Source organism: Gemmata obscuriglobus (assembly GCF_008065095.1).
GTDB classification, from domain to species: Bacteria; Planctomycetota; Planctomycetia; order Gemmatales; family Gemmataceae; genus Gemmata; species Gemmata obscuriglobus.
Genome location: NZ_CP042911.1, coordinates 7762606 through 7820276, shown reverse-complemented (window position 1 = coordinate 7820276; position 57671 = coordinate 7762606). Strand labels below are relative to the sequence as shown.

The 57671-nt window shown below is 66.9% G+C and carries 52 protein-coding genes (1 of these 52 running past the window's edge); 33 read left to right on the top strand and 19 right to left on the bottom strand.

The features are described 5' to 3' along the window. Window positions 1–157 precede the first annotated feature (157 nt). The gene (locus GobsT_RS32410) at window positions 158–1474 is read left to right on the top strand and encodes a peptidylprolyl isomerase (protein ID WP_010037178.1); all 1317 of its coding nucleotides are present in this window, start codon (window positions 158–160) and stop codon (window positions 1472–1474) included. Between the two features lie 161 nt (window positions 1475–1635). Here the strand turns inward: GobsT_RS32410 and GobsT_RS40140 are convergent, their stop codons facing one another. The 9 genes from GobsT_RS40140 to GobsT_RS32370 all read right to left on the bottom strand — a co-directional run bounded on the left by GobsT_RS40140 (window position 1636) and on the right by GobsT_RS32370 (window position 9683). Continuing rightward, window positions 1636–1785, bottom strand: a complete 150-nt coding sequence (locus GobsT_RS40140) for a hypothetical protein (protein WP_010037180.1) — start codon at window positions 1783–1785, stop codon at window positions 1636–1638. A gap of 126 nt (window positions 1786–1911) precedes the next feature. Then, entirely contained in the window at window positions 1912–2016 is a 105-nt protein-coding gene (locus tag GobsT_RS40135; RefSeq protein ID WP_157506626.1) for a hypothetical protein, read from the bottom strand. A 34-nt stretch (window positions 2017–2050) separates the two neighbouring features. After that, window positions 2051–2296: a hypothetical protein gene (locus GobsT_RS40130; protein ID WP_010037182.1), complete on the bottom strand. Its 246-nt coding sequence runs from the start codon at window positions 2294–2296 to the stop codon at window positions 2051–2053. A 394-nt stretch (window positions 2297–2690) separates the two neighbouring features. After that, complete coding sequence (locus GobsT_RS32395) at window positions 2691–3524, bottom strand: hypothetical protein (RefSeq protein ID WP_148087956.1); 834 nt, start codon at window positions 3522–3524, stop codon at window positions 2691–2693. A gap of 154 nt (window positions 3525–3678) precedes the next feature. Beyond that, entirely contained in the window at window positions 3679–4242 is a 564-nt protein-coding gene (locus tag GobsT_RS32390) for a hypothetical protein (RefSeq protein WP_010037187.1), read from the bottom strand. Next, window positions 4235–4789 carry an RNA polymerase sigma factor gene (locus GobsT_RS32385; protein WP_010037188.1) on the bottom strand — a complete coding sequence of 185 codons (555 nt, stop codon included), beginning with the start codon at window positions 4787–4789 and terminating at the stop codon, window positions 4235–4237. The genes GobsT_RS32390 and GobsT_RS32385 overlap by 8 nt, the downstream gene beginning before the upstream one ends. A 112-nt stretch (window positions 4790–4901) precedes the next feature. Next, window positions 4902–6803, bottom strand: a complete 1902-nt coding sequence (locus GobsT_RS32380) for a TolB-like translocation protein (RefSeq protein WP_010037193.1) — start codon at window positions 6801–6803, stop codon at window positions 4902–4904. 131 nt (window positions 6804–6934) lie between these two features. Further along, window positions 6935–7966 (bottom strand): DUF1559 domain-containing protein, encoded by a 1032-nt coding sequence (locus GobsT_RS32375; protein ID WP_010037195.1) that lies wholly within the window; start codon window positions 7964–7966, stop codon window positions 6935–6937. Between the two features lie 250 nt (window positions 7967–8216). Next, window positions 8217–9683, bottom strand: coding sequence for a M81 family metallopeptidase (locus GobsT_RS32370; protein ID WP_010037196.1), 1467 nt, complete (start codon window positions 9681–9683; stop codon window positions 8217–8219). Window positions 9684–9806: 123 nt separating this feature from the next. Between GobsT_RS32370 and GobsT_RS32365 the strand changes: the two genes are divergently transcribed. The 3 genes from GobsT_RS32365 to aroA all read left to right on the top strand — a co-directional run bounded on the left by GobsT_RS32365 (window position 9807) and on the right by aroA (window position 13156). Next, window positions 9807–10820 carry an aspartate-semialdehyde dehydrogenase gene (locus GobsT_RS32365; RefSeq protein WP_010053581.1) on the top strand — a complete coding sequence of 338 codons (1014 nt, stop codon included), beginning with the start codon at window positions 9807–9809 and terminating at the stop codon, window positions 10818–10820. Window positions 10821–11043: 223 nt separating this feature from the next. Then, window positions 11044–11835, top strand: coding sequence for a tRNA pseudouridine(38-40) synthase TruA (truA, locus tag GobsT_RS32360; RefSeq protein ID WP_010052846.1), 792 nt, complete (start codon window positions 11044–11046; stop codon window positions 11833–11835). 10 nt (window positions 11836–11845) lie between these two features. Continuing rightward, a complete protein-coding gene (aroA, locus tag GobsT_RS32355) occupies window positions 11846–13156 on the top strand; it encodes a 3-phosphoshikimate 1-carboxyvinyltransferase (RefSeq protein ID WP_010052844.1) in 1311 nt (436 codons plus the stop codon). Between the two features lie 99 nt (window positions 13157–13255). Here the strand turns inward: aroA and GobsT_RS38410 are convergent, their stop codons facing one another. Next, on the bottom strand, window positions 13256–13426 hold the full coding sequence (locus GobsT_RS38410) for a DUF6800 family protein (RefSeq protein ID WP_010046860.1): 171 nt from the start codon (window positions 13424–13426) through the stop codon (window positions 13256–13258). Window positions 13427–13512: 86 nt separating this feature from the next. Here GobsT_RS38410 and GobsT_RS32350 point away from each other — a divergent pair, with 86 nt between their 5' ends. Beyond that, window positions 13513–14871, top strand: coding sequence for a hypothetical protein (locus GobsT_RS32350; protein WP_148087955.1), 1359 nt, complete (start codon window positions 13513–13515; stop codon window positions 14869–14871). A 4-nt stretch (window positions 14872–14875) separates the two neighbouring features. Then, the gene (locus tag GobsT_RS38405; RefSeq protein WP_010046863.1) at window positions 14876–15352 is read left to right on the top strand and encodes a hypothetical protein; all 477 of its coding nucleotides are present in this window, start codon (window positions 14876–14878) and stop codon (window positions 15350–15352) included. Window positions 15353–15780: 428 nt separating this feature from the next. Here the strand turns inward: GobsT_RS38405 and GobsT_RS32335 are convergent, their stop codons facing one another. From GobsT_RS32335 to GobsT_RS32325, 3 genes are all read right to left on the bottom strand, one after another. Beyond that, window positions 15781–16893 (bottom strand): pyridoxal phosphate-dependent aminotransferase, encoded by a 1113-nt coding sequence (locus GobsT_RS32335; RefSeq protein WP_029601169.1) that lies wholly within the window; start codon window positions 16891–16893, stop codon window positions 15781–15783. 172 nt (window positions 16894–17065) lie between these two features. Beyond that, window positions 17066–18298, bottom strand: a complete 1233-nt coding sequence (locus tag GobsT_RS32330; RefSeq protein ID WP_010046865.1) for a DUF3754 domain-containing protein — start codon at window positions 18296–18298, stop codon at window positions 17066–17068. A 95-nt stretch (window positions 18299–18393) separates the two neighbouring features. Further along, window positions 18394–19251 (bottom strand): serine/threonine protein kinase, encoded by an 858-nt coding sequence (locus GobsT_RS32325; protein WP_010046867.1) that lies wholly within the window; start codon window positions 19249–19251, stop codon window positions 18394–18396. A 93-nt stretch (window positions 19252–19344) separates the two neighbouring features. On the opposite strand from GobsT_RS32325, the gene pruA reads away from it, so the two are divergent. The 4 genes from pruA to GobsT_RS32305 all read left to right on the top strand — a co-directional run bounded on the left by pruA (window position 19345) and on the right by GobsT_RS32305 (window position 25535). Then, window positions 19345–22401, top strand: a complete 3057-nt coding sequence (pruA, locus tag GobsT_RS32320; RefSeq protein WP_010046869.1) for an L-glutamate gamma-semialdehyde dehydrogenase — start codon at window positions 19345–19347, stop codon at window positions 22399–22401. 110 nt (window positions 22402–22511) lie between these two features. Next, complete coding sequence (locus tag GobsT_RS32315; RefSeq protein WP_148087953.1) at window positions 22512–23282, top strand: putative sensor domain DACNV-containing protein; 771 nt, start codon at window positions 22512–22514, stop codon at window positions 23280–23282. 99 nt (window positions 23283–23381) lie between these two features. Beyond that, on the top strand, window positions 23382–24824 hold the full coding sequence (locus GobsT_RS32310) for an IS66-like element ISGob4 family transposase (protein WP_029600604.1): 1443 nt from the start codon (window positions 23382–23384) through the stop codon (window positions 24822–24824). 18 nt (window positions 24825–24842) lie between these two features. Next, the gene (locus GobsT_RS32305) at window positions 24843–25535 is read left to right on the top strand and encodes a hypothetical protein (protein WP_148087952.1); all 693 of its coding nucleotides are present in this window, start codon (window positions 24843–24845) and stop codon (window positions 25533–25535) included. A gap of 131 nt (window positions 25536–25666) precedes the next feature. On the opposite strand, the gene GobsT_RS32300 is transcribed toward GobsT_RS32305, so the two are convergent. Further along, window positions 25667–26887, bottom strand: coding sequence for a TIGR03000 domain-containing protein (locus GobsT_RS32300; protein ID WP_109570730.1), 1221 nt, complete (start codon window positions 26885–26887; stop codon window positions 25667–25669). A gap of 336 nt (window positions 26888–27223) precedes the next feature. Here GobsT_RS32300 and GobsT_RS32295 point away from each other — a divergent pair, with 336 nt between their 5' ends. The 10 genes from GobsT_RS32295 (at window position 27224) to GobsT_RS32250 (ending at window position 38184) form a co-directional block, all read left to right on the top strand. Then, window positions 27224–28660 carry a S41 family peptidase gene (locus GobsT_RS32295; protein WP_010052005.1) on the top strand — a complete coding sequence of 479 codons (1437 nt, stop codon included), beginning with the start codon at window positions 27224–27226 and terminating at the stop codon, window positions 28658–28660. A gap of 229 nt (window positions 28661–28889) precedes the next feature. Beyond that, on the top strand, window positions 28890–29606 hold the full coding sequence (locus tag GobsT_RS32290; protein WP_010052205.1) for an RluA family pseudouridine synthase: 717 nt from the start codon (window positions 28890–28892) through the stop codon (window positions 29604–29606). 71 nt (window positions 29607–29677) lie between these two features. Continuing rightward, window positions 29678–30370: a superoxide dismutase gene (locus GobsT_RS32285; RefSeq protein ID WP_010052206.1), complete on the top strand. Its 693-nt coding sequence runs from the start codon at window positions 29678–29680 to the stop codon at window positions 30368–30370. 121 nt (window positions 30371–30491) lie between these two features. Then, window positions 30492–31877: a sigma-54-dependent Fis family transcriptional regulator gene (locus GobsT_RS32280; RefSeq protein ID WP_029601346.1), complete on the top strand. Its 1386-nt coding sequence runs from the start codon at window positions 30492–30494 to the stop codon at window positions 31875–31877. A 187-nt stretch (window positions 31878–32064) separates the two neighbouring features. Next, on the top strand, window positions 32065–32589 hold the full coding sequence (locus GobsT_RS32275; protein WP_010049929.1) for a hypothetical protein: 525 nt from the start codon (window positions 32065–32067) through the stop codon (window positions 32587–32589). Beyond that, window positions 32586–32789, top strand: a complete 204-nt coding sequence (locus tag GobsT_RS32270; protein ID WP_010049931.1) for a 4Fe-4S dicluster domain-containing protein — start codon at window positions 32586–32588, stop codon at window positions 32787–32789. The genes GobsT_RS32275 and GobsT_RS32270 overlap by 4 nt, the downstream gene beginning before the upstream one ends. 141 nt (window positions 32790–32930) lie before the next feature. Next, complete coding sequence (ilvB, locus tag GobsT_RS32265) at window positions 32931–34703, top strand: biosynthetic-type acetolactate synthase large subunit (RefSeq protein WP_010049934.1); 1773 nt, start codon at window positions 32931–32933, stop codon at window positions 34701–34703. A 145-nt stretch (window positions 34704–34848) separates the two neighbouring features. Further along, a complete protein-coding gene (locus tag GobsT_RS32260) occupies window positions 34849–36144 on the top strand; it encodes an OB-fold protein (RefSeq protein WP_071529358.1) in 1296 nt (431 codons plus the stop codon). A gap of 250 nt (window positions 36145–36394) precedes the next feature. Next, window positions 36395–37735 (top strand): RNA polymerase sigma factor, encoded by a 1341-nt coding sequence (locus tag GobsT_RS32255; protein WP_010049939.1) that lies wholly within the window; start codon window positions 36395–36397, stop codon window positions 37733–37735. A gap of 35 nt (window positions 37736–37770) precedes the next feature. Beyond that, window positions 37771–38184, top strand: a complete 414-nt coding sequence (locus GobsT_RS32250) for a cytochrome c (RefSeq protein ID WP_010049941.1) — start codon at window positions 37771–37773, stop codon at window positions 38182–38184. A 228-nt stretch (window positions 38185–38412) separates the two neighbouring features. Here GobsT_RS32250 and GobsT_RS32245 read toward each other — a convergent pair whose 3' ends face one another. Continuing rightward, the gene (locus GobsT_RS32245; RefSeq protein WP_010048067.1) at window positions 38413–38991 is read right to left on the bottom strand and encodes a cob(I)yrinic acid a,c-diamide adenosyltransferase; all 579 of its coding nucleotides are present in this window, start codon (window positions 38989–38991) and stop codon (window positions 38413–38415) included. A gap of 334 nt (window positions 38992–39325) precedes the next feature. Between GobsT_RS32245 and GobsT_RS32240 the strand changes: the two genes are divergently transcribed. From GobsT_RS32240 to GobsT_RS32230, 3 genes are all read left to right on the top strand, one after another. Beyond that, window positions 39326–39775 (top strand): hypothetical protein, encoded by a 450-nt coding sequence (locus tag GobsT_RS32240; RefSeq protein WP_148087951.1) that lies wholly within the window; start codon window positions 39326–39328, stop codon window positions 39773–39775. A gap of 127 nt (window positions 39776–39902) precedes the next feature. Next, on the top strand, window positions 39903–40766 hold the full coding sequence (locus GobsT_RS39125; protein WP_148087950.1) for a DUF1559 family PulG-like putative transporter: 864 nt from the start codon (window positions 39903–39905) through the stop codon (window positions 40764–40766). Between the two features lie 937 nt (window positions 40767–41703). Beyond that, a complete protein-coding gene (locus tag GobsT_RS32230; RefSeq protein ID WP_010048068.1) occupies window positions 41704–42267 on the top strand; it encodes a hypothetical protein in 564 nt (187 codons plus the stop codon). Window positions 42268–43082: 815 nt separating this feature from the next. On the opposite strand, the gene GobsT_RS32225 is transcribed toward GobsT_RS32230, so the two are convergent. Next, entirely contained in the window at window positions 43083–43952 is an 870-nt protein-coding gene (locus tag GobsT_RS32225) for an OB-fold protein (RefSeq protein WP_010048069.1), read from the bottom strand. 659 nt (window positions 43953–44611) lie between these two features. Between GobsT_RS32225 and GobsT_RS32220 the strand changes: the two genes are divergently transcribed. From GobsT_RS32220 to GobsT_RS32185, 8 genes are all read left to right on the top strand, one after another. Then, window positions 44612–44872: a hypothetical protein gene (locus tag GobsT_RS32220; RefSeq protein ID WP_010048070.1), complete on the top strand. Its 261-nt coding sequence runs from the start codon at window positions 44612–44614 to the stop codon at window positions 44870–44872. Between the two features lie 1071 nt (window positions 44873–45943). Then, on the top strand, window positions 45944–46597 hold the full coding sequence (locus GobsT_RS32215; RefSeq protein ID WP_010048071.1) for a hypothetical protein: 654 nt from the start codon (window positions 45944–45946) through the stop codon (window positions 46595–46597). Between the two features lie 308 nt (window positions 46598–46905). Further along, a complete protein-coding gene (locus tag GobsT_RS32210; RefSeq protein ID WP_010048073.1) occupies window positions 46906–47373 on the top strand; it encodes an NUDIX hydrolase in 468 nt (155 codons plus the stop codon). 100 nt (window positions 47374–47473) lie between these two features. Beyond that, the gene (locus GobsT_RS32205; protein WP_162542112.1) at window positions 47474–48535 is read left to right on the top strand and encodes a substrate-binding domain-containing protein; all 1062 of its coding nucleotides are present in this window, start codon (window positions 47474–47476) and stop codon (window positions 48533–48535) included. An 86-nt stretch (window positions 48536–48621) separates the two neighbouring features. After that, on the top strand, window positions 48622–50133 hold the full coding sequence (locus tag GobsT_RS32200; protein ID WP_010049614.1) for a sugar ABC transporter ATP-binding protein: 1512 nt from the start codon (window positions 48622–48624) through the stop codon (window positions 50131–50133). After that, window positions 50133–51110 (top strand): ABC transporter permease, encoded by a 978-nt coding sequence (locus tag GobsT_RS32195; RefSeq protein WP_010049617.1) that lies wholly within the window; start codon window positions 50133–50135, stop codon window positions 51108–51110. The genes GobsT_RS32200 and GobsT_RS32195 overlap by 1 nt, the downstream gene beginning before the upstream one ends. Window positions 51111–51117: 7 nt before the next feature. Then, window positions 51118–52044: a hypothetical protein gene (locus GobsT_RS32190; RefSeq protein WP_010049619.1), complete on the top strand. Its 927-nt coding sequence runs from the start codon at window positions 51118–51120 to the stop codon at window positions 52042–52044. Between the two features lie 265 nt (window positions 52045–52309). Beyond that, entirely contained in the window at window positions 52310–52699 is a 390-nt protein-coding gene (locus GobsT_RS32185) for a hypothetical protein (RefSeq protein WP_010049620.1), read from the top strand. Window positions 52700–52719: 20 nt separating this feature from the next. Here the strand turns inward: GobsT_RS32185 and GobsT_RS32180 are convergent, their stop codons facing one another. From GobsT_RS32180 to mog, 3 genes are all read right to left on the bottom strand, one after another. Continuing rightward, entirely contained in the window at window positions 52720–53820 is a 1101-nt protein-coding gene (locus GobsT_RS32180; protein ID WP_010049621.1) for a DSD1 family PLP-dependent enzyme, read from the bottom strand. Between the two features lie 97 nt (window positions 53821–53917). Next, entirely contained in the window at window positions 53918–54814 is an 897-nt protein-coding gene (locus tag GobsT_RS32175) for a prenyltransferase/squalene oxidase repeat-containing protein (protein WP_010049622.1), read from the bottom strand. 184 nt (window positions 54815–54998) lie between these two features. Further along, window positions 54999–55523 (bottom strand): molybdopterin adenylyltransferase, encoded by a 525-nt coding sequence (mog, locus tag GobsT_RS32170; RefSeq protein ID WP_109570732.1) that lies wholly within the window; start codon window positions 55521–55523, stop codon window positions 54999–55001. Window positions 55524–55655: 132 nt separating this feature from the next. Between mog and GobsT_RS32165 the strand changes: the two genes are divergently transcribed. Together GobsT_RS32165 and GobsT_RS32160 are read left to right on the top strand one after the other, a co-directional pair. After that, a complete protein-coding gene (locus GobsT_RS32165) occupies window positions 55656–56864 on the top strand; it encodes an iron-containing alcohol dehydrogenase (protein WP_010053255.1) in 1209 nt (402 codons plus the stop codon). Window positions 56865–57407: 543 nt separating this feature from the next. After that, window positions 57408–57671 carry the 5' portion of a hypothetical protein gene (locus GobsT_RS32160; protein WP_010054029.1) on the top strand. It continues 21 nt past the right edge of the window, so 264 of the gene's 285 nt are visible here — the first part of the coding sequence; its start codon is at window positions 57408–57410; its stop codon lies off the right edge, out of view.

The window sequence follows — 57671 nt, the reverse complement described above, 5'->3', positions numbered from 1 at the left end:
GCCAACCGAATCGCGTATCAGAGCGCCGTGCAATCCGGCCCGCCGCCCCTTATTCTTGCCCCGCTCCTCGCGCGCCGAGGGCTCCGCGGGAACGCGAACCGGCCGCGCCACAGCGACCGGTCAGCGAACGGCTTCTTCCACACCGAGAGTACGAGTGATGACGCACCCGTTCCGATGCGCCGTGGTGGTTCTGCTGGGGGCACTGGCCGGCCCGGCCGGCGGCGCCGAGCCCGGCCCGATTCCCGACCGCGTGCGCGAGGAGTGGAAGCTCGACCGCTTTTACCAGAAGTACGCCGACGCCGGGGTGCTGGTGGTCGGCTCGGCGAAGGTGTCCGACCACGCGCTGGCGGAAGCGGCCTGGATCGTCGACCGGATGCTCGACGGGCGAAAAGACATCCTCGACGCGATGCGTAAGAACCGGGTTCGTGTCGTGGTGATGGCCGCGACCGAGTACACCACCGACGTGCCCGAGCACGCGCGCATGAAGCCGAAGCTGTACTGGGACCGCCGCGCCCGCGGGCTGGGCGCGACCCTCGCCAACCCGGCGGTCAGTTGCGGCGAGGAGAACCTGCTGGGCTACGCCGGCGACCCGTACCCGGGCGAGAACATCTTCGTTCACGAGTTCGCCCACGCGATCCACGGCACCGGCTTGAGCACAACCGACCCGACCTTCGACAAGCGGCTCCGGGCGGCCTACCAGGCCGCGCTCGACCGCGGGCTGTGGAAGAACACGTACGCCGCCACCAACCACAGCGAGTACTGGGCCGAAGGGGTGCAGTGCTGGTTCGACGACAACGCCCCGCCGGACGCGCTGCACAACGAGGTGCGCACCCGCAAGAAGCTCACGGACTACGACCCGGCCCTTGCGGCGCTCTGCAAGGAGGTGTTCGGGGACAAGGACTGGCGGTACCAGCGCCCCGCGAAGCGCAAGCCGGAAGACACCAAGCACCTCGCGGGGTACGATCCCAAACGCGCGCCGCGGTTCGAATGGCGCGACGCCCCGCTCGGCGCCCGGCCCCGGGCCACGCTCCAGACCGAACTGGGCGACTTCGATGTCGAACTCGACGCCAGGGCCGCGCCGGAGGCCGCGGCCCTGTTCCTCAAAATCGCGCTCGAGGGCGGCTACCACAGCGGCGCGTTCGACCGCGCCACGCGAACCGGGCAAGCGCCCCCGACCGGAACAATCGGCGCGAGTCCGAACGCCGCGTGGATCGAGCGCACCGCGAAGGGGCCGAAAGTCGAACTCGCGGCGTCGAAGGAGAAGCCCGCGGACGGCACCATTGCGCTGGTGCGCGGCGGAACCGCCCCCGGGGCGTTCGTGGTGTTCGTCGGCGTGCCGCCGGCCGGCGGAACGGGCGACGTGGTCCCGTTCGGAAAGGTAGTCAAGGGCGCGGACGTGGTCGCGAAGCTGCTCGCGGCCGAGCGCGACGGCAAGCTGAACGTGGGCGTCCGCCGGGTGATCCGCGCCGAATAGTCTGTTCCCGGGCACACGCAGTGCCGCGGCGAGTGGCGGCTTTGAATGCGGTCCGCTCGCGGGGCGAGCGGTTGCAACATCGTGCAGGGGCCGTTGGACGCAGTAATATACCTCATTCACGATAGCGTGAGGGTGTTCGGCCCCCTCTCCCCATCCGGTGCTCAAGCGGCCTTGGCCCGGTGGTCGAGCATCCGATTGACCAACCCGGCCGCGGCCTGAACACGCCGCGGGTGCCGGTTCACATGGGATCGGGAGCGGAACCGGCGGGGCCGCCCGATCGCGTGCGCGACCCCGATGCGGCGGCGGAACACGCGGTCCTCGGGGCGGCCGCTCCTGCCCGCGCGGCGTGCGCCGGGGGGCACGCACCCGACGGGGGCCGGTCCCGAATCCCTGTGTACCCCAGATCCCCGCGTGCCCCGCACCGTCCGGGAGCCGGTTCAGGAGCCCCGACCCGCGTCCGGCATCCGCATGGTGTCCCGGCCCGCCTTGGCTAGCACCGGCACGCACCGGGTGCGGACCCGGCTGGCGGTCGAGTCGGACACCCCGAACAGGAACCCGAGTACCCCGTTGGTCGGGTTACTGGCGCGGCCAGATGACGGTGAGCGGCAGTTGGTCCGCGGTGGACCGATCGACGTGGTCGCCCCCGCCCACCGCCCGCGGCCGGTCCGGGCGGTCCAGCTTCCTGCGGTGCCCCGCCTCCACCACCGGGGCCAGGTCCCGCACCAGCGCGTCGGACGCCGCGACCGTCAGCCCGGTCAGGTGCCCGAGCACGGCCCGGTGCTTCCGCAGGTTGTCCAGACGCACGATGATGGGAACCCTCACCGCGACGAGATCGGCACCGCTCGAATACGAATCCGCGGATATCGTGAATGAGGTCTATTACTTACCCCCGCTCGGCTCCGCTTGTTTTGCCTGATCTACCAGAGCCAATTGCACTCCGAACCCTCAAGCCAGAGCTCTGGTAAGGTTTAGGATGTTCAGTCCACCGAAGAAGGGTTGTGTCGAAACTGCTACGATTTACACGGGTAGAAATGACGGGCGCGGTGATGATCTCGAACACCGAATGCGGAGGGTGTGTCGTCTGTCCCTGGGACCGCGGACGTCCCGTCCGCTGATATGCGTGTGAAGCGTGCGACCCGGCATTCCGCCAAGCGACCGAATCCCCGGAGCAGCGGACGGCACGTCCGCGGTCCCAGGCGCGGGCACCCGTGTGCGTTCACTTCGGCTTCGGTTCGGGAACCGGATCGGACTTCGGTTTCGGTTCCGGCTTGGGCGCGGCCTGCTTCCAGAACTCGGTGAATGTCGGTGCGTCTGGTGGCCCTGCTTTCCGGTCGGACACGAGCAACCCGTACTCGCGTACGTAAAACGTCCCGCGGCCGATGTCCTGAAAGAGTTGAAGCCACGCCCCAATCGGCAGCGTCTCGCCTTCCGAAATGATGGTGGTCGCAAGAGACTCGCCGCCCACTGTGCGCCGGTCCAGGAAGATCCGTTCGACATCCCCACGAATAGGGATATCAAACCCGGCCTGTTTCTGAAATGCTTCCAAGGCTTTATCGAAAGTCACTTTTTCGCCCTTCGGACCAACTTTCACCGGCTTATCAAGGACAGCGCGGAGCCGGTCCGGGATCGGGCCGGTAATCGGAGCCGGGCTCGCGCCACTTCCATACCAGCGGTACGCACCCGCGTTCGGCGCCTGCTGCGTCGGCGGGCTGAAAGACAATTCAATGCGCTGATCAGCTAACGATTCATATAAACGAATTATTTTTGCCTCCCCATTATTGTCCGGCCCGGTAAGCAACTTCCACTCGGCCTCGGCAGCCGCGAGCGTCGCCTTCGCCGTTTCAAACTTGCTCCGCGGGGCAAACAGCTCCGACTCGGGCACGACCTTGGCCTTAAAGCTCAATTCCTGATTGGCTAGATGTTGTTCGGCCACGCGCAGCTCTGCCTTTCCTTGCTCCACTCGCGATTTCAGCGCCAGCACCTTGAGCGTGATCGTCTGTCTCGCCTTCGCCAGTTCGGCCTCGGCGAGCTGAATCTTGGCCTGGGCCATCTTCACGTCGGGGTCGGTGGCCAGCGCCCTCCCGATGGCCGCGTCCGTCGCGTCGACCGGGTTCGGGACCGGCTTGTCGGCCTTCTTCGGCGGGTCGGCCTTCGGCGGTTGCCCGCTGGCCGCGGTGACCGCCAGCGCCAGGGCGAAGGCGCCACTAATCGTTACGAGCCGTCGCATAGATCTTCTCCTTGAAAGTCGCGTTCTTGATCGAAACGAGCAGCCAGGAATCCCCGGACTCCGGTGCCAGTGCCGCGTCTCCGGCGCGATCCAGGAACAATCGGTAGCAGCGGGCCGCGTTCGCGTAGTCCTGTCGCGCGGTCAGGTAGGCATCGCCGGCGCGTCGGTATAGGGCGGCGGCGGCCGAACCGTCGGCCTGTTCGGCGTCCAGTTCGAGCCTCCCCGCCGACAGCACCGGTTGCGCCGGCGCAGGCGACTCAGGCTCGGCCCCGCCGCCCCCCACCGGAACGACCACGGGCACCGGCACGGCGACCGTTTCGACCTCGTGCACGGTCACCACCCGTTCGCGCACGGGCGCCCGCCACTCGCCCACCCCGACGCCGAGCGCGAAAACGGCCGCCGCGCCCGCCAGTTTCGCCCCGCGCCGGAGCCACTTCACCCACACGAGGTGGTTACTCGTGCGCCGGCGGAGCGCGTCGCGCAGCCCCGGCGTTTCGCCCCCGCCCGGCGGCCCGAGGAGTTCATCAAGTGGGTCAGTCATGGGACTTCTCGTACACCTCGCGGAACGCCGCGCGGGCGCGGGCCAGCAGCGATTCCACCGCCTTGGCCGATTCGTTCCGGTGCGCGGCGATGTCCGCGACCGCTTGCTGATCGAGGTACTTGGCCCGGAGCACGGCCTCGTACCGCTCGGGCAGTTCGGCGAGCGCGAGGGCGACGCGCTCGGCCCGTTCGACCGCCCCGCCCTCGTCCGGCGCGGCCCTGTCATCGGCCGGTTGGAGGGCACGAACCCGGGCCGTGCGGCGGTAGCGCGAGCGGACCGCGCTGCGGGCGGCGTTGGACGCAATCCCGCACAGCCAGTCGAAGAAGCTCCCCTTCGCGGGGTCGAAGTCGCGCACCCGGCGCACGGCGGTGAGCCACGTTTCCTGGATCACGTCGTCGGTGAGGTCGGGCAGCCCGCCGCACCGCCACCGCGCGTAGCGCGCGAGGGGGGCGTAGTGCGCGTCGAACCACCCGTGCCACGCGTCCGACCTGCCGGCCAGCACCGCGTCGCGAATCGCCCGCTCGTGCCCAGCGTCGGCCGTGCTCATTGAGGGGATATTGTCCCCGCGCGGCGTGAATCCTTCGCGGGAATTCGGAAATGCTTCTCTCTGCGGAGCGGGCGGGGCGAACAGTACCGCTTTGCAGACGCCCGCGCGCCGCTCACTTCAGCCGTTCGCCGATGTCGATATCGATGTACGTGTGCCCGACATGGCACCCGTAGCAGAAGTGGTACTTGCCGGCCTTCGTCCCGCTGTAATGGTCCCCGGCCAGGGCGTAAAACGAGGCGGACCGGCCCTCGGAGTCGGTTACCCCGGACGACCACCGGAAGACTTTCCCGTCGGCCCCCAGCCCGGCGAGCACGGTCGGGGCGCTGGGGTCCGCGGGAACCCACGTCTTGAAATCCCCCCACTGCACTTCTGTGGTAAAGAGTTTCTCCCAGCGCCCCGGAACGCGCGGGAGGTGAGGGTCATCGAACCGGTCGCGGTGGGAAGCGTAAAAGGCGATCTGTTTGATGCCGGTCGGGGGCACCGATACCGACCGCTTTCCGGTGTCGGTGGTCTGGCCCGGGAACGGGGTGTTGACCTCCAGCAGGATCGCGTTGTTCTGGACGAGACCGAGCGGGCCGCTGTACCGCCGGCCGGGCAGCGAGAGGAACGCCGGCATGTTCGAGGTGTCGGCCGGGGCCAGTTCGGGGAAATGCGTCCGCGTGACCCGCGGGTACGCCGCAACCGGTTCCGCATCGACGTAGCCGGGGTCGTCGAACAGCAGTTCCCCCGCGCCCCCGTCGCCGGACTCCCAGGCGTGCGACACCAGGTACAGTCCGTAGCTCCCCGGGAGCGGGGCGCGGTCCGGGTCGTGCGCGGCGCCGGAAAACAGCACCCCGTCCGGCGGGCAGGGGCTCGGCGTCGCGGCCGAGAGGGGCCGCCCGTCCGGACCGCGGTCCGGGCCGAACTCGAACGCGCCCCCGGACTGGCGGGGCATCCGCTCGCCCGCGGGCAGCGCGCTCGGCGCGTTCCGCAAATACCCCCAATCCGCCTGCGCGATCCGATACCGACCGGCCGTCGGGGAGTCGGTCATGAAAACGACACGGTTGTTGAAGGTGGGGCGCGGCCGCCAGACGGGGTGCGGGATCTTGACGGCGTAGCCGAATTGCGCCGTGTCCGTGTACGTCCGCGCCCCGACCCAAACGTCGGTCGCGGCCGTCGCGAACGCCCGCCCGGGCGAGACGGGCTGGATGTCCCGTTCGTCGGCCGTCACCGCCTCCTGGTTCCGACTCCAGAGGCTGAACAAGATGGCCCCCTCGGACGTCGGGAACGGCCAGCGGTCGTTGTTCCGGTTGGCGGTGATCGGGTGCGGGGCGGCGTCGCCCGGCGGGCGGTGCCAAATCTGGGTCGCTCGCCGGGCGTGCCCGCGGCCGAGGTCCGGGAGCCGGCTGGAGGCGAACAACAGCCCACCGTCCCCGCGGTCGGCGGGGTCGATGTCGTCGTAATCCAACCGCCGCCGCTCGTCCTCGGGGAGCACACCGCCATCGGCGGCGAACCGCATCGGCGGGTTGGAAACGCACCCCGGGTCGTCCGGGCCACCGGTCAACTGTCGGAGGTTGTCGCCGTTCAGTTCGACCTCATAGATCCGCCACCGTCCGGGGTCCGGTGCGGCCCGTCGGCCGGCGAACAGCACGCGCCGCCCGTCCGGACTGACCGTCGGGCTCATCACGTCAATGAGGGTTCCCCCGTCGGGGAGCGGCCGCCCCCACGTCAGTTCGTACACCCGGCCGTTCGGGTCCAGGCGCCGGAGCCGCCCTTCCGCCGACGCCCAGGGGATCGTTCCGGGGTAACGGAAGCCCTCCGCCTCGGGGGCGGCGGCGGCGAAACTGCTCGGGTCGGTCCGGGAGGTGAACACCACCGGGACCGGCGGCTTCGCCCGGACGAAACGGCGCAGGTCCGGTGCTTCAGCGACCCCTCGCGTGGCGAGATAGAAGCCGACCGCGACGAGCCCCGCAACAGCGGCAACGCTGACGCCGACGAGCAGCCGAGTTCGACGGCGGGAGAGACCGGCGACCATGATGCGCCCTTCGCTCGGGTGGCCGGGACCAAGTGGCGGAACGGCCACACCCGGCGGCACCAGAAAAGAAAGGAACCGGGACACAGGTCCCGGTTCAGGTGTCACGAAGTATCCGCTCGCCTCAACGCGGATCAGAAGTTGGGGACCGGCTGCCCGTCGCTCGCGGAGTTGATGAGGTACCAGTCTCGCGGGTCGATCGAGTTGGTAACGAACCGAACGCCGCCGTCGCCCATCGCGCAGTTCACGCCGCCCGTGTGGCGCGACCGGGCGGTCGCCTGGGTGCTGGCGCCGCACGTCTCCCAGCAGCTCATGCCGCCCGGGTTGTCCGTCTTGCACCCCTGCACGTCGTCCGCGTTGCCGATGTTGTAGTTGGGCGCCAGGCAGTCGCCGACGCCGTGCCCGGCGATCACGCTGGAGCCCGGGAAGCCGACGGCCCAGGTGCCCCGCGGGTCGCCCGAGACGACCCCCGAGCGGACCTCGGAGAGCAGGACGGTGTTGGAGCTGCCGTCGCCGATCTGCTCGATCTTCATGCTCTTCCGGCTGCCGGTCACAACGGTGAACGGCCCCTGGCCGCTCAGGTTGTAGTTGTCGGACGAGGAGCTCCCGTTCAGGGTGTAGTAGAACCACTGCGGGCCGCAGTTGGCCGCGTAGTTCCCGCGCGCCCACCCGCCGGTCGGGCCGGTGCTGATCGTCCCGTTCGAGGCCGTCTGGTTGGACCCGTCGGACGGGCACAGGAGGGTCTTGATCGTCGTCCCGCCGATCGCCCGCCAGTTGCTGTCAGTGGTCAAGCCCGAGGTGTGGGAGTTGACGCTCGCGGTCACCGCCTGGGTGAGCAGGTTGCCCTGCTCGAAGTTCGGGAGGATGAACACGATCCAGTTCGGCCCCCACCGCGTGTCGCTCGGCTTGCACGACGCGTTCTGGTCGGCGTACACGGCTGCATTGTTGATCATGGCCGGGGGCAGGCCGCCGGCGGTGTCCGAGTACGAGTGACAGGCGAGCGCGAGCTGCTTGAGGTTGTTCTGGCAGCTCATCCGGGCGGCGGCCTCGCGCACCTTCTGCACGGCGGGCAGCAGCAGGCCGATGAGGATCGCAATGATGGCGATCACCACCAGCAGTTCGATCAGTGTGAAGGCGGACCTTCGGCGAATAAAGTTCGGGCGCATAGAACGGACCTCAGAAGTGTGGAGAGTGAGGAACAGTTACAAGAAACGAACAAAAAGAGCCGATTGAGTATATATAATACCTGTTTGAAACGTTGAAAACAACGTGAAAAATATGCGAACCGCGTTCCGCACCCGCCTGCCGGATGCGTGCGACGCCAGATTTCGCGCAATACAATAAATACGATGCGTGCCGCCTGTGCTGCGCACGCATGTCTCCTGTCGTTGCCTGCCGGTGAAGTCGTTCGCACGGTCAGCTCGCGTCGAGCGGGTACATCGGCCGCTTAATGTGTTTGTACTCGAACCGGGCCGCGTTGATCGCGGTCAGGCCCGGCGTGTCCACCTCGATAATGGTTCCGCCGATCGGGGCGTACGCGGCCTTGTACGCGACGGCCGCCTTCAAGACGATCACCCGCACGTGCTTCGGGTCGATCCCGAGCGAGGTGAGCTGCCCCAGGCTGAACGGCGGGGTGCGGAGCGTGTTCACCACGAGCAGGTTCCCGTCCGCGAGGTCGATGACCGCGGTGTGGCCCTGGTCGTTCTGCCGCTTCCCGCCGTGGCGCGGCTCCACCTCCACCCAGCGTCCCTCGTGCAGCGAGCGCACCGTGCCGCGCACGGTCAGCGGCGGCCCGTGCAGCGCGCCGGTGCTGCCGCCCACCTTCACCTCCACCCGCCCGCCCACACCGGCGTCCTTGGCCTGCGCCACCGCCGACGGCGCGTGAAGCGTCACCACGAAGCCTTTCGCCCGCTGCTTGAGCAGTTCCGCGAGGAGCACGGTCCCGTCGCCGGCCGACCCGCCGCCGATGTTGTCCCCGAGGTCGATCAGCAGCGCCGGCAGGTGCGTACACGCCAGCGCCTGGCGCACCGCCTCTTCGGGGGCCGGGCACGGCACGTTGAGCCGCTCGCGCACCGCCCACATCGCGTTCGCCAGCTCGTCGGCGGCCGCTTTCGCGCGGGTCCGGTCCCCGTCGGCCACCACGATCACGCTGGCGCCCATCTCGGGCACGTCCGCGTAGGGGAACCCGGCCATCAGGCTCACCGAGAGGACGCCGGGCTGCTGCTCCATCGCGCGGGCCATCCGCATCAGCCCGGCCATCGGCTCGCGGGCCGTGTCCTGCCCCAGCAGGTTCAGCAGCATCGGCGGCTTCGCGACGTGGCACACCGGGCGGACCGCCTTGCCCACCGCCCGCGCGACCAGTTCGGCCGCGGCCACCCCGCGCTGCCGCTGGTCCACGTGCGGGTACGTCTGGTAGCCGACGAGCGCGTCGGCCGCTTCGGCCATCTGCGGCGAGACGTTCGCGTGGAAGTCGAGCGTGACCACCAGGGGCACGCTCGGCCCGAGCGCGGCGCGAACCCGGCGCAGCACCTCGGTGTCCGCATCGGGGTGTCTGGGCGTGACCATCGCCCCGTGCAGGGCGAGCAGCACGCCCTGCGCCCGGGCGAGCCGGAACCCGGTCACGAGGGCGTCGGTGAAGTGGTCGAAGAACTCGTCGCTCACCGGGCCGGCCGGGGTGGCCCACGCCATCGCGACCGGCACCGGGGTGAACCCGAACCGCCGCCCCCCTTCGATGAACCCGCCGATCTCGTGGTGCGCCTCCTGCCAGCTCGGGATCACGGCGTCGCCGTACGTGAGGCTGCCGTCGCGGAACCGCGACAGGTCCGTGGGGAGTGGGGCGAACGTGTTCGACTCGTGCATGAACCCGCCGATCGCGATCCGCATCGTGTCTCTCCGCCGTCCCACGGGCCGGGCGCCAATACCGCGCCCGCTGTTCACGAGATTTCATATGGTTTCTGTGAGGGCGGCGTCCCTCACTTCTCCAATTACTGAGGTGCTCCAGTGCCTGTGAACGTGGCGGTGGTCGGCGCAACCGGTGCCGTGGGCGATCTGATCCGGAAGGTGCTCGCGGAGCGCAGCTTCCCGGTCAAATCGATCAAATTCCTGGCGTCCGAGAAAAGCGCGGGCAAAACCGTCGAGTTCGCGGGCAAACCGTACCCGGTCGAGGCGATCCGGGCCGAGGCGTTCGAGGGCGTGCAGATCGTCCTGAGCAGCACCCCGAGTTCGATCAGCAAGGAGTTCTCCCCGATCGCGGCGAAGGCCGGCGCGATCGTGGTGGACAACTCGTCGGCGTGGCGCATGGACCCGGACTGCCCGCTGGTGGTGCCGGAGGTCAACGCGCACGAGCTGCACAACGCGAAGAAGGGGATCGTCGCGAACCCGAACTGCGTCGCCATCCCGCTGTGCGTGGCGCTGAAGCCGCTGCACGACCTCGCGCCGGTGCGGCGCGTGGTGGTGGCGACCTACCAGTCCTCGTCCGGTAAGGGCGCCAAGGGGCTCGCGGACTTCGCGGCGCAGGCGAGCGCCTGGGCCGCGGGCCAGCCGGTGCCCGCGCCGACGGCGCACCGGGCGCAGCTCGCGGGGAACGTGGTCACCCTCGACTGGACGCTCGACCCGAACGGGTTCACGGAAGAAGAAAACAAGGTCATCAACGAGACGCGGAAGATCCTCGGCGACCAGACCATCGGGGTCTGCCCGACGTGCGTCCGCGTGCCGGTGAAGGTGGCCCACAGCGAGGCAGTGACGGTCGAGTTCGCCCGCCCCGTTTCCGTCGCCGACGCCAAGGCGGCGCTGGCGAAGGCCCCGGGCGTGGTGTTCATGGACGAGGTCGTGGACGGGCGGTTCCCGCAGCCCATCCACGCCGAGGGGAGCGACCACACGTTCGTGGGCCGCGTGCGGCAGGACCCGAGCAACCCGAACGCGCTGTGCCTGTGGGTGGTCGCCGACAACCTCCGCAAGGGCGCGGCCAGCAACGCGGTGCAGTGCGCCGAGGAGCTGGTCAAGCGCGGCATTGTGAAGTAGCCGAACAGAAAAAGCAGTGTTCACCGCAGAGGGCACGAGAGGGCGCGGAGAGAAGACCAAGGACTTCGGGTCAAAAGCCCGATCATCAGAAAGTTATAAAGCCACAAACCCAGTTTTAATAATGGCTTGTGACTTTACGACTTGCTGACTGACGACTTTTGACCCGGAAGTCCTTGGTCTTCTCTCCGCGCCCTCTCGTGCCCTCTGCGGTGAAATCTCTTGAATGCGTAACCTCAAACTCATCATCCGCTACGACGGGACCGACTTCTTCGGCTGGCAGACGCAGCCCGGCCGGCGCACGGTTCAAGAGACCGTCGAAAAAGCCATCGCGGAGATCACGCGCGAGCCGCGCGTGCGCCTGAACTGTAGCGGGCGCACGGACTCGGGCGTCCACGCGGTCGGCCAGGTCGCGAACGTGTACACCGCGTCCAAACTCTCGTGCGCGGTGCTGCTGAAGGCGATCAACGCGAAGCTGCCCGAAGACGTCGGCGTGCGCGAGGTGACCGAGGCCCCGCAGAGCTTCTGCGCGAACAAGGACGCGGTGCGGAAGATGTACCGCTACGTCGTGCAGGACGGCCGGCTGCAAGACCCGTTCTTGCGGAAGTACGCGTGGTTCGTCCGCCAGCACCTGAACGCCGAAGCCATGGCGCGGGCGTCCCGGTGCCTGGTGGGGCGCCACGACTTCCGCTGCTTCGAGACGGAGTGGCCGAACCGGCTCACCAGCGTGCGGACCATCACGCACCTGAGCGTGAACCGGTTCGGCGAGTGCATCTGGATCGACGTGGAGGCGAACGGCTTCCTCTACAACATGGTGCGCGCGATCGCCGGGAGTCTGGTGCAGGTCGGCCGCGGGTTCTGGCCCGAAACGCAGATCGCCGACGTGCTCCACGCGATGGACCGCCGACTCGCCGGCCCCACCGCGCCGCCGGAAGGGCTGTTCCTGATGCGCGTGACCTACCCGGAATCCGGCGCCGATCGCCCGGCGCCAGGGGAGACAGACGCGAGCCGTTCGTGATAATAGCCGCATGTCGCACACGTACCCTGCCGAACTCGAAATCCAGCCGCTCGCCCGGTCGGTGAGCGCGACCGTCACGGTCCCGGGCAGCAAGAGCATCACCAACCGCGCGCTGGTGCTCGCGGCGCTGGCGAAGGGGGACGCGCCGTGCGAACTGCGGGGCGTCCTTCGGAGCGAGGACACCGAGGTGATGCTCGGCGCGCTCGCCCAGCTCGGCTACTCGGTTCACGAGGACTGGGCGACGAACACCGTTCGGGTCACGAACCCGACGCCGCGGACGATCCCGGCCGACCGCGCCGACCTGTTCGTCGCCAACTCCGGAACGTCGATGCGGTTCCTCGCCGCGATGGTGAGCCTCGGGGCCGGGCGGTACCGGCTCGACGGCATCCCGCGCATGCGCGAGCGGCCGATCGAGGATCTGCTCTCCGCGCTGCGTGCGCTGGGGGTGAACGCGACCAGCGAAAGCGGTAACGGGTGCCCCCCGGTGGTGATCGAGGCGAACGGGCTGCGCACCGGGCCGGTTCACATCAAGGTCGCGAAGAGCAGCCAGTTCCTCAGCGCGCTGATGATGGCCGTGCCGTTCGCCCGCGCCAGCTCCGAGCACCCGGCCACGATCGTCCACCTGGACGGCACGGTCGTGTCCGAACCGTACATCGAGATGACGGTGCGGATGCTCGAAAGCTGGGCGATCCGTGTCGACCGCGTGGCCCCCAACGCGTACCGCATCGAGCCCCAGCGCGGGCACCGCGAGCGGTACGACATCGAGCCGGACGCCTCAGCCGCTTCCTATTTCTGGGCCGCGGCGGCGGTTCTTGGCGGGAGCGTTACGGTGCGCGGGCTGAACCGGGCGTCGCTGCAAGGGGACGTGCGGTTCGTCGACGTGCTGGGACAAATGGGCTGTCGGATCGAGGAGAACGATGGCGGGATCACCGTTCACGGCGGCCCGCTCCGCGGGGTCGATGTGGACATGAACGACATCAGCGACACGGTGATGACGCTCGGGGCGGTGGCACTGTTCGCCGACGGCCCCACGACCGTCCGCAACGTCGCCCACATCCGCCACAAGGAAACGGACCGCATCGCGGCGCTCGCGATCGAACTGCGCAAGCTCGGGGCCGAAGTCGAGGAGCGCGAAGACGGGCTCACGATCACCCCGCGCCCGCTCAAGGGCTGCGCGATCGACACGTACAACGATCACCGAATGGCGATGAGTCTGGCGCTGGTGGGCCTCAAGGTGCCCGGAGTTGTCATTCGGAACCCGGGCTGTGTCGCGAAGACGTACCCGGGGTTCTGGGAAGACCTGGAAGTGCTGCGCAAGTGAGTCGCAAGTCTCAGGTCCGCAGGTCGTAAAGTCGACTGCTGACTTTACGACCTGCGGACCTGAGACTTACAGACCTGGGACTTGCGACCGGCCGGCCGATCACTGCCCTTCCGGCTTGGGGGTCGGCTTCCACAGCGGGCTGTGGCGCTTGATCTTGTACAGGATCTTCTCGCGGGCCTCGCCGGTCGCGGTCTCCAGCTTCGCCTTCAGCTTCTTCATCTTCTTCTTGCGGCTGTACCGCCGATCCAATTCGATGCGACGCTCGACCATATACTGCCCCTGAAAAGAACGCGCGGCGTGTCTCGCGGCCTGGCGCAGCGAAGCGCTGCTTCACGGCCGCTCCAAATACGGACGCGATGTCTCAAACTTACGCACCACCGCCCCCCGCGACAAGCGAAGCGCACCGGCCGCTCCGTCGCGTGCTGCTGGCCGTCTGGGCCGTGCTGACGCTCGCCGCGCTGGCGTTCGTCGCGACGATCGGCACGAACGCCCCCTATGCCGACGAGTGGGAGTTCGTACCCGCACTGCTGGGCGACGAACCTGCCGGCGAGTGGCTCTGGCGGCAGCACAACGAACACCGGATGCCGCTCCCGCGGCTCGTGGTCCTCATTTACTTCAAGCTCACGCACGACTTCCGCACCGGGATGTTCCTCCAGATTGCGATGCTCTCGGCCCTCGCGCTCGGGCTGATGCGGCTCGCAGGGCAGTTGCGCGGCCGCCCGCACTGGGCCGACGCGTTCTTTCCCGTCTCGCTGCTGCACATCGGGCACTGGGAAAACTTCGTGATGGGCTACCAGGTGTGTTTCGTACTGTTCGCAACCCTCTCAACCCTGCTCGCGGTCGTCGCGTTGCGGATCACCCGCGCGAACGCGTTCCGGCTCGGGGCGCTGGCGGCGCTGCTCCTGATGCTGCTCGCACTGACCAACGGGTCGGGATTGGTGCTCGTGCCGCCCGTGGGCGCGTGGCTCGTGTTCGTCGCCGTCTCGCTGTGGCGAGGTGGTGAGAAGGGGAAGGCGATTCTCCTCCTGGCGCTGACGGCGCTGCCGGTTGTGTACGTCGCGGCGTATTTTCAGGGATACCACCGTCCCGAACACCACCCGCCGCCCAGTACCGACGCGGTGCGGGTCGCCACCGTGACCGGCGAGGTGCTCGCGATGTCGCTCGGGATGGGCCTCGGTGCGGTGTGGCCGCTCGTGGCCGGCGGGGTGATCGCGGTCGGCGTGCTCACGCTCGCACGGGTGCTCCGCGGGTGGAAGGAGCCGGATCAGAGGCTCTCGGGCGCGGGGCTGATCGCGGTCGCGGCCGGGGTGACGGGTGTGGCGCTGGCGATCGGGGTCGGGCGCGCCGGGTTCGAGGGCTGGGAAGACATGGGGCTGTGGTCCCGTTACTCGATGCTCACGTGGCCGCTGCTCGGCGCCGCGTACCTCGTGTGGGCGAAGGCCGGTAAGAAATGGGTGCCGATCACGCTGTGTGTCGCGGCGGCGCTCGCCTTTCCCGGCAACACCGGCACCGGCATGGTGAACGGCGGCCAGGTGCGGGCCGACTACAACGCAATCGCCGCCGACCTCGCGGCCGGCTTGAGTGCCGAGCAGATCACCGACGCGAGCGACCCGCGGCGGGCGTTCCCGCGGAGCCACCACGGCGCGCAGACCGAGCGGGCGCTCAGGGCCATCCCCCTGCTCCGCCGGGACCGGATCGGGATTTTCGCGAGGTAGCGCGATGGACCCAGCGAGCATGTGGTGGTTGGCCGGCGGCCTGGGCGTCGTGGCGCTCGTCGCGCTCGGGGTGCGCTGGCTCTGGCACCTCGGGCGGGCGGTCCACGTCGAGCGGTGCCGCGAGCTGTTCCGGCTCCAGCACGAGCGGTTCGAGGAGCAGTTGTTGAAGGCCGCCGGCGCCTCCGGACTGCCCCGGGGGCTGCGCTGGGTGAAGTGCGCCATCACCGGCGACGCGGTTCTGGTGCGCGACACGGCCACCGGCGCGATCGTCGCGCTGGTGCCGGTGCGGATTGATTTCGCGCCCGTCGAGGGGGGCGACATGGAGGACGTGCCGGCGGCGAAGGAGCCGCGCCCGGCCACCGCCGTGTTCAGCTTCCATCAGGGGAACTGGCACACCGCCGGGCGGGTCGTGTTCAACCACACGCCCGATCAGACCGTGAACGCCTTTCCCGAGTTGCAGCCGTTGCCAGACCACCTGTAGACGATTGGTTTTTGTCTTTGTGGCACAGACATTCCGGTCTGTGCGGCGCGAGAAGATCGCACAGGCCAGAATGTATGTTTCACAATGATCTAAGTTGGTAAGAGCAAAATGGAATTTACGAAGAGAATTTTGACAGGATGAACAGGATCCACCGGATGAAGACAGATCAGCCCAAAATCCTGCCTATCCTGTAGATCCTGTCAAAATCTGCTGGGCTACCCGATCGAGTTTTGGCGCTACACGCCCTCGCCTCGTACCGGCCGCCTCTTCGGCCGTGCTCATGGTGTTGCCCCGTTACGCGCAACCGTCCCATTCGCTGCCGTTCGTCAGCCGGGCACACTTCTTTTGCGACTTCCAATTATTCCGTGGCGCGTCCCCACCACTCCGGGTGGGGATAGAGGTAGCTCATCCCCAAAACGCCAGCGACATCACTTCCGTTTTGCCAGCTCCAGAAGGATGTCGATGCCGCGGGCGAGGGTGTCGTCGGAAGCGGCGTAGGACACGCGGAAGTGCGTGTCGCGTGCGCTGAACACGCCGCCCGGGATCACGAGCAGGTTGTGTTTCACGGCTTCCGTGACGAACTCGGTGCCGGTCCCCCAGGGCGCCTTCGGGTACAGGTAGAACGCCCCGCCCGGCACCGCGAACTCGAACGCGCCTTTGAGTGCCGCGACGAGCTGGTCCCGCTTGCGCCGGTAGTCGGCGACGATGCCGGAAACGTCGTAGTCCATCGCCGCGACGCCGCCCCACTGCACGACGCTCGGCGCGCACACGAACGTACACTGCTGGAGCTTCGCCATCTCCTGAACCAGCCACTTCGGGCCGTGCGCCCAGCCGAGCCGCCACCCCGTAACACCGTACGTTTTGCCGAACCCTTCGATCACGAGGACGTTGGGGTCGAACTCGGCGGGCGAGTGGGCCGGCCCGTCGTAATGGAACGCGCGATAGATCTCGTCGCTGATCAGCAGGATGCCGCGGTCGCGGGCGAACTGCGCGAGCGCCTTCTGGGCGTCGGCGTCGAGCACGGCGCCGGTCGGGTTCGACGGCGTGGACAGCAAGATGACCTTGGTCCGCGGGGTCACCGCCGCCTCGATCTGCGCGAGGTCGAGCCGGAAGTCCGGGTACGTATCGACCGTAACCAGCTTCCCGCCCGCGAGCGCGACCATGTTCGGGTACGCCACGAAGTACGGGTCGGCGGTGATCACCTCGTCGCCGGGGTTCACGACCGCCAGGAGCGCGAGCAGCAGCCCGCCGCTGGTGCCGCTCGTGGCGAGCACGTCGCGGTCCTGCCCCGGGAACCGCTGGTGCAGGTCGGCCCGCAGCCGCGCGAGCAGTTCGGGGATGCCCTGGGTGACGGTGTACCCGTTGTGGTCCGCGTCGATGGCGGCCTTCGCGGCGGCCTTGATGGGGTCGGGCACCGGGAAGTGCGGCTGCCCGATGCTGAGGTTCACCGGGCTCTTGAGCGACTTGCCCAGCTCAAAAATCTTCCGCACACCGGACACCTCGACCGCCCGCGCGCGGTCCGCCAACAGCGACTCGGAAATCACAACGCACCTCGGCGACCAAGAAAGAGGAAGAAGATTGGCCACAAAAAAGCACAAAGGGCACAAAAGAGAACCAAAACGAAAGCCAGAGCAGTGCTTCTGAACTCACTCTTCTGTCTTGGTTTCCTTTTGTGCCCTTTGTGCTTTTTTGCGGCCAATCCTCTTCTTCGTTCTACTCACCCGGGAGCAAATGCCGCGGGTCGGTGTGCGCGTAGCCCTGCCACATGGCGGTCAGCTTGGTCTGCGCCTGCTCGATCGGTATCGCCACGTACCGGTGGTCCCGCTTCACCACGAGCCCGGCCCGCATGAGCTTCGCGAGCGCGTCGATGATCTCGAAGTTCACCTCCGCCGGGAGCCGCTTCTTCAGGTCGCGCTCGATGTAGAAGTCCAGGTCTTCCGTGCCCCAGCCCCGGTCCCCGCCGTACTTCCAGAGGAAGAAGTACGCGAGCAGCGACTCGCGCACCTCCTGCTCCTCGGCCTCGTCGAGCGCGCGGAACAGCACGCTGCCGTTGTTCGCGAGGTTCTGGTAGAACAGGCTCTGCCGCAACTGGTGCAGGTACGTCTGCCGCGACGAGTGGAACGCGTGCCACGTCTTGTACCCGTACCCGGCGAGCAGCGCCAGCGGGGTGTACAGCGCGACCAGCACGTTCACCCCGAACCCGCCCAGCAGCGACATCAGCGGGAACTGGCTCAGCTTCCACAGCAGGTACGCGCCCGAGCTGGCGAGCGACCCGCCGATCTTGAGCCGGTCGAACCGGGGCATCCGGATGCGCCCGCCGGGCAGCAGCATCTCGATGTCGATCTGCGGCATGTCCTTGAACAGCTTCATGTAGACGCCGGCGTGGTCGGTGCCCTCGTCCAGCCGCTTGTGCGGGCGCGTCTTGAACACCACCGCGGCGCGGGCGAACGTGGCCACCTCCACCGGGAACCGGCGCCAGAACCGGACCAGCCCGGGCCGCTGCCGCGTGGTCGTGCCCCGGCCCCGGTAGAACACCTCGACCTTGTCGAACGCCTCCCAGGCCACGTCCATGTCCACGCCCCACGCGCTCGCCCCGCGCATGATGCCCTCCATCTGGTCGCGGGTGAGCCGGATGTAGTTGGCCCGCCGCATCAGGTGAACGAGCGTGTCGAACAGGCGGTCGAGGGCCGCGGCGCGCTCCGCACCCTGCGGCGGGCTGAGCGGCCTGGGGTCCGCGTCGGGGTCGAACGCGGCGTAGGCGTCCTTGAGCCGGCGGATCTCGGCCAGGTACAGCGTGTGGACGTGCTCCGACACCGTGCGCGCGAACCGGGTGAACGCGGCCCGCTGTTCGGCCGAAAGCGGCCGGTCGCCGAGCGGCCCGGCCTCCTCGCACAGGTAGCCGACGAGGTCGGCCACGCGGATCGGGATGTAGTGCTCTTTCATCATCAAAAAAGCAAAAGTGAAAAGGCGAAAGGCAAAACGGGCACAGCAGCGAGTCGGTTCACCGGTCCGATTTTGACTTTTGCCTTCTCACTTTTGCCTTATTCCTCCAGTACGCCCGGGTCGTCGAGCTTGGCGGCGGCCTCGTCGGCGAGCTGGTCGAGCGTGCCCTGCACGTGGCTCATGCGCTCCGGGCGCTTGGTCGCGTTCGGCTGGAGGCACTGGTGGATCAGGTCGGCCAGCCCCTCCGGGACCAACGGGTTCGCGGCCCGCACCGGCTTGAGCTGCTCCTTGAACAGCTTCTTGGTCATCGGCAGCATGCCGTCCCCGGCGAACCACGACGGCGGGAGCTGCAGCGTCGCGAGCCGGTACATCGTCGCGCCGAAGTTGTAAATGTCCGTGCGCTCGTTGACGAGCTTGTGCTCCACCGTTTCGGGCGCGATGTACTCGGGCGTGCCCTGAACCCGGTCCTTGCTCTCGCCCCGCACCCACGCCAGCCCGTAGTCGAGCACCTTCACCCGGGTGCCGCGGTCGTACATGAGGTTGTTCGGCTTCATGTCGGCGTGGCACACGCCCTGTTTGTGCATGTGGGTGAGCCCGTCCGCGATCCGCTCCAGCACGCGCAGCAGTTTCGCCATTTTGAGCAGGGGCAGGCGGTCCATCGTCCGCCCCGGAACGTATTCGATCAGGAGCTTGGCCTTTTTCGGGCCGGAGAACCACCCGCCCTCGGTTTCGAGGGCGTACACCTTCACTAGATTGGGATGATTGAGCATCTGCCCCACGCGGAACTCGTGTTTCGCCTGGTCCAGGTACTTCAGGTCCTCCTTCCCGCCGATGTCGACGAGCTTGAGCGCGTACTCGCGGTCATCGTCCGCCCGGCGGATTTGTAAAATGCTGCTGTGGGCACCGCTGCCGAGCGTGTTGAGTACGGTGAACTTGCCGATCTTGTCGATCACCATTGGGGCACCGAACGGGTGAGCGGGAGGTCCGGTGAATCGTACCTTATTTGATCCAAGTTGGCGAGCCGCGCCGGTGCCCGAGAGTGAGTCACCATGTCGTCTACGGTTACGAGCCTCGATGAGCGAACCAAAGAGTACGGGCGCGAGATCTTCGCCCGGCTGAACCGGCAGGGGCCGGTGCTGTTCACCCGCGCGTGGGTCGAAGACAAGCTCATGGGCCTGGGGATGCACGACCCGGCGCTCAAGGTGCAGCTCTTCCGGTTCGTGGACACGCTCCCGTACCTCAAGGAGCCGAAGGAGGTGGCCCGGCACCTCCGCGAGTACCTCAACGAGGCCAAGGACGAGCTGCCGTGGTGGGTGCGATTGGGCACGAAGCTGATTCCCGATAGGGGGATTCTGGGTCAGGGGTTGGCGTTCGCGTCGCAGAAGGGCGCGGAGCAGATGGCCCGCAAGTTCATCGCCGGGTCCAACGTGCAGGAGGCCGTCGCCGCGGTCCACCAGATGCGCACCCGGCGGCTCGCGTTCACCATCGACCTGCTCGGCGAGGCCACGATCACGGAGGTCGAGGCGGACCACGTCCAGAAGCAGTACCTAGACCTGCTCGCCGGGCTCACCCGCGAGGTGAACGACTGGCCCGAGGAGCCGACGATCGACCGCGACGACCGCGGCCCGATCCCGCGGGTGAACGTGTCGGTGAAGCTCTCGGCGCTGTTCAGCCAGTTCGACCCGATCGACCCCGCGGGCACGTCCCGCGCCGTGTGCCGGCGGCTGCGGCCCATTTTGAGCCTCGCGAAGCAGACGGGCGCGTTCGTCAACTTCGACATGGAGCAGCACAGCTTCAAGGACGTGACGCTCCAGATCTTCCGCGACATCCTGACCGAGCCCGAGTTCCGCGACTGGCCGCACGTCGGCATCGCGATCCAGGCGTACCTGACGGACACCGAGGCGGACCTCCACGCGCTGCTCGCGTGGGCGCGGGACGTTCGCAAGTGCCCGGTCTGGATCCGGCTGGTGAAGGGGGCGTACTGGGACTACGAAACCGTGGTCGCGGCGCAGAACCACTGGCCGGTTCCGGTCTTCACGAAAAAGTGGCAGTCGGACGCGAACTTCGAGAAGCTCACGGAGTTCCTGCTGGCGAACGTGGAGTGGCTGGTGCCCGCGTTCGGGTCGCACAACATCCGCAGCATCTCGCACGCCCTGGCGGTGGCGGAGAAGCTCGGCGTGCCCCCGCGGCGGTACGAGTTCCAGATGCTCTACGGGATGGCCGACCCGATCAAGGAGGCGATCCAGTCGCTCGGCCACCGGGTGCGCATCTACACCCCCTACGGGCAACTGCTCCCCGGGATGGCGTACCTCGTGCGCCGGCTGCTCGAAAACTCCTCGAACGACTCGTTCCTGCGGCAGGGCTTCGCCGAAGGGCTGGCCGAAGAGTTGTTGCTGACGAACCCCGCATCCAATGCGGAACGCGGAACGCGGAACGCGGAACCGAAGGACACCAACGGGACACACGACATGGGCAGCGCCGGGCACGCGGTTGTTGAGGCACACGGTTCGCAGGCCCCGCGTTCCGCATTCAAGAATGAGCCGCTCACGGACTTCTCCGTCGCGGCGAGCCGCACCGCCATGAGCGCGGCGCTCGATCAGGTGCGCAAGGAACTCGGGCGCACGTACCCGATCGTCATCGACAACAAGCCGCAGCCCGTCGGGGCCGTTCTGGCCCGCGAGAACCCGTCGCGCAAGTCCGAGGTGCTCGGCAAGGTCGGGATGGCGACCGTGGACCAGGCGAACCGGGCGGTGGCGTCGTGCCTCGCGGCGTTCGACGGGTGGCGCGACACGCCCCTCGCCGAGCGCACCGGGCTGCTGCGCCGGCTCGCGGAGCAGTTCCGCAAGCGGCGCTTCGAGCTGTCCGCGTGGATCGTGCTCGAGACCGGCAAGCCGTGGCGCGAGTCCGACGCCGATGTCGCCGAGGCGATCGACTTCTGCGAGTATTACGCGGTTGAGATGGAAAAGCTCGGCGCGCCGCAGGCGCGCGACGTGCCCGGCGAAGACAACCGCTACTTCTACGAGCCCCGCGGCGTGGCGGTGGTGATCGCGCCGTGGAACTTCCCGCTCGCGATCCTGGCGGGGATGGCGACGGCGGCGCTGGTGGCGGGCAACACGGTCGTCCTCAAGCCCGCGGAGCAGTCCGGCATCATCGGCGCGAAGCTGATGGAGTGCCTCCAGGCCGCCGGGGCGCCCCCGGGCGTCGTGAACTTCCTCCCCGGCGACGGCGATGTCATCGGCCCGCCGCTCGTTCAGCACCCGGACGTGGCCCTCATCGCCTTCACGGGGTCGCTGAAGGTCGCGCTGCTCATCAACGAGCAGGCGTCGAAGACGCCCGGCGGCCAGAACTTCGTGAAGAAGGTGATCGCGGAGATGGGCGGCAAGAACGCCGTCATCGTGGATTCCGACGCCGACCTCGACGAGGCCGTGAAGGGCGTGGTCGATTCGGCGTTCGGGTACGGCGGGCAGAAGTGCTCGGCCGGGTCGCGGGCGATCGTGCTGGACGGGATCTACGACCAGTTCTTGAACCGGCTCGTCGAGGCGACCAAGAGCCTCGCGGTGAAGGCCGCGGACGATCCGGGCTGCTCGCTGGGGCCGGTCATCGACGCCGAAGCCCGGGACCGCATCCTGAAGTTCATTGAAGCCGGAAAGCGTGAGTCGCGTCTGGCCCACCAGACCGACCTCGGCGCGCTCGCCGAGCAGGGCTACTTCGTCCCGCCGACGATCTTCGCGGACGTGCCCGAAACGGCCGGCGTCGCGCAGGAGGAGATCTTCGGGCCGGTGCTGTCGGTGCTCCGGGCGAGGGACCTGGACGACGCGCTGCGGATCGCGAACGGCACGAAGTACGCGCTGACGGGCGGGTGCTACAGCCGCAGCCCGAGCCACCTGGAGAAGGTGAAGCGCAAGTTCCGGGTCGGGAACCTGTACATCAACCGCAAGTGCACGGGTGCGCTGGTGGACCGCCAGCCGTTCGGCGGGTTCAAACTGAGCGGGATCGGCTCGAAGGCCGGCGGCCCGGACTACCTGTTGCAGTTCGTGCTGCCGCGGACCATCACCGAGAACCAGATGCGCCGCGGGTTCGCCCCGGAGACCGCCGCGGGGGAGTGATTGAAGCGCCGCTCCAAACTTCTCCGTGCGAGTTCGATGCGTGCGCGAGGGACAACGTTGTCCCTCGCACACGCCCCGGGCGCCTGCCTTAGCCAGCATCGAGGCATCCGATGATGCTCCCCCAAGTTATCATCTTCGATTCCGAAGCCGAAGGTAACGAAGGGATAATTTCTTGGCAACCGCGCGTTCAAGAAGCTGAAGGCGTGAAGGGACTTACCCAACTCTTAATCGAGTTCCGTGAGTTCATCCGTGCAGAGCGCAAGGTGCGCGGCCGTTCTTTGACGACCTTGGCTGCGATCAATAACGAAAACCTTGGGCTCTTACTTACCCTAGCATACCGCGCGAGCTTTCGTACGGACGAGGGGAGATCGATACGCGCCCGAGTGGTTGTGAAGGCAGAATCTTGGCTACCACCAAATTCCATTTCTGCTCTTGCGCTACGGATATTGGCCGATCCTTTCATCAGGACGCACCTCGCTGAGGAGGACCAAAAGCACCATAGCTACCGATTCACTGAACCTATACCCCTCACAGACTACAAACCACTCATCAAACTCGCGCCGTTGCTAATCAAACCTGACGGTGCTATCACTGTCACGGAAGAAAACGGGACGCTACAAGTAACAGGTTTGGCTCTTCTGGACCGGGAAGGCCGTGATCGCGGCGTGCTCGATATGCCAAGCCTGTGGAGCCCCTCTTCTGCTCTTTTGATTGAAATTGTTGGCCCCGGCCATCTCCGCGTTTCCGAGGGCAGAGCATCCTTCGCATTGCACGCAGACCAGTTCGTTACGCACACCCCGTTTTTTAGTGTTGAACCTGTAGGACGATGGCTCGCAGAATTTTCTCGCGAATGCGTTAATAAGTTTAAAGAATTGCCGTAAGCGTTCATGGGGGTGCGCCACCCGCTTTTGCCCGTCATTTTAGCCCGTTTGGATACGCGGTTGCCACAAGCGGGCATGTTCCGTAATCGAGCAGACGTCATGACGCCTGTTCCTCAACCGCCGGAACTGCCCGATAACTTACCACCGGCGGTGGTGGCGTATATTCGCGCCTTGGAGGCCACGATCACTGCTCTGGTGGCCGAGGTCGCCGAACTCAAGGCCCGACTCAACCAGAGCTCCACCAACTCGTCGAAGCCGCCCTCGTCCGATCCTCCGCAGGTGAAACTGGCCCCGCCCAAGGCCCCTTCGGGGAAGCGTCGGGGCGGGCAACCGGGGCATCCCAAAGCCGAGCGCACGCTCCTGCCACCCGATGAGATCCGGACCCTCAAGCCGTCCGTGTGCCGGGACTGCTCGCGGTCGCTGGCCGGGGACGATCCGGCTCCGGCCATTCATCAGGTCCACGAGTTGCCCGTTATCAAACCCCACGTGACCGAGTATCGGTGCCACCGGCTCCGGTGCCCCCACTGCGGCACGACCACGGTGCCCGCGGTGCCGTCGGAGGCGCGCACCGGATACGGCCCCCGGGCGCAGGCGGTGGCCGCGCTTCTCACCGGCTCGTGCCGTCTGGGCAAGCGGGGCACGAGCCAACTGTTCGACGATCTGTTCGGCCTGCCCCTGAGCCCGGCCATGGTGTGCAAGCTCCAGCACCGAACCGCCGAGGCGCTGAAGCCGGTGGCCGAACAGGCCCTGGTGTACACCCGCGGGCACCCGGCCAACGTGGACGAGACCGGTTGGAAGCAGGGGCGTCAGCGGGCCTGGCTGTGGGCCGCCGTGACCACGTTCGTGGTGGCGTTCCTGATCCGCCGGACCCGGGGCCGGGCCGCCTTTGATGACCTGCGTGCCGGGTCCACGGCCGTGCATACGACGGACCGGTATCCGGTGTACACGCACCTCGACAAGTACAAGCGTCAACTCTGCTGGGCGCACCTGCGACGCGATTTCCAGGCGATGATCGACCGGGGCGGTTCCGGACAGGCGATCGGCGCGGCTCTGTTGGCGTGTTCGGACGCCCTGTTCGAGAACTGGTATCGGGTGCGGGACGGAACCCTCGCGCGGTCCACATGTCGCTCGACCTACATCCCCGCGTTGCGTCGTCAGGTCGGCACGCACCTGCGGAACGGGGCGGCGTGCGGCTGCGCCAAGACCGCCACGACCTGCGCGGAACTGTTGTCGGTCGAGGCGTCGTTGTGGACGTTCGCGCGTGTCGTCGGCGTGGAACCGACCAACAACGCGGCCGAGCGTGAGGTGCGTCACGCCGTGTGCTGGCGCAAAACCAGCTTCGGGACCGACAGCGAACGCGGGAGCCGGTTCGTGGAACGAATCCTCACGGTGATCGCCTCGTGCCGCCGCCAGAAGCGCAACGTCTTGGCGTTCCTCATCGACGCCGTCACCGCACACCGGACCGGCGCGAAGGCACCGACGCTCGTTCCAGCTGAAGCTCAACAACAGAACGTTGTGAATCCGCTACTCGCCAACTGTTGATACACTGCCGCATCACCCGTGAACGCTTACGAATTGCCATATAGTGTACCTGATTGCAAGTCGATAATCGAAGATTACGATAAGCTAGATGCAATTTTGCAAGAAAACGCACACTTATCAACTCCGAATATACATAAAGACATATTCATCGCATTATCGTTGATCCTACGCGAGGCAATTGCACTCGGGCATGGGGGTGCGTTTGCTATTTTGCCCGACCCCGGGTCCGCGCCACTGAAAATTGCAAGTCCGATTGCTCCTGTCGATCTCGGCGAGGAGTTGCGCGACTTATGGGCTTCACTCAGTGTGCTCTGGTCGTCAGCTCGGGGCCCGAACACAGACCACTTGGATGCGGTAGAACTGAAGCGAGTGACCGCGCACAGATGGCGCCGTCGGCTGTCTTCTGTTGGCCACCTCGCAGCCGCAGATGGGTGTGTAGTGCTCGACCGACGATTAGTGCTTCGTGGCTTTGGCGGCTCTATCGAAAAGAATGCAGAAGGCGTTCTTGGCGACTGCCACGACCTCGCAAGCAAAACCGATGTGCCGGCCGCAATATTGCTGAAATCGTTCGGAGAACGCCACAAATCTGCCTACGCCCTGTGCCGTCGCGTTCCACAAGCTTTGGTGTTCGTGATTTCCCAAGATGGTGACCTTCGGCTGTTCGCAAACGACAACGGTCGGGTATTATTCGCATCCAATTTGAGCTACTAACGCCAAAGTAGTCACGTGCTTTCGATGGGTGATCTCTTTGCCCCCCGCGCGAGCGGGGGCGGGGGTACCAATTGGCACACCCGCCCCCGCTCGCGCACCACACCCTCTTAAACCGCAACTCTCCCCCGGCCCTACTTGCTGAGCCCGGTGAAGTCCACGGTCACGCGCTCGCCGGCGCGGAACGGCACCTTCTGGCTCAGCGTCTCGGGCCGCCCGTCGCGCATGATTTCTGCCTTGAGCAGGTACGCGAACTCGCGGTTCGCGGGCAGCGGCGGGGTGGCGAACTGGCGCACCGCGTCCTTCGACGGGCTCTTCTTGTCGTCAACGTAAAGGGTCGCGCCCGCGGGCAGCTTCACCGTGATGGTCGCGCGGTCGCTCGCCGGACCGGTCGGCGCGGCGGGGGTGTCGCGGACGGGCGGTTCGGCCTTCGTCGGCTCCGTCACCGGCGTGGTCGGCGCGGCGGTCCCGTTCGCAGTCGTGGTGCCCGGAGTCGTACCGGCCGGGCGGGCGGTCAGGTCCGTGAACTCGACGGACACGGTCGCGCCGGCCCGCACCACAACCTTCTCGGTGACACTGACGATTTTGCCGCCGCGCTCGTACTGCGCGGTGAACCGGTACACGAACTCCTGGTCCCGCGGGAGTTCGGGAGAAACGAACCGGCGCTCGGTGCCCACGAGGGTGAGTTCCCGCCCCTCCGCCGAGAGGCGCGCGTCGACGGGAAGGCGCACCACCACCGTGGCGCGAGCCGCTTGACCGTTGGCGACGGTCGCCGAAGGAGCCGTGTGCGCGGCGGGGCTCAAGCCCGTTGCTTCCGCCGGGCGCGGTTCGGCGTACGGAATGTTCGGCTGCGCTGGCGTCGGCGGGAACTGATCGAACGACGGCGGCGCGGGGTAGACCAGCCCGCCCTGGCACGACAGCCCGCCGGTCACGATCGGCGTGTACGAGATCGCCGGGCCGCCGAAGCACGAGTACGCCGACCCGCTGCACGAGTACCCGGAGCACGAGTAACTCGAACCGGAGCAGCCGTAGCTGTGCGACCCGCAGCACCCGTAACTGTGCGATCCGCAGCACCCGGTGCGCGTGTCGCGCTCGAAGAAGCTGCGGACGCGGTCGCCGATTCCCAGCCCGAACACGTGGCCGCCGTTGCACGACGACCCGCAGCACCCGCTGCACGACGCGGGGTACGCCACCGACCCGGAGCACCCGCCGCCGTAGCAACTGTACCGCACCCCACCGGAGCAGCCGTTACACCCGTTACAACTGTTTCCGAAAAACAGGTCGCGGAAGTAGCCGTTGAACCCCGGCGCGTCCGGCGCGGCCGTGAGGGCGGTCATCATCACAACGCTGTACATAGTCGGTCCCTCGCGGCCGCGGTAAGTTGCGGGCTTTACGAAGCCCTTATCGCGAGGATAACTGGCGCAAGAGGGGAGGACAAATCGACTGGCGGTAATCTTTACAACCAGGTCGGTTGCGAAGGTTCAACTCCCGCGCAACACGAACGAAGTGTATAATCCGTGCAATCGGAGGAGTCGAGAACCGGAACACCGCGGGACTGCTATCCTGAGCCCCGGGCCGGTTGCCGGCGCCTGTGCCACAATGACAGTAGCCGGGAACGGGCGCCGAACCGTCTCCTGACGCCGGGTCCCGATTTCCGCCCCTGACTTCCGCCCCTCTCCGAAGGAGAGCGAATGCCGCTTCGCAACCTCGCCTGGCTCGTCGCGGTGCCCGCGATCATCGCGCTGGGCCTGGCGATCAGCTACAGCGCCCCGGCGCCGGACAAGGACTACCGACTCGTTCGGCAGGTCGTGGACGTCATCGCGGAGGTGGACGCGAACTTCTACCGCGAACTCAGCGACGACGAGCGGCAGCAGTTCGTCGAGGACATGATTAACGGCGGGCTGCGGAAACTGGACCCGCACTCCGAGTACCTCAACGCCGAACACCTCAAGCGGTTCGAGACCGACGCGCAGGGGAGCTTCGGGGGCGTGGGCATCGTCCTCACGATCGACCCGGAGACGAAGTTCCTCAAGGTCGATCACCCGATGCCCGGGACGCCGGCCTACGACGCCGGGATCATCGCCGACGACCTGATCGTGAAGGTCGGGGACAAGTCCACGGAGGGGATCACGGTCCCGGACGCGCGCAAGCTCATCACCGGCGAGCCCGACACGAGCGTCACCCTGACCACCCGCCGCGCCGGCCGCAACCCGGCCGAACAGCAGGTCACGCTGAAACGCGCCCAGGTGGCGCAGCACCCGGTTTCAGGTGTCCGGCGTCGGGCCGACGATCCGCAAAAGTGGGAGTGGTTCGCGGACAAACCGGGCGGGATCGGCTACATCCGCGTCAGCGGGTTCAGCGAGCTGACCACGAAAGAGATCAAAGCGGCCGTCGAGGAGATCGAGCGCGACGGCGGGAAGGCGATCGTCCTGGACCTGCGCGAGAACCCGGGCGGGCTGCTAAGCGAGGCCGTTTCGGTGTCCGATCTGTTCCTCACCGAGGGGAAGATCGTCTCGACGCGCGACCGGCGCAGCAAGGAGCGCACGTTCGAGGCGAAAAAGGACGGGACCATGTTCCTGCCGGCGGAACAGAAGCCCATCGCGGTGCTGGTGAACGACGGCAGCGCGAGCGCCAGCGAGATCGTGGCCGCGGCGCTCCAGGACAACAAGCGGGCCGTCGTCATCGGCGAGCGCAGCTTCGGTAAGGGGAGCGTTCAGAAACTGCTGCGGCTGCCCGGCGACCCGCCCAGCGCGGTGAAGCTCACGACGGAAACGTACTGGCGCCCGAGCGGGGCCAACATCGACCGCATTCGCGCCTCGAAGGACGCCCCGGACCAGTGGGGGGTGAGGCCCGACATCGAGGTCCCGACCACGAAGGAGGACAAGCTCCGCGCGGAGGTCGAGCAGTTGAAGCGCCAGTGGGTGGCGGGTAAGCCGGACGTGGTCGGCCCGAAGCCGCCGGCCGCGCCGAACCCCAAGGGCATCGACGGCAAGCCGATCGTGGACGACAGCAAGCCGTACACGGATCAGCCGCTGAACAAGGCGCTCGAGGTGCTGCGGAACAAGCTCCGCGGGGTGGGCACCGCGCCGGCCCCGGCCCGGCGACTTCCGGAACGGGTGCTGGGATAGCGGTGTTCGCCCGATTCACGGTCCGGTTGTTGGTCTCTGTTTTGGTTGTTGTCTTTGTGGCACAGGCATTCCTGTCTGTGCGGCGTTCTCGCGCCGCACAGACAGGAATGCCTGTGCCACAAGAAGCAGACACAGCGCCGGCGTCACCAAGCCGCGGTGAGAACTGACCCGCGCAACCGTTTGTTGAACCACTCGGGGGGCTCACGCCCCCCGCTCGCCTTCAGGCACCATGAACGACTCCGCCGCACTGCCGCTCGCCGTCTTATACGAAGACCACCACCTCGTCGTCGTGAACAAACCCGCGCCGCTGCTCACGCAGGCGCCGCCCGGGGTGCCGAACCTCGAAGAGCGGGTGCGCGCGTACATCAAGGACAAGTACGCCAAGCCCGCGGGCGTCTACCTCGGCGTCCCGCACCGGCTCGACCGGCCCGTCAGCGGGGTCGTGTGCTTCGCGCGCAACACCAAGGCGGCCCAACGGGTCCACTCGCAGTTCGAACACCGGAGTGTGCGTAAGGTGTATTGGGCGCTCGTAGAAGGGGTCGTCGAGCCGGACGCCGGCGTGTGGGACGATTACATCCGCAAGGTCGAGAACGAGGCCCGCGCCGCGCGCGGCCACGAGGGCGAGCCGGGCGCGAAGCTCGCGACGCTCGAGTTCCGCGTGCTGGAGCGGTTCGCCGCGCACACGCGCATCGAGTTGCACCCGCTTACGGGGCGGATGCACCAGCTCCGCGTGCAGTCCGCGTGGCGCGGGCATCCGGTGATCGGGGATTCGCTCTACGGCAGCGTGCGCCCGTTCGGCCCGCCCGCGGAACTGCCGCGCGACCGCGTGATCGCCCTCCACGCCCGCCGGCTCACCTTCGAGCACCCATTCACCAAGCAGGAACTGGTGATCGAAGCCCCCGTCCCCGCGTACTGGCACCCACTTCCGGACGACCCGGTGGCGTGACGGCACGCGGGTCGCTACGATGCTCCTGCGCCCAACCACGCGCCCGCTTCCACCCCTCCGCAGGAACGAACATGCTGAACCGTCGCGAACTGTTCCGCTCCGCCGCCGCTGGTTCCGCCGCGCTCGTGCTCCCCTCCCTCACCCGCGCCGACGACGCGAAGGGGTTCGCGCTGCCCAAGCTGCCCTACGCGTTCGACGCGCTCGAACCGGTCGTCGACGCCAAGACGATGGAGATCCACCACGGCAAGCACCACCAGGCTTACGTGGACAACCTGAACAAGGCACTGGCGGGCAAGCCGGACCTACTGGCCAAGCCCATCGTGGAGCTGGTGCGCGACTGGAAGAAGCTGCCGGCGGACCTCCAGGCGCCGGTGCGCAACAACGGCGGCGGGCACCTGAACCACACGTGGTTCTGGCAGATGATGAAGAAAGACGGCGGCGCGCCGAAGGGCGAGCTGGCCAAGGCGATCGACGCCAGCTTCGGCAGCCTGGACGGGTTCAAGAAGGAGTTCGCGACCGCCGCAACGACGCAGTTCGGCAGCGGTTGGGCGTGGCTGGTGAAGGGCAAGGAGAAGCCGCTGGCGGTGGTGAAGACCCCGAACCAGGACAACCCGGTGACCGACGGGCAGGCCGTGCTGCTCGGGTGCGACGTGTGGGAGCACGCCTACTACCTGAAGTACCAGAACAAGCGCGCCGACTACGTCAACGCGTGGTTCAGCGTGGTGAACTGGGACTTCGTCGCCGAGCTGTTCGCCGCCAAGTGACATCGAATTGGCAATAGCCGTGATGGGGTCAATCGCCGGCTCGGAACACGCCCAGGTGGCACCCGTCGGCTGACGCCGGTGGGTGGCGCCCACAGCCAGCAGGTCCGCGCGAATGTCCGGTGTGCCGAATCCGCCGTCCGGAAAGGGGCGCCCGCGCGGCAGCGGCGGGTTCGGGTGGCGCGCGTTCTTCCACCACTCCGCGACCCCCGTGTTCGTGCTGGGAAAAGGCAAACGGTTGCGGTACGCGAACCCCGCGTGGGAGCGGCTCGCCGGCGTGACGCTGAAAGAAGCGCTCGGGATGGTGTGCTCCCAGCGGCGGCACAGCACGCCACTCGCCGCGGCGCTCGCGCCGACGCCGGAAGCGCTCGCGGGGCGCCACGACCGCGCCCGCCGGCCCGCACCGCCGGGGCGGAACGGGCCGCCGTGGTGGGACGTCACGTTCGCCCCGCTCGCGCCCGGCGCCGAACCGCCCGGGGACGCGGCGGACGCGAAACGCGGGAAAGAGACGTTCGGAATCGTCGGGTTCGTGACGGTGGTCGGTGAGCCGGTGCCGGCCGCGGCCAAGAAGGTGCCCGCGGCCGTCTCGGCGCTGCGCGACCGCCGGGCCGCGCACTTCGGGTTCGACCTGCTGGCCGGCGAAACGCCCGCCGCGGGCCGGCTGGTGTCGCAGGCCCGACTCGCGGCAAGCGTAGCCGCACCGGTGTGGATCGTCGGGGAGCCCGGCAGCGGCAAGGAAACGACGGCCCGCGTGATCCACCACGCGAGCGCGAACCGCGACCGCGCGTTCGTGGGGATCGACTGCGCGGGCCTTCAGCCGTACCTCGTCGAGAGCCTGCTCTTCGGGCACGGCGGGCTGGCCGGGGCGGACCGCGTCGGCACCCTGTATTTGAAGGAGCCGGCGGCGCTCCCGCGCGACCTGCAACAGCGACTCGCGGACCATTTCACCGACACCCCGGCGGCCCGCCTGATTTGTGGCTCCGAAAGAACCGCCGGCGACGGCGTGATGAGCGGCGGGGCGCTCGTCCCGATGTTTCAGACGGCTCTGTCGGCGTTTGAGGTGCGCGTGCCGCCGCTCCGCGAGCGCCTGGGGGACCTCCCGCGCCTGGCGGCGCGCCTGCTGGGACGCCCCCTCGACCCGGCCGCACTCGCGGTGCTGCGGGAGCACTCCTGGCCCGTGAACCTGCGCGAGCTGGCGGGCACCCTCCACGAGGCCGCCCGGAGCGCCGAGAGCGGACCGGTGCTGCGCGAGCACCTGCCGCACGAACTGCGGGTGAAGGTCGGGATCGCGCGCACGCACCCGCCGAAATCGCTCAACCTGGACGAGATCCTCGCGGCGGTCGAAAAGAAGCTCATTCAGCTCGCGCTGAAGAAGGCCAACAACCACCAGACGGAGACGGCGGAACTGCTCGGGGTGTTCCGGGCGAAGTTGTGGCGCCGGCTCGACGCGCTGGGCATCCCGATCCCGCCACAGCCGCCCAAACCGCGGAAGCCCGAGGGCGGGGACTGATACCAAATCCAGTTGAAGAGCAACCGCTCGGCAGAGTGTAGGTTGCACCCGCCTGCTGACGCAGGCGGTTCGACCGCCGCTTGTCGAACCGCCTGCGTCAGCAGGCGGGTGGCGCTCCCAACCACCGTTACTCTTCAACCGGATTTGGTATGAATCGCTCTCGCGTGGACCTGGGGGGAGGTACGGCGTGCGCGCCCCGCAACTGGTGATCGTCGAAACCGACGGGTGGATCGCGCGGATGCTGGCCGAGTTCACCGCCGAGAGCGCGTGGCTCGTGCGCGCCGCGCGGGCCGACGCCGCGGCGGCGCTCGTGCGCGACCGCCGGCCGTCGGTCCTGGTGGTCCAACTCGACCCGGGCGACGACGCCGCGACCGCGGCTGCCCTGGCGCTCGTTTCCGACGTGTCGGCGCGGCTCCCGGACGTACCGGTGGTCGTGGTGAGCGACGTGAAGTTCAACGACGCGGACCGGGTGGCGTGGACGGCGGCGCTGTTCGACCTCGGGGCGCGGTACGCGCTGTTCCCGCCGCTCACCCGCCCGGTTTTTGAGGACGTGGTGAGCGGGCTGATGGCCGCCGCGGGCCGCCGCGCCGGGACTGCCGCCCCGCCCGCGCCGCAACCGGGCGAACCGGCAAGGCTCAAACCGCGCCGCAAGAAGCCGGAGCCGGAGGAAGAGGTGATCGACCTGGCCGACGAGGAGGACGTGAACGAGTGAACCCGCTCGGCGAACTGCCGGTGCTGCTCGACGCGCGCTGCATTGGGTGCGGCGATTGTGTGGCGGTGTGCCCGGTGGGGTGCCTCGCGATGGCCGGCCCGCGGCCGTGGCTGCCCCGCCCCCGGGACTGCGTCTCGTGCTCGCTGTGCGAGCTGGTGTGCCCCGCCGACGCGATCGAACTCCGGCCCGCCGCCGGGTGACGCCGGGGGCTCGGCCGGTCGCGTGGGGCGCCTTCCTTCCCGTCTTCACACGTTCCCGGTTCCCACCGCGCCGCGGATTGGTATACTATTATCTCGACATCGAGAGACTTTGTCCCTCTCCATTTACCGAGCGACCTAACAATGGCCGACCACGGGACCACCAGCGCGACCCCGACCGCCACCCCGATGAGCGGGGCCGACATCCTCGTTCAGGCCCTCATCCGGCACGGGGTCGATACGGTCTTCGCGTACCCGGGCGGCGCCAGCATGCCCATCCACCAGGCCCTCACCCGGGTCCAGGGCAAGCTCCGCACCATCCTGCCGCGGCACGAGCAGGGCGGCGGGTTCATGGCCCACGGGTACTGCCGCACCACCGGCAAGGCCAGCGTGTGCGTGTCCACCAGCGGCCCCGGCGCCACGAACTTCGTGACGTGCATCGCCGACGCGAAGATGGACAGCATCCCGGCCATCTTCATCACCGGGCAGGTGAGCACCAACGTCCTCGGCAACGACGCGTTCCAGGAAACGCCGATGGTCGAGATCTGCCGCGGGATCACCAAGCACCACTACCTGCTCACCCGCACCGAGGACATCACGCGGGTGATGAAGGAGGCGTTCCACATCGCCACCACCGGCCGCCCCGGCCCGGTGCTGATCGACGTGTGCAAGGACGTGCAGACCAAGTCGGTCGTCCCCGACTGGGACGTCGCGATGGACCTGCCCGGCTACCGCCCGGTGCGGAAGGCGCCGCGGGCCGAGCTCGAGCCGGTCATCGCCGCCATCCGCGCCAGCAAGAAGCCGTTCATCTACGCGGGCGGCGGGGTGACCCACAGCGACGCCGCGGCCGAGCTCAAGGAGTTCGCGGAGCTGGTGGGCGCGCCGGTGGGCCTCACGGTCCACGGGCTGGGGAACTTCCCCGCCGACCACTACCTGTGCCTCCAGATGCTCGGGATGCACGGCACCGTGTACTCGAACTACGCGATCAACGACGCCGACCTGCTGCTGGCCTTCGGGGTGCGGTTCGACGACCGCGTGACCGGCAAGCTCGCCGAGTTCGCCAAGCACGGCAAGATCGTCCACGTCGACATCGACAAGTCGGAGATCCACAAGAACAAGTTCGCGCACGTCCCGGTCCACAGCGACCTGAAGCACGCGCTGCACGGGCTGAACGCGCTGCTGAAGGAGGAGAAGAACGCCGACCTCACCGCCGGCGGCCGGTACACCGACTGGTGGCGCCAGGTGGACGCGTGGCGCGACGCCGAGCCGCTCAAGTTCGCCGAGCCGGACAACTTCATCATCCCGCAGTACGCGATCAAGCGGCTCTGGGAGATCCTGCGCGACCGGAACCAGCTCGACGACACGATCATCACCACCGGCGTGGGCCAGCACCAGATGTGGGCCGCGCAGTTCTTCCACTTCAACAAGCCCCGGAAGTGGATCACCAGCGGCGGCCTCGGCACGATGGGGTTCGGGCTCCCCAGCGCGCTGGGCGCGAAGGTGGCGTTCCCGAACAACCTCGTCATCGACATCGACGGCGACGGCAGCTTCCTGATGAACGTGCAGGAGCTCGCCACCGCCTACGCCGAAAAGATCCCGGCGAAGGTGCTGCTGCTCAACAACCAGCACCTGGGCATGGTGATGCAGTGGGAGGACCGGTTCTTCGGCTCGAACCGCGGGCACACGTACCTCGGCGCCGGCGAGGACCACGCCCCGTACCCCGACTTCTGCAAGATCGCCGAGGGCTTCGGCGTGACGGCCAAGAGCGTCATCGACAAGGCCGACCTGGACGCCGCGCTGATCGAGATGATCGAGGCCCCGGGGCCGTTCCTGCTGAACGTCCACGTGCCGCACCAGGAGCACGTGCTGCCGATGATCCCGGCCGGCTCGACCGTCAAGGACATCATCAAGGAATAACGGACCGCCGGTCAGATTAACGATTCGTTAGCCCGGCCGATCGGCCGGGCTTTTTCATTGCGCCGCGGTCGAACCGGGGCATACACTCGACCTCACCGGCGCCGCGCCCGGCCGCGCGGCCGACCGTTTCAATCAGGAGAGCCCGATGCCGATCCGTTTGGTGTGCCCGTCGTGTTCGGCGGCGCTGTCGGTGAAGGACGAGTACGCCGGCCGCGCGGTCAGGTGCCCCAAATGCGGGGGCGTGATCCCGGGCACTGCGTCTGCCGCGGCCCCTTCTGCATCGAAGCCGGCATTACCCTCGCCGCTCCCACCGGTGCCCCAAGAACCGAAGGCGGCGCAGAACCCGTTCGAGGTCGTCAACGAAACGGAGGAGCCGAAGGGCGAGAGGCCAGCCGAGCCCCGGACCGATAGCCGCACGCGGGGCGACGAACGGGGCGAGAGGCCCGCACGCCGGGACCGCGGCGACGACCGGAACGACGAACCGGTCGCAAAAAGGAGCAAGCGCAAGAGCCCCGACGACGACTACGACGACCGCCCGGTGAGGAAGAAGCGCCGACGCGACGACGACTACGACGATGACGGAGAACGGCCCGCTGGCAAAAAGGGTCGGTCCAAACTGCCCCTCATTCTCGCCATCGTATTCGGCTCGTTAATCTTGTGCTGCAGCGGCGTGTCGTTCGGCGTCTATTACGTCCTGCAAAAGGCCGGCGACCGGGTTCAGGAGGTCGCAAACGATCTGAAAAACAAGGCCGATCAGGCCGAAAAAAACGCCAACAGGCCACCGATCAGCATTACGGCCGAGGAACTGGTGCGCGAGTTTAAAGCCGACGCCACCGCCGCCCGCGAGAAGTACACGAACAGGACCCTCATCGTTGAGGGCAAGCTCAGCGACATCACCGAAGGCATCAAGGACGAGGCGATCGTGTCTCTGGACGGGCTCCCACCACCGCCGGGACAGTTCATCGGCATGAGCGTGCGCGTTCAAATGCGAAAGGACGACACGAACAGATTCTTTAGCGCGTCCCGCGGGCAAACGGTCAAGGTGAAGGGCAAATGCGTGGGAAATGTCGCTGATCTGTATGTAAACGTGACCGACGCCACTTTCGAGGGTGCCGGCCTGGACCCGAACCCGACGGTTCCCGCGTCCGCGCTGCTGAACGATTACGCTCGCGCCGCGGGCGCGACCGACGAGAAGTACAACGAGAAGGCGATCACGATCACCGGCGCGTTCGTGGAAAGGGTGGAGAACGAGTCGATACTGATCGTGACCGGCCCCGGCAAAAAGGGCGGCGGCAAGGGTAAGATCCGGGCCGCTCTGTCGTTCCACACCAAGTCGCAGAGCGATCGGTTCAAGCCGGGCTCCCCGGTGACCATCAAGGGCGAGTATGCCGGGTCGCGTGACGGCACGATTCTCATCAACCGCGCCTGGATCGCACCTTAGCCGATCTGATGCCGCAGCAACCCTGGCATGCTTCGCCGGGGACGCCCTCCGTGCAGCACCGGAGGGCTTTTGCCCAACCTTCCGATTCCGGTCACGTTACACCATCACTCCCGTCGCGGACGCGCCGCCGCTCGGCGGCACCCGGGGCGTTTTTCGTTTCGCACATTTCTCGGGATCAATTCGTTCGACCCGTGGGAAAGAATGGCAGAACCGCGGGCGGCCACCGCGGGGCCATGACGGGCCAGAACCGATGCGTTCACTGATCCACCGCGTCCGCTCCCGACTCCAACCGGGAGCGGACGAAGCGAGCGACGAGTGCCTCCTCACCGAGTTTCTCACGAGCCGCGCGGACGACGCGTTCGCGGCGATCGTGCGCCGGCACGGCCCGATGGTGACGGGTGTGTGCCGACGGGCGCTCGGCAACAGTGCCGACGCGGACGACGCGTTCCAGGCGGTGTGGCTGGTGCTGCTCCGCAAGGCGGACGCGGTGCGCCCGCGGAGCCGGCTCGGGAACTTCTTGCACGGGGTCGCGGTGAACGTGGCCCGCCGTAGCCGCGACGCCCGCGCCCGGCGCGGGACGCAGAGCCTCACGGTTGAAGTGCCCGAGCGAGAGGCCGCGAGCGGCGACCTCCGCGAGGCGCTGGACGCGGCGCTCAGCGAACTGCCGGCCGTGTATCGGGCCGCGGTGATCGCGTGCGACCTGGAGGGACACACCCGAACCGAGGCCGCCGGGCGGTTGGGGTGGTCGGAGGGCACGGTCGCGAGCCGGTTGGCCCGCGGACGCGCGATTCTGGCCGACCGGCTCACGCGCCGCGGGCTCGCGCTCCCCGCCGCGGGCCTCGTAACGGCGCTCGGGTCCGACGCCGGTGCGTCGGCTTCCGGGCCGACCGTCGCCGCGCGACTCCGGCACCCCTCACCGGCCGCAGAGCGGCTGGCGGCCGAAGTCGTGCGAGCTACGTTCGCGAACAAGTTACGGGGCGCGGCCGTGCAGCTGTTCGCAATGATCGGGGTCACCAGCGTCGGTGCGGCGGCCGTGTGGGCGTGGAACGAGTACGAGCAACCAACGCCAGAGGTCGCTACTGACAGACCGGCGGAAGCCCGCGCACCGCAAACGCCCGACGCGGGGGCTGTGAGGAAGCCAAGCCGGTTCGTGCTGCGGAACCCGGCCCGCGACATCACCGTTGTGACCGACCGGCCCGAGACCGTTCCCGAGTTCTTCCGCCGCCAGCCGGTGCTGGTGGCGCGGGTCAAGTCGGAGTTGTGGCGGCAAATGCTGGAGGGTAAATCCGACGACGCGTTTCACTTCGTGGACTCGGCGTCTTTCAACGCAGACGGCCCCCGGGTGGCGGCCTACGGCGCGAGCGTCAAACTGGCGCCGGTCGCGACCGACAACCAACCACTGCTCGACGTTCTGTCCGCCTCGTCCGGCGACGAATCGCGGATCTTCGTTCGTGATGCGACTGATAAGAATTTGTGGCACGTCGTCGGAACCACGCAACGAACGTCGGCTGGGTTCTTCGCCTCGAAGGACCGCGTTCAGCCGGACGAGTTCGCGCCCGCAGACCTGATTCAACCCGCTGTGAACAAGTAGGCCCTTACTCCCGAACCCATTACGGAGCCACATTCATGAAGCGAACCGTGTTCGCGCTGGCCCTGGCCGGCTCAGCACTACTGACCACCGTGAGCATTTCAGGCGAGCCGACGAAGGCGGAAACCAAGCTGACGAATAAAGACATCGCGAAGTTGATGAAGGAGACGCACGTCGGAGCGAAATCCCCCCACGCCCTTACGCTCCAGGAGTTGGGCTGCGAGTCGCCGGACTGGGAGCGGGTGGTGAAAGACGCAAAGGCGTTCGTTACGATGGGCGAGTCGTTCAAGAAGACGGACCTCGGGTACACGTCGCCCGACAAGTACATTGCCGGCGCCGCCGCATTGAGCAAGGCCGCCAGCGCGAAGAACAAGAAGGCCGCGACGGACGCGTTCACGAGCCTGACGAAATCGTGCAGCGCGTGCCACTACGGCGACCCGAGCCGTAAGTAAAAGGCCGAAGACGAATGGCCGCAAAGAAGCACAAAACAGGCAGAAAAGGATTGGCCACAAAGAAGCACAAAAAGCACAAAAGGGAACCAAAGCCAAGACAATAGAGTTTGTTTGAACCCACTCTGCTGTCTTGGTCTTCTGCTTCCTTTTGTGCTTTTTGTGCTTCTTTGCGGCCAATCCTCTTTGGTTCCCTTTTGTGCTTCTTTGTGGCCAATCCTCTTCGGCCTTTTACTCCCCCTCGCGGCTCGCGCCGGGCACCCAGAGTACGTCGCCTTTGCCGTTGTCGTTAGCGACGCGACCGAGCACGAACAGCAAATCGCTCAGCCGGTTCAGGTAGATGAGCGCGTGCGGGTTGACCTTTTCGGTGTGCGTGAGCGTGACCACCGTGCGCTCGGCCCGGCGGCACACGGTGCGCGCCAGGTGCAGCCAGACCGCCGCCGGCGTGCCGCCGGGCAGGATGAAACTCCGGAGCGGTTCCAGCGGTTCGTTCAAGCGGTCGATCGCCTTCTCCAACCGCTCGTACTGTGCCGGAACGATTCGCAGGCCCTGGTTGCCCCCTTCGCTCTCCGGTTGCGGCACGCACAGGTCCGCACCCACATCGAACAGGTCGTTTTGGATCGTCCGGATGAGGGCGCGTTCGGGGCACTCCGGGCAGTTCGCGGTGACCAGACCGAGTACCGCGTTGAGTTCGTCCACCTCGCCGTAAGCCACAACACGTGCCGCGTCCTTTGGAACGCGAGAGCCGTCGCCGAGGCCCGTTTCGCCCGCGTCGCCGGACTTCGTGTAGATGCGGTTTAAAAAAACCATGTGCAGGACTCCAGGGTTCCAAGCCAGCTCATCAGGCCATTCACGGTCGATGAGGAGATTATGAGATTCGCGACCATGGGATTTTCAAGCGAATCGCGAGTGACAATGCACTGTCACTCACGATTTGGCAACAACTGGCAATGGCCACCTATCCGCTAGAATGGCGGAAGATATTCAAGCTAAAAGACTTCAGCCAATAGCGACCACCGTGAATGGCCTGAAGCCAGCCCATCTTACGTGTAGGGATTTTTTTTATTGACTTGGATTGGTGTAGCATTTATGATCATCACCATACTTGGGCTTGTTACGCTCAGGTTTACTAGGGGGTTATGTCATGCTGGATCGAGCATCCTTGGCTCGCTTACTGGTCTTTACTCTCGGTTTAGTCGGTGTCTTGTCGCTGGTGATTGTCGCTGAACCTGCCGACGTTGCCGCTGCTGCTGCTGCTCCCGGGCCCAAAATCGATTTCAACAAGAATCCGGCTGGGGTCGGCAACCCAGCCGCAAAGGGGATTCTCGAATACAAGGTGACGTGGACTAACTGCACCAACGCACAGAAGCTCGAGGTCACCATCTACAAAGTCAACGCTCTCGGCGTTCCCCCGACGGTGATTGGGGGGACCGCGATCGACCCAATCCCCGGCGGGGCAAACGGAAATTTGACTATAACATCCGGTGGATTAACCACGGGTGACACAGTGCTTTTTAAAGTTAAAGTGGTTGACAACGGTACGCCTCCGCTAGTGATCGCAGAAGCAACTTCAGCCACAGCAGTTGTGCCCTAAGTTGCGGCACAACCGGCCTCGCCATGCCCGGTTGCTCTGCAATAAAGAGCAACCGGGCACGGCTCGGATTGCCCTGGTACAAACCAGTCTTCACAATCACTCCTTTCTTGTCAGGAACGGAAAATCCGTGATAAAGCAATTCAAATCAGCTTGCCGCACGGGGTTCACGCTTCTGGAGTTGCTCGTCGTGGTTGCGATCGCCGCGATCCTCATCGGACTGCTGCTCCCAGCGGTGCAGAAGGTTCGCACGGCAGCGGCACGGATGAAAATCAGCAATCAACTCCGACAGTTTTCAATTGCCACTGCCAATTACGCCACCGCGCACAACGATAAATTTCCCGCTGCGGATGGGGAGGGTAGCCGCGACAATGCCGCAGCGTTTTATCAGTTGCTTCCATATGTGGAACAGGGTGCCGAAGGTTGGCTCCACCAGCCAGATGGGCCACCCATCTTAAGAAATCCTTATGACCCTACTTGGCAAGGATTCCCGCCCAACTCAATGGGCGGTAATGTCAGCTTCTCGCTCAATGCCCTATTATTCCGCAGCGGATTAACGTGCAATAATCTGACAGACGGGGCGTCGTCAACTATGGCAATTGCGGAAAGGTATGCAACTTGCGGCAAATTCTACGCAGACTGGCAGATGCCAAAGTATAGCTGTTACAGATACGAAGATGGAAAAATGATACTGCTGCAATCATGCAGTAGTGGGCGACGACGGCCTACTTTTGCAGACGCTTTCTTCAACGATGTTACTCCTGTAACCGATCTAGTCACGAACACAACATCACCTTCTGTTGCCAGCCTCACGTTCCAAACCCGTCCACTAAGCATTGCGGATTGCGACAGTCGTATCCCGCAAGCCACGTTCGACGCTGGCATTTTGACAGCATTCGCGGATGGCAGTGTGCGTCTCCTCCGGCCAGCAACTAGCCCCAACGTATACTGGGGAATGGTCACACCACAAGGTGGGGAAATCGTCAGCGATTAGGTTGCGTGGACAGTCGCAATTGACACTCGCCACAAGTCCTGAATCAGTTTAGCGTAGTGTCACAATAGTCAGGATTCAAGTTATCGCAACTGCCTGCCAGCGATAGGCGGTTTGTGATCCGACTGTCTACAAATTCCACTGTTTCGCAGTCGCGTGTTCAAGTTGCTTTATTTTATGCCTAGTGAAACTCTGCCCTTCGCCACTGTGACGCCAATTGCCGCTGCGGTCAACTCGCTCCGCCTTGCGGCTCAGCAACACGTTGACCACTTTGAACTAAGTGATCGCCCGTGCACTACAAGATGCCCACCCAACTTGCTGTCGGCGATATTACCCCTGTTGCAGCGTTTAGGTAGTGCCCTGCGAGTATTGCACGGAGTCAGAATCGCCTGGAAAACCGCAGTCTCACCTGTCAAATCTGACCGGGAAATCGCAAGTGCAATGCTCGCAGGGCACCACCAGCGTTCAGGTGTGCGCCGAAATACGAGCCGGCAGCTTTAAGAAGTATCTCGGCGCATTGCCAGAGAAGGCAATAATTTCAATGGTTGATAGTGAAAAAAACGATCACCACCTGCTAAGCAGGCGGCCGTGGTTGCATTGCGCGTTTTGACGAGCCGCGACTGCCAGGGAGCGGGATACGTCACCCGCTTCCTGGCGGTCGCGGCTCGTTTTCAAACGTTACAACCAGCCTCGGCCGCGTGCTTAGGCTACACGTCTTCGGCTTCCTGGAAAATCTTACATTTGCGATATTTTCCGGCAAATTGACATCACGCCCTTGAAATCTGTCAAAGGCGTCCGGCGGTCCCTCCTCGCACACGACTTTGCCCAGCACCCAAACTGGGCAACTGGCAAACTCACAACTTCTGACTAAACTCTCCGCCCGGCGTGTCCGATACATCCGCTACGGACTGTTGAACCGTCAAGCCACGGGGGGCGAAGTATGTCTTGGATTCGGCGGAAACTCTGGGTTCTGGCGGTCGGCGTCCTTGCGGGCGCGTCCGGTTGCAACCCCTTCACGCTCGGGTTCCTCACCCCGATCCCGGTTCAACCGTGGGTCGCGGAGCGGATGGACCAGAAGTTCAACCACCAGAACGACGGCCGGGTTCCGATCATGCCGCCGGTCCGCGAGGGGTTCCCGCCGCCGATCTGCGAGGACGCGCCGAGCGACCAGGAGGTGCTCCGCGCCATGCCGCGAGTGCCGCGCGGCGTGCCGGGCGTGTTCGAAACGTTCCGCGACGACATTGTGATCGTCACGAACCGGCTCGTGGACAAGATCGACCCGCCCCGCTTCTTCCCGCTGGTCGGCCAGGCACAACTGCACCACTGCCACTGGGAGTGCGTGGTGTACTACACCGAACTGGTGCAGTCCGACTACCCGTTCCCGACTTACCGGAAGAAGCAGCGGGTCCAGGTCATCTACATCGATAAGGACCACCTGCACCTGTACGTCGGGTCAGACCCGGCGACCCAGAAGCAGATCACGCAGGACCTGACCCGGTATTGAGCCGCCACCGGTCGGCACCGGGCCGAACGAACGGGTGCTGACGTTCCGGCAGCACCAGAACGAGGCGGACGAACACTTGGCGTGAGCCGAGCGTTCGTCCGCCTTGCTGCGCTGGATACCTGTCGGAAACGACAGTTCAGCAGATTCGGACCTTTCGTGTGGCCCGCTCGCTTCGCGGGCGGGCGCCTGGGGCATCAAACGAACGACTTCGAGTCACAAGTCGTCTGGTCCGCAAGTCGCAAAGTCACGAACCACTATTATCACTGAATTTGCGACTTTACGACTTTCGACGATCGGACTATTGACCCGAAGCGATAACCCCATCGAAGGCACCCGGCACGATGTTGCAACCGCTCGCGGGCGGATCACACGGAAGGCCGGAACCCCGGAGCCGGTGATTTCGAGTTTGGTGTAGCCAACGCCACCCGTGTGCCAGCGGGTAGACCGGTACGTCTGCCCCCGCACCCGACCTCATCAAGACTACGCAAAATGGACTCCAGTAGTTTCAAGTTCGCGCGGCAGCGGTGATCGGCTGGAAAACCCGAGTACGCCGAGGTCACACTCGCCAGCGTCAGCAGGCGGGTGGCGCACAGCGGTATAACTAACCGGAAACGACTCGACTCGTTCGGGCGCGTGCGGCTACGGAAAGCCCCCCGCCGCACCGCTCAGGTTCAGTCGCAACAGTAAGATGAGCCAGTTTAAAGGGAAGGACGACCGCAACCCCGATGCGCCGCGCAACGCGGGCCAACTGAAGAGCGCAAGAGAGCGGGCCGGAGGGCGACATGCGCCCTCCGGCCCGATCGCGATCCAGACACTCACTTCGCGATGACGCAATCGGTCAGTTTCACGAACTCGTTCACGCGCCCGGCACACAGGCCGCGCACCTTCACTTCGTCCCCGCGCTTGCACGACGCGAGCGCGTCCTTGGTCTTCGCGACGAACTCACAGCTCACGGTTTTGGTCGCGTTACCGGTCGCGAGTTCGAGGGCGTAAAGCCCGCGGGGCTCGTCGCGAACAACGCGGACCACCTTCCCGGACACGGCAAGCACCTTGTCCTTGTACTGCACGTCGGCGGCAACCGGGTTCGTGTCGAACTCGTCTTCAAGATTCGTGGCGGAGACCGCAATGCCAGGGCCGTTGCGGATGATCTCCTTGATCCGGTCCTTCGCAATGTCTTCGAGCAACTTCTTCTCAAACGCCTCGTCTGCGGCCTTCGGATCAACCGGCGGCTTCTGCTCAGCGGGCGCCTTCTGCTCCGGTTGCACCTTGCGCGCCGGCACCGGGACAGGGACCGGAACCGGGCGACCTTCAACCTGCGGAGCCGGGCGATGGGATACGGCGCGCTTCTCACTGAACACTGTGCCGAGCATCGCAAACCAGAGGAGCGAAATGATCAGCGAAGAGCCACTGACCGCGGTCGCCGCGACCGGGTACCCCGTCGCCTGCCCCGACTGACGTGCCACAATGAGTGACAGGACGGCCAGAAACAAGGCCACCAGGGCAGCGGGGATGGCAACCACCCCGAAGCACGGGATCAGGCTCACGATAAGCGCCAGAAGCCCGCCCACGAACGAGACGACGCCGAGCGTACTAACCGGACGATAGGTATCGTAACCGTCTTCACGGCGGCGCATCCGGCGTCGGGCGCGGCGTTCTTCGCGGTCGCGATCGTAATCGTCTCTCATGGAACCGCCTCCGGCGACCTTCAACCCGTTTTTTTATTGTGACCGCGGTGACGGTCAGCACGCAACGGTATTCGGTACTGCCTCACAGATATTTAGCCCCGAACTTCTGGACCGCAGCCCGCGTGCAACTTTGGCCCGATACGAACACACCAAACGCACAGCGGCCGAAACCGCCCAACGGATCACAACTGCAAGCCCAAAAACAATTTCCGTCATACAACGGCGTGAGCCGACCGACACTGCGAAACGAGAACAATTCACCCGCCGCGAAGTGAGCGATCGCTTTCATTATATCTTCTAATGCTCAGTAATTTTTGATATCGCCCGATCCTCTCCCGTCGAGCCGATCCAAGACGCGGAGGCGGAAGTTCTCGAAGTTCAACATTCCTTGGGCCAGCCACACGACGACCCGCAACCCGTGATCTCAACCTTCGGTTCGTCCAGCGGCGAATAAGCACCTCGGGGCCGCCACCTGTTGTTGCCGACGCTCGACTAAGGCATGCCCGCACCCCTCGGGGCCTTCTGTGGTGCCGATCTCACGGCACGAGAGCGATAGGTTCGCGGACATCTCGGTTGAATAATCCGAATAATCGCACCCAATTATCTGGCCAACTGCTCTAAACTCACTGAGCAACGTGAACCGGAGGGAGTTGTGGCTGATGGAAGAAGTGGCCGAGAGCGTGCTCGCCTTTATCCGTTGGACCGACGAGCACCCGCTACCACCGAACGCGCCCACCCGTGTCGTGCTGAATGCACTGCGGACGCATCTCGACGCCAAGGTGCCGGGATGGCGGCAACGGGCTTTCGAGAATGACAGCAGCCAGGAGGCTGTGGAGATCGAAGTGCATTTGAGTGGCGGTCGCATCGTCCGCGGAACGCTCCTCCAGCGGCCGAGTACGGTTCAAGATGGTGCGGCGTGAACGTGCGGCGTTCGTGTGCAGCAACCGGAAGAGCTGCGCGCACCGCAGGCACTACCGGAAGTGTTCACCGTTGTGAGTGAGCATACGAGACGAGTGAAAACCCTTTGAAAATAACAACTTGCGACATTTTTTGCTCGAACGCAGGTGATTGGCGCGAGGTATGCCTTAGTCTATATCATCGAAGCGGTTCGGTCAGCAGGACGGTGGGAGAGGCGTGCTGCTGACCGAACCGTTATCGAACAAAACACACCACCCGGACCTGTGACAGAGGGGAGAGGCTGTCACAAATCCGGGCGGTGATGTTTTCAGGCCGGTGAGAGAGTGGTCGGCCTGACAGTCGGTTCCGCACTCCTTGAGAGGGGGCGCCAACTGATAATGAGAGTGTGTCCGAGTCACATCCGCGTGTCAATCCCCCTGTTCACCAAATTGTCGATGCGGCCCGTCGGGGTCGAGTCACTTGCTTGACCAAAAAGGCCAAGCCGCCCGCACGAGCCTGCCCGTCGCCGCGTGCACCGACGCAGTACAGTGGTGCGCGACAGGCGATAACTATCGACAGAGTGCCAACTTTTACGATCATCCCCAAAACAGGACTAATAACTGATCCGCCAAGCGAAGCCGCTGGGAATGTGTTTCGGCGCGCCCTGTTGGGTGGCAATGGCGCGGTAGAGAACACGGTCCGGAGAGTCGGCCGAGAAGTCGTGAGCGGTGCGGCGCGGCGACACCAACAACGCCCGCTGCTCGCACTAGCGACTGACAGAACTCAATCACCAGTACTGTCTGCGACAGAATGAGCCCTGGGTGGCATCGCATGGCCGCCCAGGGAGCGGGCGCGTGGCGCAAACGTTTCGACGGAATTTACATGATAAAAAATTTCAAATCGATCACTCTTCATCTGGTGAGCCCTGTCAATCCTGTCAAAATCCGTCTTTGTGAACACGAGTCCCGTATGGGCCGAAACGAAGCGGCGCCCGTTCCGCTGCCAGTTCTTTTTTACGCGCCCGGTGACGTACTCACGTGGCCCGACACCCTCCACAAGTTGGCTCCGCTGCCGGCGTGCCATAAGTCGAGTATATGGCCAGCTTCAACATCGAGTTACGGACCGGCGCCAGCTTACACCCGGACGGCGAGCCGAGCGATTTCGTGTCCGAGTACGCGGGCGTCATCACCTGCGTGGACGACGAAACCGGGGCCGTCACAAAAGTTGGTCGCGTGGCCGCGATGCGGGTCCACGCCGCCCTGGCCCACAACGCGGGCGAGTCGCTGTTCGACGTGTGCGACAGCCACAGTGGCGAACTGAATTACCTGCACGCCCTCCTGTACGAACCGGAACGCTACCACTTCCGCGAGGAGGTGATGGCCCGGTTCGATGCCGCCGAACCCGACCTGCTGGTGCTCGACTACGTCGTACTGTCACCGAAGTGGCGGAAGCTGAAGCTCGGGCTCCTGGCCGTCCGCAAATTGGTAGACCTCATCGGGAGCGGGTGCGGGCTGGCGGTCAGCGACATCTCTCCGCTCCGGCACGATGCGGCCGGGTCGCTCCGGGTGCCGCCCCGGTGGCTCACGCCGTACGCGACCGACGAGGAGCGGCGGGCCGCGACCGTGCGACTGCGGCGGTACTACCGGCGCATGGGGTTCTCTCGGCTCGGCCGCACCCCGTACTACGCACTGCCGCTGAATCGGGTCACGCCGACCGCCACAGAACTGCTCGAACCGGAACAGCGGTGAGCAACGTCGCGGGCGCGCGACCGGGCGTCGGCACCGTCACCTTCCTACCCGATGCCAAAGCCCGCTTCCTTCGATACCTGACGAGCCGCAATTCTGAGCGCGGCGGCGTGCCGGTCTGGACGCATCAGCTCAACACCAGCACTGACACGGGGCGGTTGCACGGGGTCTTCCGAGGGGGCGGACCTCTGCACGTGCCGACGATTGACACGCCCCGCGGTGGCCTTGCCCTTGTTGCTCGGCGCAACCGCTGCTAGCGTGCAATGCCGCCCGGCCCCACGCACCTCCCGGGCGGCGCACAGGAGCCTGACATGCCGCGCGCGCCGATCCCGACCTGGTGCTTCGCCCTCGTGGTGGTGCGCAAGGGCGATCAGTTCCTGATCGTGCAGGAGAACAAGCCGGGGCAGCCGTGGTACCTGCCGGCGGGGCGGGTCGAAGAGGGCGAGTCGTTCGCGGCAGCGGCGGTGCGCGAAACGTTCGAAGAAGGCGGCATCCCGATCCGCCTCACCGGGGTCGTCCGCGTCGAGCACACCCCGCTCCCCACCGGGGCGCGGATGCGCGTCGTCTACCTCGCCGAACCCGCCGACGACACCCCGCCCAAGTCCCGCCCCGACGACGAGTCGCTCGGCGCGCGGTGGGTCACACTCGACGAGCTGCGCGGCTACCACATGCGCGGGGACGAAGTTGCGGAGCTGTTCGCCTACGTCGCGGGCGGCGGCACCGTTCACCCGCCGGATCTGATCAAGGGGGAAGGCGAGCCCTACCGGATCAACCGTTAGCGCCCTTCTTCGTGCCTTCGCGCTTGCCTCTTTGGTCACGCCCGGTAGTTTGTAAACACCCTTTACGAATTCCCGCTTCTCCCTCGAACTGGGTGCAACCGTGTCGATCGTCCTTCGCGTTTCGGTGATCGCCGCGCTGGCCGCGGTTCTGGCCTGCGTGCCCGCGTGCGGCAAGAAAGACGGGGCCGGCAAGGCCAAGATCGGTGTCGTCACCAACTGCACCGACGAGTTCTGGGACATCTGCGACGCCGGCGCGCGGAAAGCGGCGGCCGAGTTCAACGTGGACCTCCTGTTCCGCCAGCCGGAACAGGCGTTCGACGCGAAGGCCCAGATGGAGATTGTCGAGTCGTGGGCCAAGCAGGGGCTGGACGGGATCGTGGTGAGCGTGATCAACCCGAAGGGGCAGACCGAGGACCTCACCCGCATCGCCCAGAAGACCCCGCTGGTCACGATGGACAACGACGCCGACAAGACCGGGCGCAAGTGCTACGTCGGGGTCGACAACTACGAGGCCGGTAAGGCCGTCGGCCGGATCGTGAAGAAGACCCTGCCCCAGGGGGGCACCGTCGCGATGTTCATCGGCGACACCAAATCGGCCAACGCCCAGGCCCGCACGCAGGGCGTGCTCGACGAGCTGGCGGGTGAGAAGGACGCGAAGGGGGCCGACGGTACCCACCCCCAGAAGCCCGACCTCGACGTGCGCACGTACGGCAAGTACCACCTCGTGGACCGCGCGCCGAAGGAGGACGGCGGCCCGGACAACGCCCAGAAGACCGCCGGCGCGGTGCTGGCCCGCGTGAAGGGGCTGTCGGACCTGTGCATGGTCGGGCTGTACGCGTACAACCCGCCGGCCATCCTGAACGAGGCGAAGGCCCGGTCGATGACGAAGGAGATCAAGATCGTCGGCTTCGACGAGAAGTGGGACACGCTCCGGGGCATCGAGGCCGGCGAGATCGAGGCCACCGTGGTGCAGGACCCGTTCGCCTACGGTTACGAGTCCGTGAAGGCGCTGGCGACCAAGAACTTTGACGTGAAGCCCATCCCGTACCGGGTCGTGACGAAGGACGGCAAGCCGGACCCGGCGCTCGGCGGCGAGGCGGTCGAGGCGGCGAAGTTCCAGGCGGACCTGCGGGCCAAGATCGGCGCCGCCCAGAAGAAGTGACCCACAGACACACGGCGCGCGACGGTTCGCCCGGCCGGCCCGGGCCGGGCGAACCGTCGCGCGCCCGGCCCTGAGCTCCCTCCCCCATGTCCCACCCTCGGCTCCAGGTCACCAACGCGCGCAAGCAGTTCCCCGGCGTGCTGGCGCTCGGCGGGGTGTCGCTCACCCTCGCGCCGGGCGAGGTGCTGGCCGTCGTGGGCGAGAACGGCGCCGGCAAGTCGACGCTCATGAAGATCGTCGCGGGCGTGTACACCCCGGACGCGGGCGCGGTGCAGCTCGACGGCCGGCCGGTCCAGTTCCGCGGGCCGGCCGACGCGATCGCGGCCGGGGTGAGCCTGATCCACCAGGAGCTGAACCTGGCGGAGAACCTCACGGTCGTCGACAACCTGTTCCTCGGCCGCGAGGTCACCCGGGGCGGCGCGCTCCGGGTGCTCGACCGGGCCGCCATGACGGCCCGCGCCGCGGGGCTGCTCGACCGCGTGGGGCTCCCCGCGAACCGCGCCCAGGCCCGCGTCGAGAGCCTGCCGCCCGGCGAGAAGCAGCTCGTCGAGATCGCCCGCGCGCTCGGCACCGACGTCCGCGTCCTCATCATGGACGAGCCCACGTCGAGCCTCACGCAGAAGGAAACCGAGCAGCTCTACCGGGTCATCGACGCGCTGAAGGCGGCCGGCGTGTCGGTCCTGTACATCTCGCACCGGCTCGCGGAGGTGAGGCGGGTCGCGGACCGGGCCGTTGTGCTGCGCGACGGGCAGAACGCGGGCGAACTCGCGCGGGGCGAGATCACGCACGACAACCTGGTGCGGCTGATGGTGGGCCGCGACCTGAAGCAGTTCTACCCGAAAACGCACCGCACCGGGGCCGGGGGCGCGCCGGTGCTGAGCGTCCGCGGCGTGCGGTACCGGAACGGCCCGGCCACGCCCGCGAGCTTCGAGGTCCGGGCCGGCGAGATCCTGGGCATGGCCGGGCTCGTGGGCGCGGGCCGCACCGAGCTGTCGGAGGCGGTCTTCGGCGTCCGACAGCTCACCGCGGGCGAGCTGCTCCTTAACGGCGAACCGGCGCGCATCGGCTCGCCGCGGGACGCGATCGCGAGCGGCGTGCTGCTGGTGCCCGAGGACCGCCGGCTGCACGGGCTGGTGCTGGCCGAGGGCGTGGGCTTCAACCTGAGCCTCCCGAACCTGGACCGGCTCGGCTCGCCGCTCGGGGTGAACCGCCGCGCCGAGGCCGAGCTACACCGCACCTGGATCGACCGGCTCCGGGTGAAGACGCCCCGCGCGGCCCAGCCGGTCGGGCTCCTGTCCGGCGGGAACCAGCAGAAAGTGGTGTACGGGAAGTGGCTCGCGCGCGGGCCGCGGGTGCTGATCCTCGACGAGCCGACCCGCGGCGTGGACGTTGGCGCGAAGGCCGAGATCTACGCCCTCATCGACGAGCTGGCGGGCCGGGGCGTCGCGGTGTGGATGATCACCAGCGACATGGAAGAGCTGCTCGGCATGTCCGACCGCGTGGTGGTGATGCACGAGGGCCGCGTGGCCGGCGAACTGCTCGGCCCGCGGGTGACCGAAGAAGCGGTGATGCGACTCGCGACCGGGGGGACCGCGTAATGACTCGCCTTCTGGGCGTCCTGGGGTTGGTGGCGGCGCTGTACGTGGCCCTGTTCCTCTCGCACAACCGGGCCGGCGAGGCGAGCAACCTGATCGACGTGGCCAGCTACCAGGGCCAGTACGGGATCATCACGCTCGGCGCGGCGCTGGTCATCATCACCGGCGGCATCGACCTGTCCATCGGGTCGGTGGTGGCGTGCGGGGCGGTCCTGTTCGGGTTCCTGGTGAACCGCGGCGCCCACCCCTACGCCGCGCTGCCCGCCGTGCTGCTGTTCGGCGCCGGCGTCGGGGCGGTGAACGGGCTCCTCGTCACCCGGGTACGGCTGCAGCCGTTCCTCGTGACCCTGTGCGGTATGTTCGTGTTCCGGGGCGTCGCGCGGCTGCTCGAGGGCACCGTGGGGTTGAACCAGACGATCGAGGCGCACCAGGAGTTCGCCGGCGCGTTGCGCACGCTCCGGTTCGTGCTCACCGGCAAGAGCCCCGAGAACGGCGCGCTCCTGTTCCCCGCCCAGTTCGTGCTGCTGCTGGCCCTCGCGGCGGTCGCGGGGTTCTTCCTGCACCGCACCGCGTACGGGCGGTACTGGTACGCGATCGGGCACAGCGAGCTGGCCGCGAAGTACGCCGGCGTGGACGTGAACCGGCACCGGTTGACCGTCTACGTTTCCTGCTCGACGCTCGCGGCCCTGACCGGCGTGCTGCTGTTCCTGCACGCCCCGTCGGTCCAGTCCAACAACGCCGGCCTGGGGTGGGAGCTGTACGCGATCCTCGGGGCGGTGCTCGGCGGGTGCAGCCTGCGGGGCGGCGAGGGCACCGCGGTGGGCGTCGTCCTGGGTGCGATGGTGCTGCCGGTCATCGAGAGCATCGTGAACTTCCAGGGCGCCAAGGGCGACGTGATCCCGGCGATCGTCGGCGTGACGCTGCTGGTCGGCACGGTGGTGGACGAGCTGATCCGCCGCCGGTCGCGGGTCCACCGGTAGCGGCGCCGTGCCCGAAAACCACTTCGACAAAGCCGCGCGGTTCGCGGCCCAGTTGGAGCCGCCCGAGTTCCTCGCGTGGCTCCTCGACCGCCCCGCGACCGCCCTCGGGTTCGCCGGCTGGCTCGACACGCGCGGCATTCCCTTCCCCGGCGAGCCGGACCGGGTGGGCGATACGGTCGCGCGCCTCACCCCGCCCGACGGGAGCGGGCCGCCGTGGGCGCTGGCGATCGAGTTCCAGATCGACCCGGACCCGCTCATGTTCGGCCGCCTCCTCGGCTACCTGTCCCAGCTCTGGACGCGCCTCAAACCGGACCCCGAGCGCGGCAGCCGGTTCAACGTGGGCGCGGCCGTCGTGAACCTCACCGGGGCCGGCTCGGCGTCCCGCGAGATGCGGCTCCCGGGCACGCCGGTCGGAACGCACCTGGCGGTCGCGGAGCGCAACTTGGCGGGCGAAAATGCCGATCATGCGATCGGGAGGATCGAGGCCGGCGCGTCGGGCCGGAGCGTCCTCCCATGGCTGCCATTGATGGCCGGCGGCGGAGAGGGGACAATAATTGAGCGGTGGAAGCGGCTCGCCGAACAGGAGCCCTCGAGCCGGCGCCGGTCGGAGCTGGGCGGCCTGGCCCTGGTGTTCGCCGAAGCCGCCGGTTGTCGCGAGAACTGGGAACTCGGACTGAAGGGGTGGAACGTGCGCGAATCCGCGGTGGTGAACGGGTGGAAGGCCGAAGCTCGTGCCGAAGCTCGTGCCGAAACCCAAGTCGAGGAACGTGCCGCGGCGGTGCTGGCGGTGCTCGAGGCCAAGTTCGGGACCGTTCCGGCCGACCTCGCGGGCGCGGTGCGGGCCACCGCCGACCTCGCCCGGCTCCAGCAGTGGATCGCGCTGGCGGCCCGGGCCGACACCCGCGACGGGTTCCGCGCCGCGGCCGGCGTGTGACCGCGGGCGGTCAGTGACACAGCGGTGTCACTGTAATTGAGGGCCGACCTCAAGCGCCGCCCCGGTTCTTCGCGCGGGCTCGCGCCAACCGCTTGCTTTCCCGCCGCGCCGTCCCTACCATCATGCCCATGTCACTGCGGCCGCGGCGCGGTCGCGGTGCGTTGCGGCCCCATCGGACGGGTGCCCACGGGCTCGGCGCCCGACGACGAACGGGCGGCCCGCACGGACGCGCGGCCTCTCCCCGCACCAGGACGGAGTCGACTCGATGGGGAGGAAGAAGGTGGGCGCCGCCGCGGTCTCACTCACCTCGCCCCGGGCGGCGCGCCTGTACCGGCTCATCACCCTGCTCGGCACCGGCCCCCAGACCCGTGCGGCGCTGCTCCGCCGGCTCAAGCTCGACGTCCGCGGGTTCTACCGCGACCTCGAGGCGCTCCGCACGCTGGGCATCGAGGTGGCCGCCGGCGACGACACCAAGTACGCGATGGCCGGCGCCGTGGACGACGCGCTCGCCAAGCTGCCGTTCCCGGACCCCGGGCTGAACGTCCGCGACGCGCTCCAACTCGCCAACGGCAGCACCGCCGCGCACCGCAAGCTCAAGCAGCGCGTGAACTCGTTCCTCAACGGCCCCCGCGGCGGCGCGGCGAAGCCGCGCTGACCCGCCGCACCGCTCCGCGGTCAGTCGTACCGCCCGCTGCACTCGATCGGCCACACCGCCTCGACCCGCCCGCCCCGCACGGCCGCACACGCGCGGTGCAGGTTCATCGTCGCGCAGCAGTGGGCCGGCAGCACCTCGGCGGCCTCGCCCACCGCCGGAACGGCACCGTCCGCCGCCACGATCGTGTGCTCCTCGTTCAGCCGGAGCACGCGGTCGCCGGGCCGCCCCTTGATCTCGGGCGTGCCGAAGTCGCGCGAGATCGCCTTGCTGCCCGCGTCGAGCACGTACTGCCCGGGGCGGCGGCTCACCACCGCCGCCCGGACCGACAGCGCGCACCCGAATTCCGGGCGCACCTTGTGGTACGCCGCGTCCATGATGACGAACGACCCGGGCTGCACCTCCGTGACGCCCGGCACCGCCGCGGCGAACTCCCACGTCCCCGTCCCGCCCCCGGTCACCAGCGCGACCGGGAGCCCGGCGCGCTCGACCTGCCGCCGGGTGTCGGCCAGCGCCTCCGCGCCCGCCAGCGACTGCGCCTGGCGGCTCTCGTAATCCGGGAGCATCTGGAGGTGCCCGTCGTACCCCTGGAGCCCGTAGAACCGCAGCCCGGGCAGCGCCGCCACCGTCTGGGCCAGTTCGACGGCGGCCGCGCCGGGGGGCACCCCGCACCGCGCCATCCCGATGTCCACCTCTACCAGCGCGCGGATCTGCGTGCCCTCGGCGACCGCCGCCGCGCTCAGGGCGCGGGCGTTGTCGGCGTCGTCCACGCACACGATCAGGTCGGCCCGGCGCGCGAGCCGCGCGGCCCGGCGCAGCTTGTGCAGCCCGACCACCTGGTTCGCCAACAGGATGTCCGTGACACCCGCGTCGGCCAGGGCCTCGGCCTCGTTGAGCTTCGCCGCCGCGAACCCGTCCGGGCCGGCGGCCGCCACGTGCCGCGCGAGGCCGGTACATTTGAGGCTCTTGAAATGGACGCGGACCCGGACGCCCCGGCCCCGGGCCGCAGCGAACATGCGCCGAACGTTGCCGTCCACAACGTCCAGGTCCACAAGCAACTGCGGGGTGTCGAGGTCCGCGACGTCCGAACCGGGGGCCGGTTCGGTCGGGCTGGGGTGCGTCATTCCGCTTCCTTCACTGAGTCGAACCGGTCTGTTGAACGCCGCGCGTTCAGCCCAAAATCAGCCCGGCGCCTCGCACGAGGCGCCCGTCGCGAGTCCGTTACTTCTTCGCGCCTTCCATCCCGTCGAGCCACTTCGACACGACGACGCTGTAATACACCCCGCCGATGCTCGACGTGCCGCCGGGCGTCGTGGCGTATCCGCCGTCCTTGTTGCGGTGCTCCGCGATGAACTCGCGGAGCTTCTTCGCGTCCTTCGGCGGCTCCTTGAGCAGCATCAGCGCCCGCATCACGCGGTAGGTCGTTTCGATGTCGGACACCTTCGCCCCCTGCTTCCCCCACCCGCCGTCGGCGCGCTGACCGTCGGCGAAGATCGACTTCACGTTGTTCGGCGGGAGGTCGCGGCCGAGCCGCAGGAACAGCGCGACCAGCGAGCCGGTATCGCGCGCCCCGCCGTCCTGGGGCGAACTCGCTGTGCCTTCGCCGTACTTCATCCCAACCGCGAACCAGTCGTCCAGCTTGAACGGGCAGTCCTTTACGCCCCACGCTTCGACCGCGGCGGCGGCGATGCGCACCTCCTCGAAGGTCTTGGCGTGCCCCTTGAGGTAGTCCATCGCCTTCGCGAACTTTTCCTTCGGAACGCCCACCTCGACCGCGGCCATCACCCCGATGCTGGTGATGGTGACATCGGGCTTTCCGCCCGGCTCCGCGAACGCCCCGGTCTTCGGGTCGTAGCACGTCAGCACGAACGCCGCGTGCTTGTCCGTGTTGGGAACGTCCGCGCCGAGGTACTTGAGCGCCCGGACCGCGCTGCTGGTCGCGCGCAGGCTGGGCCGCGGCGCGGCCCCCGCGCTTGGGTTCTGCGGGGCCGGCGAAAAGCCCCCGCCCGGAACCTCAAGTGCCAGCACCCACCGGACCGTTTCCTTCTTCTGCTCCGCGGTGATCTGCGCCGCCGCGAGCGACGGCACCAGGAGCACCAGCGCGAATGACAACCGCATGTCACGTTTCCTGTTGGGTACGGGGTGAGGGCGCCAGTACGACCGGCTCGAATCTAACACCTATGAGCGCCACCCGCCTGCTGACGCAGGCGGTTCGACAGCAATTGGTCGAACCGCCTGCGTCAGCAGGCGGGTGCGAGTAAACCAACAACGCTGTGCGGTACGAGCCCAGGACACCGGTCGCTCACTGGCCGGGCCGGAACGCCTTCACCACCGCGTCGTTCGTGGTGAGGTACGGGCCGCCGATGAGATCGACGCAGTACGGGACCGCCGGCATGACCGCGAGGAGGCACTCGCGGATCGCCGACGGCTTGCCGGGCAGGTTCACGATGAGCGACCGGCCCCGGATGCCCGCCGTCTGGCGCGACAGGATGGCGGTGGGCACGCTCTTCAGCGACACCGCGCGCATCAGCTCGCCGAACCCGGGGAGCAGTTTGTCGCACACCGCCTCGGTCGCTTCCGGGGTCACGTCGCGCCGCGCCGGCCCGGTGCCGCCGGTGGTGACCACGAAACAGCACCCCTCGTCGTCGCACATGGCCTTCAGGGTGGCCTCGATGTGCTCCTGCTCGTCGGGAATGACGAGCGCGTGTGGCTCCCATGCGCAGGTGAGCACGTCCTTCAAGAATTCGAGGATCGCGGGGCCGCCCTTGTCGGGGTACTCGCCGCGGCTGGCCCGGTCGGAAACGGTGAGGACGCCGATGCGTATCATCGTCGTGGTTCGGAACGCGGAATTCGGAATGCGGAATGAAAGCCACCCCGCGCCGCTTATACTACCCCGAAATTGTGGCGGCATCACGCGTCTTGATTCCGCATTCCGAATTCCGCGTTCCGAACCACGACCATGCGCACCTGGTCCTTCTCCTCCGCCGGCGCCCTGTTCTTCGGCCGCAACGCGGTTCAGATCCACCTCCGCGACGCCTGCGAGCGGCTGGGCGCGAAACGCGCCTTCATCGTCACCGACGCGGTGCTGGTGCGCGCGGGAATCCTGGCCCAGGTCACCAAACCGCTCGCCGCCCTCGGCGTGGCGTTCGAGAGCTTCGACCGGATCACCCCGGAGCCCGGCGTGGAACTCGTGCGCGAGTGCGTCGCGGCGGCGCGGGCTGCGGCCCCCGATGTCATCATCGGCCTGGGCGGCGGCAGCAACATGGACACCGCCAAGCTGGTGTCCATGATCCTCGCGCACGGCGGCGACCCGCTCGATTACGCCGGCGACTGCCGCGTCCCGGGGCCGGTGACGCCGCTCGTCTGCGTCCCCACCACGGCGGGGACCGGCTCCGAAGTGTCCGCGGCGGCGGTGTTCACCGACACCGCGAACCACATCAAGGTGTCGTGCCTCAGCCCGTTCCTGCGGCCGGCGTTCGCGATCGTGGACCCGCTGCTGACGGTCAGTTGCCCGCCGAAGGTGACGGCCGACTCCGGCATCGACGCCCTCACGCACGCGATCGAGGGGTTCTGCGCGGTCCACAACGACGAGTTCCCGCTGCCGAGCGGCGAGAAGACCGTCTACCAGGGCAAGAACCCGATGGCCGACCTGATGGCGCGCGAGGCGATCACCCTCGTCGGCCGGTTCCTGCGGCGGGCGGTGCGGGACGGCTCCGACCTCGAAGCCCGCGACGGGATGGCGCTGGCGGCGACGCTCGGCGGGCTGGCGTTCTCGAACGCCGGGGTCGCGCTGGTTCACGCGATGGAGTACCCGGTCGGCGGGGCGGTCCACGTCTCGCACGGGGCCGGCAACGGGCTGCTGCTGCCGTATGTGATGCGGTTCAACCTGCACCACCGCGTCGAGCAAACCGCTGTGATCGGTGAATGGCTCGGCGTTCGCGCGGGCGGCCACGGCATGATGGAGTACGCCGAAGCTGCGCTCCGTGAAATCGAGCAACTCCGCGCCGACACCGGCATCCCGACGCGCCTGCGCGACATCGGCGTGAAAGAGGAGATGTTGCCCGGGTTCGCGGCGAAAGCGTTCGCCATCAAACGGTTGATGCGCGTGAACCCGCGGATGCCCCAGAGCGAGGACGAAATCCTCGGCATCTACCGCGCCGCGTTCTAAGAAACGGTGGCCCGTAGTTTCAAGTTGGTGTGGAGTACCCGTGCCGTGGTTCTGAGCGTGGTCCGCTCACTCCGTGAGCGGTCGCTCCGGGTCTCGGATACGCATTGCGCGCAACGCAGGGGCCGGCACGTCCGCGGAGCGAATCGGATGCTCGGAACGACCGCTCACGGAGTGAGCGGACCACACTCCAGGCCAGAACCGCGGTACGGCCCGAACTTGAAACTACTGGTGGCGGAATGGGCGGCTGGTCGTGGCCTCGTCTCGGCCATGCGGGCCTCGTGTATGAAGACAATTTTGACAGGATAAACAGGATTCAAGATTGGTCTGTCTTCATCCTGTTTATCCTGTCGATCCTGTCAAAATTGTCTTCGCTCGTCCATCGCTTCAGTGTCACATTGCCGTTGTTAGTGTCTGTTTTGGCTGTTGTCTTTGTGGCACGGACATTCCTGTGTGTGCGGCGCAAGAAGACCGCACACACAGGAATGTCCGTGCCACAAGCAGCAGGCACGAGCACCCGGATCGCGTACTAAAACCGATCCTTCCATGCCGCCGAAGCTCCGCACGCTACTCGTGGCCCTCGTGGGCGGGGCGGCGGTCGGACGGGTGGTGAACACGAGCTTCGTGGGGCGGCACAACGGGACCGACCGGAACCGGTGCGGCCGCAAGGTGCGGAAGCGCGACGGGTTCTCGAAGGACGGGGCCGTGCATCGCGGGGCCACGGTGTTCAGCGACTTCAGTTACAACTTCTGCTGGCTCGTCCGCACCCTGCGTGTGAAGGGCGAGGGCGGCCGGTGGGAGACGCGCACC

Coding starts and splice junctions, on each gene's coding strand:
- GobsT_RS32410 (WP_010037178.1), top strand. CDS start 158: ATGACGCACCCGTTCCGATGCGCCGTGGTGGTTCTGCTGGGGGCACTG.
- GobsT_RS32395 (WP_148087956.1), bottom strand. CDS start 3,524: ATGGCCCAGGCCAAGATTCAGCTCGCCGAGGCCGAACTGGCGAAGGCG.
- GobsT_RS32390 (WP_010037187.1), bottom strand. CDS start 4,242: ATGACTGACCCACTTGATGAACTCCTCGGGCCGCCGGGCGGGGGCGAA.
- GobsT_RS32385 (WP_010037188.1), bottom strand. CDS start 4,789: ATGAGCACGGCCGACGCTGGGCACGAGCGGGCGATTCGCGACGCGGTG.
- GobsT_RS32380 (WP_010037193.1), bottom strand. CDS start 6,803: ATGGTCGCCGGTCTCTCCCGCCGTCGAACTCGGCTGCTCGTCGGCGTC.
- GobsT_RS32375 (WP_010037195.1), bottom strand. CDS start 7,966: ATGCGCCCGAACTTTATTCGCCGAAGGTCCGCCTTCACACTGATCGAA.
- GobsT_RS32370 (WP_010037196.1), bottom strand. CDS start 9,683: ATGCGGATCGCGATCGGCGGGTTCATGCACGAGTCGAACACGTTCGCC.
- truA (WP_010052846.1), top strand. CDS start 11,044: ATGCGTAACCTCAAACTCATCATCCGCTACGACGGGACCGACTTCTTC.
- aroA (WP_010052844.1), top strand. CDS start 11,846: ATGTCGCACACGTACCCTGCCGAACTCGAAATCCAGCCGCTCGCCCGG.
- GobsT_RS38410 (WP_010046860.1), bottom strand. CDS start 13,426: ATGGTCGAGCGTCGCATCGAATTGGATCGGCGGTACAGCCGCAAGAAG.
- GobsT_RS32350 (WP_148087955.1), top strand. CDS start 13,513: ATGTCTCAAACTTACGCACCACCGCCCCCCGCGACAAGCGAAGCGCAC.
- GobsT_RS38405 (WP_010046863.1), top strand. CDS start 14,876: ATGGACCCAGCGAGCATGTGGTGGTTGGCCGGCGGCCTGGGCGTCGTG.
- GobsT_RS32330 (WP_010046865.1), bottom strand. CDS start 18,298: ATGATGAAAGAGCACTACATCCCGATCCGCGTGGCCGACCTCGTCGGC.
- GobsT_RS32325 (WP_010046867.1), bottom strand. CDS start 19,251: ATGGTGATCGACAAGATCGGCAAGTTCACCGTACTCAACACGCTCGGC.
- pruA (WP_010046869.1), top strand. CDS start 19,345: ATGTCGTCTACGGTTACGAGCCTCGATGAGCGAACCAAAGAGTACGGG.
- GobsT_RS32315 (WP_148087953.1), top strand. CDS start 22,512: ATGATGCTCCCCCAAGTTATCATCTTCGATTCCGAAGCCGAAGGTAAC.
- GobsT_RS32310 (WP_029600604.1), top strand. CDS start 23,382: ATGACGCCTGTTCCTCAACCGCCGGAACTGCCCGATAACTTACCACCG.
- GobsT_RS32300 (WP_109570730.1), bottom strand. CDS start 26,887: ATGTACAGCGTTGTGATGATGACCGCCCTCACGGCCGCGCCGGACGCG.
- GobsT_RS32295 (WP_010052005.1), top strand. CDS start 27,224: ATGCCGCTTCGCAACCTCGCCTGGCTCGTCGCGGTGCCCGCGATCATC.
- GobsT_RS32290 (WP_010052205.1), top strand. CDS start 28,890: ATGAACGACTCCGCCGCACTGCCGCTCGCCGTCTTATACGAAGACCAC.
- GobsT_RS32285 (WP_010052206.1), top strand. CDS start 29,678: ATGCTGAACCGTCGCGAACTGTTCCGCTCCGCCGCCGCTGGTTCCGCC.
- ilvB (WP_010049934.1), top strand. CDS start 32,931: ATGGCCGACCACGGGACCACCAGCGCGACCCCGACCGCCACCCCGATG.
- GobsT_RS32260 (WP_071529358.1), top strand. CDS start 34,849: ATGCCGATCCGTTTGGTGTGCCCGTCGTGTTCGGCGGCGCTGTCGGTG.
- GobsT_RS32255 (WP_010049939.1), top strand. CDS start 36,395: ATGCGTTCACTGATCCACCGCGTCCGCTCCCGACTCCAACCGGGAGCG.
- GobsT_RS32250 (WP_010049941.1), top strand. CDS start 37,771: ATGAAGCGAACCGTGTTCGCGCTGGCCCTGGCCGGCTCAGCACTACTG.
- GobsT_RS32245 (WP_010048067.1), bottom strand. CDS start 38,991: ATGGTTTTTTTAAACCGCATCTACACGAAGTCCGGCGACGCGGGCGAA.
- GobsT_RS32240 (WP_148087951.1), top strand. CDS start 39,326: ATGCTGGATCGAGCATCCTTGGCTCGCTTACTGGTCTTTACTCTCGGT.
- GobsT_RS32230 (WP_010048068.1), top strand. CDS start 41,704: ATGTCTTGGATTCGGCGGAAACTCTGGGTTCTGGCGGTCGGCGTCCTT.
- GobsT_RS32225 (WP_010048069.1), bottom strand. CDS start 43,952: ATGAGAGACGATTACGATCGCGACCGCGAAGAACGCCGCGCCCGACGC.
- GobsT_RS32220 (WP_010048070.1), top strand. CDS start 44,612: ATGGAAGAAGTGGCCGAGAGCGTGCTCGCCTTTATCCGTTGGACCGAC.
- GobsT_RS32215 (WP_010048071.1), top strand. CDS start 45,944: ATGGCCAGCTTCAACATCGAGTTACGGACCGGCGCCAGCTTACACCCG.
- GobsT_RS32210 (WP_010048073.1), top strand. CDS start 46,906: ATGCCGCGCGCGCCGATCCCGACCTGGTGCTTCGCCCTCGTGGTGGTG.
- GobsT_RS32200 (WP_010049614.1), top strand. CDS start 48,622: ATGTCCCACCCTCGGCTCCAGGTCACCAACGCGCGCAAGCAGTTCCCC.
- GobsT_RS32195 (WP_010049617.1), top strand. CDS start 50,133: ATGACTCGCCTTCTGGGCGTCCTGGGGTTGGTGGCGGCGCTGTACGTG.
- GobsT_RS32185 (WP_010049620.1), top strand. CDS start 52,310: ATGGGGAGGAAGAAGGTGGGCGCCGCCGCGGTCTCACTCACCTCGCCC.
- GobsT_RS32180 (WP_010049621.1), bottom strand. CDS start 53,820: ATGACGCACCCCAGCCCGACCGAACCGGCCCCCGGTTCGGACGTCGCG.
- GobsT_RS32175 (WP_010049622.1), bottom strand. CDS start 54,814: ATGCGGTTGTCATTCGCGCTGGTGCTCCTGGTGCCGTCGCTCGCGGCG.
- mog (WP_109570732.1), bottom strand. CDS start 55,523: ATGATACGCATCGGCGTCCTCACCGTTTCCGACCGGGCCAGCCGCGGC.
- GobsT_RS32165 (WP_010053255.1), top strand. CDS start 55,656: ATGCGCACCTGGTCCTTCTCCTCCGCCGGCGCCCTGTTCTTCGGCCGC.